Genomic DNA, 57,671 nt, shown 5'->3' on the forward strand with positions numbered 1-57,671 from the left:
GCGCCCATGCTGGCAACGTGTACGTCAACCGCAACATGGTGGGCGCCGTGGTGGGCGTGCAGCCCTTTGGCGGCGAAGGCCTGTCGGGCACGGGGCCCAAGGCAGGCGGGCCGCTGTACCTGCTGCGCCTGGTGTCGCAGCGCCCGGCCGATGCGCTGGCGCGCACCTTTGCCGACGCCGACCGCACTACGCCGCCCGAGGAGGCAGTGCGCGAGCGCCTGCTGGCGCCTCTGGCCACCTTGCAGCAATGGGCGCAGCTCCAGGGCAATGCAGCCCTGGCCAACACCTGCCAACAGTTTGCCCAGCAAACCCAAAGCGGCACCGCCCGCACCCTGCCCGGCCCCACGGGCGAGCGCAACGTCTACACCCTGGCCCCCCGTGCCCGGGTGCTGTGCCTGGCGCGAAGTGTGGATGACCTGCTGGTACAGACTGCGGCCGTGCTCGCCACCGGTGGCACCGCCCTGTGGCCCAACGCCCAGGCCCACCTGCGCACGCCATTGCCCACGCTGGTGCAGGCGCAGATCCAGTTGCAGGACAACACGCTGAACGACGGCACGCTGGAGCTGGATGCCGTGCTGCACCACGGTGACGCCCCCTCGCTGCAGGCCGTGTGCACCGCCCTCGCCCGCCGCGCGGGGCCTATCGTGGGTGTGACGGCACTGCAGCCCGGTGCCACGGACATCCCGCTGGAGCGCCTGCTGATCGAGCGCGCGCTGAGCGTGAACACAGCCGCAGCTGGCGGCAACGCGAGCCTGATGACAATTGGATGACGGCCCAGCATCGGGCCATCATCCAACCCGGAGAAATTTGAATAAAATTGGCTGCTAGCGCTTATTCATCAAGCGCTATTAGCTATTAATTTAATAGCACTCAAGATACAGATGCCAGCGGCAGATTGAGCAACAGGTTCTGCGGCTTGATGCGCACCACACCCTCGACGTTGGTCGCCAACCCCAAATACACCGGCTTGCCCGCCACATCGGCGCGCATCTCGGCCGGGTTGGCAAAGGTCAACGTGAACAGGCTCACCAGCCGCGCCATGCGCTCAGGCTCCACGGGCCGGTCATGGTACAGGTCGTTGAGGATGGCGGTGGACTCCACATCCAGCCCCACATGCCAGCGCCAGGCGCTGTCGGTGACCTCGTGCACAGGCTCGATCAACACTTGCACGCCCAGCAGGTGGACGACCCAGCGCTCCAGCACCCGGGCCAGTGCCTTCAGGCCGGATCGGGCGCGGGTCATCTTGAAGGTCAGGCCATGGCTCAGGTCCTGTGTCAGCTCATGGGTCAGGTCGAGCAGAAAGTGGTGGCGGTCACTCTCCCGCCAATATTGCGCCGCGTTGTAGGCCGACAGCACCTTGACCTGCGCCGTGGGCTGCAGCGCACCGCTTTGCAACAGCAAGCGTCCCACCTCGCCCAGGCCCGCAGTTTCGTTGAGCATGTCGAGCGTCGCCCGGTCGCCTGCCAGCATTTGCCCGTCTTGCAAGGTGATGCGCTGCGGCCGAAACAGCATCTCGGCAGCGCGGGCTTCAAAGGCGTCGTTGCAGTTGTCCAGCACATTGCGCAGCAGGGCCTGCACCACGGCGTCGATGAACACGGCGGGCACATTCACCGCCCCACTGCGCATGAGCTGCAGGTAATAAGCCTCCAGCGTGCCGGCGGCCAGCAGGCCATCGCGGAAGCGCAGGAACACGGTGTAGTTCTCGCGCGCGTCTTCGTCCTGCAATGCAGCCAGCTCCGCAGAGGTGACCGCCCGCGCGGGTGACACCTTGAGCGATTCATGCAGTGCGATCTCTACAGCGCACGACTCCGGCACCAGCGCCAACTCTGGTCGGGCCAGCAGCCAACGCAGGTATCCGTCGGTGGGGGGCAGCCAGCCACGGGCATCGCGATCCAGCGTTTGGAAACCACAACCGGGCCAGAAATCGTGAAGTGTCGTCATGAAGAAATGAGAGAGCCAATGACCTCAGAGGATGGTAGCCGCGGAAGCTTCCGCACCACGACGCAGCACAGCGAGTACGCATTGGTATCCGCTTGCTTCGCAACATCACCAGTCAAGAAAGACCTGTTGCCGTGCCTTCAAGGTCCAGTGCGCGAGCACATCATGCCTGCTCAGGCCGTAGAGGCTGTCTACCAAGGCAAACTGCGTCACGGTCCACGCCACGGGAGCAACCACCATTGGGTCAATGCGTTCGTGCTTGTAGTGCAAAGTCATGTGCGGGTGGAAATGGCTGCGGATCTGAGTTTCTGCAAACCCCAAGCGGCGCATCGTGTTGCCAAGCGCATGTTGAAATCCTCGCAATTCACGCGCAGCGCCTGCTTGTGGCGCCAGCTCGACGGTGCCGAAAGTCCCCTTTTCAAAGCCGCCCCGGGACTGCAGCACGTCGAGGCGGACCCCAAACGGTTCGTAGTCCATGGCGCTACCCGCCGCCAGCGCCAAGTCGATTACCTCTCGGGGGATGCTGTTCAGGAAGCGCCCCAGGTAATGGAGCGTGATGTGCAGCCGATCCAAGGACATTGGCTCGCCTCTGCCCGCCCCACAGGGTCCTTGGAGGCGCTGCAGTAACCTCTTGGCCATCTCGGCGGCAAGCGGCGTAGGGGAAAGAAAATAGTAGAGGTCGTGAAGCTGGGACATGGCACACAAAGCTCCGGAAGATCCGTCGCATTGTGCGCCAATACTGTTTAAATAACCAGTATTTTGATTTACCCCCCACTCACTCCCATTCAATCGTCGCTGGTGGCTTGCTGCTCACGTCGTACGTCACGCGGTTGATGCCACGCACTTCGTTGATGATGCGGCCTGACACCTTCTTGAGCAGCGCGTAGGGCAGTTCGGCCCAGTCGGCGGTCATGAAGTCGCTGGTCTGCACGGCGCGCAGGGCCACCACGTAGTCATAGGTGCGGCCATCGCCCATCACGCCCACGCTCTTGACGGGCAGGAACACGGTAAAGGCCTGGCTGGTGAGGTCGTACCAGGTCTTTCCTGTAGCTTCGTCCTTGAAGTTACGCAGCTCTTCGATAAAGATCGCGTCAGCACGGCGCAGCAGGTCGGCGTATTCTTTCTTCACCTCGCCCAGGATGCGCACGCCCAGGCCGGGGCCGGGGAAGGGGTGGCGGTAGACCATGTCGGGCGGCAGGCCCAGGGCTACGCCCAGTTCGCGCACTTCGTCCTTGAACAAATCGCGCAGGGGTTCCAGCAGCTTCAGGCCCAACTGCTCGGGCAGGCCGCCCACGTTGTGGTGGCTCTTGATGGTGACGGCCTTCTTGCTCTTAGCGCCGCCGGATTCGATCACGTCGGGGTAGATCGTGCCCTGGGCCAGGAAGGTGGCGCCCTTGTGGCCACCGGTGCCTGCCTTGAGCTTGGCGGCCTCGGCCTTGAACACGTCCACAAACAGGCCGCCGATGATCTTGCGCTTTTGCTCGGGCTCGCTCACCCCCGCCAGCTTGCCCAGGAACAGGTCGCTGGCGTCCACGCGGATGACCTTGGCGTGCAGCTTGCCCTCGAACATGTCCATGACCATGTCGCCTTCATTCAGGCGCAGCAGGCCGTGGTCAACAAACACGCAGGTGAGCTGGTCACCAATGGCGCGGTGGATCAGCGCGGCAGCCACGGACGAATCCACGCCGCCCGACAGGCCGAGGATCACCTCCTCATCGCCCACCTGCTCGCGAATCTTTTGCACAGCCTCTTCGATGTAGTCGCCCATGACCCAGTCGGCACGGGTGCCGCAGATGCCCAGCACAAAACGCTCCAGCAAGGCGCGGCCCTGCACGGTGTGTGTGACTTCAGGGTGGAACTGCACGGCGTAGTAGTGGCGGCTTTCGTCGGCCATGCCAGCGATGGGGCACGAGGGTGTGGAGCACATCACCTTGAAGCCCGGGGGCAAGGCAGTGACCTTGTCCCCGTGGCTCATCCACACCTTGAGCATGCCGTGGCCTTCGGGCGTGGCGAAGTCTTCGATGCCCTTGAGCAGTTCGGTGTGGCCATGGGCGCGCACTTCGGCGTAGCCAAATTCGCGGGTGTTGGAACCCTCGACCTTGCCGCCCAACTGCTGGGCCATGGTCTGCATGCCGTAGCAGATGCCCAGCACGGGGATGCCGAGTTCAAACACCGCATCCGGCGCCTTGTCATCCACCTCGTACACGCTGGCGTGGCTGCCCGACAGGATCACGCCCTTGAGCGAGCCGTCCTTGGCATAGTCGCGGATCCACTCGTCGGTCACGTCGCAGGGGTGCACCTCGCAGTACACATGGGCCTCGCGCACGCGGCGGGCGATGAGCTGGGTGACTTGCGAGCCGAAATCGAGGATAAGGATTTTCTGGTGTTGCATGGTGGTGGTCCGTCAGAGGCTGGAGAGATCAAGAAGCGGGACGCCGCTGCGCTGGGCGGCAGCGATCTGGTGAGAATCAAAGGTGGCCAGAGGCAGGCGCAGCGAGCGCGCCAGCCACAGGTACGCAGCATCAAAGGTGGGCAGGCCGGTTTCCAATGCCACGTCGAGCACGGCTTTGTGCTGGGCAGGGGCCAGTTCGTGCAATTCGACGCGGTGACGAATGGCTTCGAGCACGCCCCACAGGCCTTCGACGGAAGCGGCTGGAATGCGCCCGCTGTTCACACCGGTGGCCAGTATGTTGTGGCACTCCCAGTGCCAGAGGTTGGGCGCCTGCGGCTCGACCTCATCGCGGCGGATCAGGGCGTACAGGCGGCGGGTGTGTTCGCTGGCCGCGTCCGGCAACAACCAGGCGGCAGTGACCGAGGCATCGAGCACGAAAGCGGTCATGCAGTGCTCCGCCCTGCACGGCGCAAGCCATCCACTGTTGTTGACCCAGCGGGTTGAATGCTGGCATGCAACACATCCATCTGGCCAAGTTCGCGCGCAATCTGTTCGTCAGAAATCACTGGGCGGCGGCGCACCGGCAGCATGCGTACTACCTCTTTGCCGTGACGGGTGATGCGCACTTCCTCGCCCTGCTCGACCAGTTCGATCAAGGCAGAGAACTTGCTTTTTGCTTCGTAGATGCCAACGGACTGCATAAATAAAAAAGTCTGGCCTGAATGGTGAATTCAGACCAGACTATATCAGTCTGACCAGATTTTTTCAATCAGGCCAGATCGGTTTGCAACGATCAGTCAGCGCGGTAGTTCGGCGCTTCCTTGGTGATCTGCACATCGTGCACGTGGCTTTCGCGGATACCAGCAGTGGTGATCTCGACGAACTCGGCCTTGTTGTTCATCTCTTCGATCGTGGCGCAACCGCAGTAGCCCATGGAGGCACGCACGCCGCCAGCCATCTGGTAGACGATGCTGACCATGGAGCCCTTGTAGGGCACGCGACCTTCGATGCCTTCAGGCACCAGCTTGTCGGCATTGGGATTGCCGGTGCTCGATTCCTGGAAGTAGCGGTCGGCACTGCCCTGCTGCATGGCGCCAATGGAGCCCATGCCGCGGTAGCTCTTGTAGCTGCGGCCCTGGAACAGGATGACTTCGCCCGGCGCTTCTTCAGTGCCCGCAAACATACCGCCCATCATCACCGTCCCAGCGCCAGCGGCCAGGGCCTTAGCGATGTCGCCGCTGTAGCGAATACCGCCGTCCGCGATCAGCGGCACGCCGGTGCCCTTGAGGGCCGTGGCCACGTTGTCGATGGCCATAATCTGGGGCACGCCCACACCCGCCACGATGCGGGTGGTACAGATGGAACCTGGGCCGATACCGACCTTGACCGCATCCGCACCGGCCTCAACCAGTGCCAGGGCTGCAGCGCCGGTCGCGATGTTGCCGCCGATCACGTCGATCTGCGGGTAGTTCTGCTTGACCCAGCGCACGCGGTCGATCACGCCCTTGCTGTGGCCGTGGGCCGTGTCCACCACGATGGCGTCCACACCGGCCTTGACCAGGGCTTCGACGCGTTCTTCGGTGCCTTCACCCACACCCACCGCCGCGCCTACGCGCAGGCGGCCTGCGGCATCGCGGGCCGCGTTGGGAAAGCTGGTCTGCTTGGTGATGTCCTTCACCGTGATCAGGCCCTTGAGTTCAAAGGCGTCGTTCACGACCAGGATGCGTTCGAGTTTGTGCTTGTTGAGCAGCGCCTTGGCTTCGGCCGGCGTGGTGCCCTCTTTTTCATTGACCGTGATGAGCTTCTCGCGCGGGGTCATGATCTGGTGGACCTTGACGTCGTAACGGGTCTCGAAGCGCAGGTCGCGGCCGGTGACGATACCCACCACCTTGCCGCCGTCGCACACGGGAAAGCCAGAGATGCCCAGTTGTTCGGACAGCTGGAGCACCTGCAGCACGGTGTGCTCGGGGGTGATGACCACGGGATCACGCAGCACGCCAGACTCGTAGCGCTTGACCTTGGCCACATGAGCAGCCTGCTCTTGCGCCGTGAGGTTCTTGTGCACGATGCCGATGCCGCCCTCCTGGGCAATGGCAATGGCCAGACGCGCCTCGGTCACGGTGTCCATGGCGGCGGACACAAGCGGCAGGTTCAGTTGGATATTGCGGGAGAGTTTCGTCGCGAGGGACGTGTCCTTGGGCAGGACCTGGGAGTACGCTGGCACCAGCAACACATCGTCGAAGGTGAGCGCTTTTCCAAGAAGGCGCATGAGAAAGCTCCAAAAAACGGATTGTACCCGCGCCGCGTGTGGTGAAAACGCGCCCACCCGTCTGCAACGCACTGGCGGGGGGGGAATCACACGGATAAACTTGTTCGCATGAAAATGCACAAGCTTCTCCTGCTGGCCGTGGCCTGCACCTGGGCCATGGGCGCGGCGGCGCAATGGCAGTGGACAGACAAAGACGGGCGCAAAGTCTTCAGCGATCGTCCGCCACCACCCGATATCCCCGAAAAGAGCATCCTGAAACAGCCTGGGGGCAACCGCCCGGCACGAGCTGCCGTCCCGGCCGCGCCAGCAGCCTCTGACGCGGCGCCCGCAGCAGCAGCAGCGCCCAAGACCGCTGCCAGCGCCCCTGGTGCTGGCAAGGACAAGGAGCTGGAAGAGAAGAAAGCCCAGGCCGAGGCCGCAGAAGCCGCCAAGAAAAAGGCCGAGGACGAAAAGATCGCCAAGGCCAAGGCTGAAAACTGCACCCGCGCACGCGCGGCCAAAGCGGCGTTCGATGCTGGCAAGCCCATCACACAAGCGAACGCCCAGGGTGAAAAAATCTTCCTGGATGGCCCCGCCCGCGCGGCCGAAGCCAAGCGCATCGACGAGATTGTCGCGGCCGACTGCGTACGCTGAGCTGCATGCTGCTCCGCTACCGCGCGGATCAACTCAGCAGTATCAGTAGCCTGACTTGCCCCCTGGTCGGCGGCGCGCAAAGAGGCCTGTAGTGCGCGCCCCTTGTCGGGCAAAGCGCTCCCGCCGTGCTACCTTGGGGTCCACCTTCAAGGGTCGGTAGATTTCTACGCGGTCCTGGGGCTGCAACACCACATCCAGATTGGCAGCACGGCCCCAGATACCGACGCACGGTGCGCCCCCCTCCTCCAGAGCGGACAGCGTGGCCATACCGCAGCTGGCGTGCAGGGCATCCGCTACCGTGGCGCCCACCGGCAAATCCAGAGTCCACTCACGCACCTCGCGCGGAGCCAGACAGACGACGACAGTGATAGCGATGGTCGCCGACGCACCTCCACCCACCTCAGCCATAGACCTGTTCCGCTCGCTTGACGAAGGCATCGACCATGCTCCCTGCGATGCGGTCAAACACCGGCCCCACCAGCGTGGCCAACGCAGCACTGTCAAACCCATAGTTCAGCATCAACTCCACCTTGCACGCACGCTGCGTGCCGTCCCCCACGGGATGAAAGTGCCAATCCCCGTCCAGCCGCGAGAACGGTCCTTTCACCAGATGCATCTGCACACGCCTGCCCACTTCGTGCGTGTTGCGTGTGACAAAGGTCTGGCGAATGCCGCTGAATGCAATGCCCACCTCGGCGGTCATGCCCTCTTCGGTCTGCTCCAGCACTGCGGCGCGGTCGCACCAGGGCAGGAACTGCGGGTAGTGCTCCACCCCGGTGACCAGGGCAAACATCTCTTCGGGGCTGTACCAAATGAGGACGGACTTGTGGACGGTTTTCATGCAGGCAACTGGCGCGGGGCTTTCGAAGGGGAAAGGCGGGCCGGGGAAACTAGAATCACGGGTCTCTGAACGGCCACAATTGTATGTAGGGAGACCTTTTATCTCCCGCAGGGCGCCGCATCTGATCTACATGGCCAAAAAACCCGATCCCACCTCCCGCATTGCCGACAACAAGAAAGCGGCCTACAACTACTTCTTCGAGGAGCGCCACGAGGCGGGCATGGTGCTGCACGGCTGGGAGGTCAAGGCGCTGCGCGAGGGCAAGGTGCAGCTGACCGATGGCTACGTGCTGATCCGCGATGGCGAGCTGTATCTGCTCGGCTGCCTGATCATGCCGCTCAAGACAGCGTCCACCCATGTCAACCCCGAATCGGCACGCACCAAGAAGCTGCTGCTCAAGAAAGACGACATCAAGCGCCTGATTGGCAAGGTCGAGCAAAAGGGCTACACGCTGGTACCCATCAACCTGCACTGGAAGAACGGCTTCGTGAAGTGCGAGATCGCCCTGGCCAAAGGCAAGGCCGAGCACGACAAGCGCGACACCATCAAGGACCGCGAAGGCAAGCGCGAGGTGGAGCGCGCCATGAAAAGCCGCAGTCGCTGAGACAAACGCATTCACTACTCTGCGCAGCACAAACAGTCGAGACAGGGACTACAGGGATGCCTGCGGGGAAACGAGAAAAATAATCTCGGCTTCACTGCCGCCTCTGGGTTGGGCCAATGAACTGACTCCTTGAATCCGAGAGCGCAAAACGTAAACGCCCGATGCAACCCATCGGGCATTTGCGTCTTCAATCACTTAGATCCTGCTTTTGTATGCGACATTGCGCAAGCCGCCTTGTCATGCGCTGAACTTGCAGCAGCACAAAGCGATTCAGCAAGACACCTGAACCAAGATTGCAAACACATTGTATAAAGCACTTAAATTCGCTTGCAGTGACTCACGCGTTCAGATGCCTCGATACAGATGAAATCAAGCCTGTTCAGGCTGAAGCACCAACCCATAAAGGCAATGACCCATGCCAAAACTCTTGGCCCAGCGACTAAAGTCAATTCCCCATACAGCAGCCCGTTCGGTAAAGTCTTTCGCGCCTGATCTCGCAAAATTTATCACTGCGACCTCCTATGAGCTGATGGCGGTGAAGAGCTTGCCGGCCCAAGCGCAGGGTGGAGAAAGTCTCATTCTCCCGAAGATGTCCGTGGGTGCTGACGATGCATTGCTGGAAGTCACGTTACAGCTGGACGGAACACGTGCCGAGTTGGGGCGTTACCTGTATAGCAAGCTCTACTACACCACACACCCGTGGGCGCAATTCAGTGAAGATGCGGTTGTGTGTTTCGAGGTGCGCGAACGATTCAGTCCACAGCGTTTGCAAATCGCGTTGCCCGATGCAGTTCTACAGGCAGCGAGAGCCAGTGGCTGCCTGCGGATTCGAATGGATGGGTTGCCCTATTCGCAAGGCACATGGCAATTGATGGAAATGCGGCTAGTCAGTGAAACACATGACACCACGCTCACTCAGCATGCCAAGCGCGTAGCCCACCGGCAATGGGTGCGCGAGCAAGTCAGGATCAGCGAGTCGAGCCGCCGGGTCAATTTGCCACACTACCCAGAGTCAGTCTCCATTGAGTTGACACCTGTGTGCAATCTGCGCTGCCCACACTGCAGTTCCCATGGAATGCCACATCTGCACAAACATCACAACTGCAGCCCAGAAATGCCCGTTGAGAACTTCATGCAACTGGCTCAGGAGACTTTTCCACACGTTTCGGTGGTGAGCTTGGTGGGCCGAGGCGAGCCCACTCTGGCAAGCGATGAACTATGGAATGCTGTCACTCAACAACTACGCGAACACGACGTGCGCATGAGTTGCGTGACCAACGGTACGCGCGTGCGACAACGCTTTAACGCGAGCTTGATGCCATGGGTACACGAGTTGATTTTCTCTTTCGACGGCAACACTGCCGCAACGTTTGAAACGAACCGCGCTGGAGCCAAATTTGAGACCGTGCTGGACAATCTGCGTTACTACCATGAGCTGAGGAACACGGCCCCTTTGTCACGGCGCCCGCAACTCACAATCTCTTGGACGCTCAAACGCAACAATGTGGCAGAAGTGCCTGATTTCGTCAGACGAATTGCCGAATTCGAACCCGACCTCATCTCGCTCAGACATCTGGTGGTATTCCAAGACAAGGAACGATCCGAAAGCCTGCTGGACTACCCAGAAGAAGCTAATGCAGCCCTGAGTGAAGCCTATGCGGAAATGGATCGCCTTGGCATACGGCACGAGAGCCCACCGCTAATGATGGCACCCGAGTCCAAATCAATAGCTGTAATCCCCATCCGACTGGTATCACCGAATGACCTGAAACATACCGCCAGCGACGCCAAAGGCATGGAGCCAAACACAACGACACAGCAAGCACCCAAGGCAGCAGAAGCCACGGCCCATCGGGATGAAAGCCCGGCAGGCTCAGCGCAAAGCCAGGCATCTACGCCCCCTGCTCAACACGATTTAGCCCACGCCTTGCCGTCCCATACATGGGACAGGGAGACCTCGATTGCTTTGCGAGAACCAGAGTGCAACTGGATGCATCGCACTGCGATCATCATGGCAGACGGGGAAGTGATCACCTGTGGAAAGCACTATGGAGAACAAGTAGGCCACCTGACCCATAAAAACTCTCTATGGGATCTTTGGAATGGCCCACGCATGCATTCATTGCGGGCAGGATTTGGCACTCCATGCATGTGGGATCAATGCAAAGACTGCTGGTTGCGCGAACTCAAATGGCACTCTCAACGGCAGGCAAAGGACCTCATTGCCCCCTACAGCCTGGCCAACAGCATGGACTACTCTGAAGCCGCGTGGGACTATCGCAAGTACTCCGAGCTTTGATTAGATCCCTGCGGTAGAAAACTGTTCTAGCTGCCAGACAGCATTCAGCCATCCTGAACACCGCATCGGCTCAATTCAAGCCGATGCCATCCAATCACGCTAATGCAGCCAGCGGGTGCGACTGCACCGGCCAGGGGCTGGCAAAGAACGGTGCCACCATCTCCGGCGTCACATCTTCAATGCGGCCTGGATTCCACTGAGGCGCATGGTCCTTGTCCACGGCCAGGGCGCGGATGCCTTCCACGGTCTCACTCTGTCCTGGGCGCAGGAAAAAGCAGTGACGCACCATATCGCGCTCCATGCGCAGGTCGTCGGCCAGGCCCATCGCACGGGCGCGGCGAATCTGCTCCAGCACCACATGCAGCATCAGTGGCGAACGCTTGCGCAGCGTGGCGGCCGTGGTGCGTGCCCAGTCGCTGTCGGCGGCCTCGAGTGCCCGCACGATCTCGCCGACGGTCGGCAGCGCAAAATATTGGTCAATATCGGCCAGAGCGCTAGTACCGCTTGCCTGAGATGCTACAAATTGAGAAGCAACATAGGCCTTGATGGCCGCGCCATCTGCAAAGCTTTGGGTAGCCAGCGCATCCCACACCGCGGCCTGCCGGTCTGACGGCAGGCAGCCATCGGCCAGCTGGTAGGCAATGGCATCTCCCGCGCCGATGGTGTCGCCGGTCAGTGCCAGCCACTCGCCCACGCGGCCCGGGCAGCGGCTCAGGAAGTAACCCCCGCCCACGTCCGGGAACAGGCCAATCGCCGTCTCGGGCATGGCCATCTTGGTGCGCTCGGTCACTACGCGCAGGGCGGCGCCCTGGCTGATGCCCATGCCGCCCCCCATCACGATGCCATCCATGAAGGCGATATAGGGCTTGGCGTAGTTGTGGATCAGGTGGTTGAGCGCGTATTCCTCGGTGAAGAAGTCCTCGATCAGCGGGTTGCCCTGGCTACCTGCCTGGTGCAGAAAGCGGATATCGCCGCCTGCGCAGAAAGCACCAAACGGGCCTTCCTTGTTGCTGCCACGGATGGCCACGGCCAGCACCCGCGCATCGTTCTGCCATGCCAGCAGGATGCCCATCAGGTCACGCACCATACCCAGCGACAAGGCATTGAGCGCACGCGGGCGGTTCAGGGTAATGAAGCCCACCTGGCCACGCACTTCGCTCAATACTTCAGACACGACCGTCTCCGTCATTTTTGTTCCTTCCAACCCAACAGTTCATTGAAAACCAGCGCACCGATCACCAGTGCGCCCCCCGTCAGCACCGCCGTGCCAGGCTTTTCGCCCGCGCCCAGCCATGCCAGCAAGATGCCAAAGATCACTTCAAGCAGCCCGAGCAGCGCCATCTCGGGCGCCTTGAGCACGCGCCCGCAGCGCACGGCCAGCACACAAGGGATGGCCAATTGCACCACGCCCAGCAAGGCCAACAGGCCCAGGTCGTGGGCCGACGCCTGAAAAGGCAGCGCCAGTGGCAACGTGGCCACCACCGAAATCACTGCGCCGACCAACACCGCAGGCACCAGGTCCACCGCATGGCCATGGCGCTGCGAATGTTGTACCACCGTCCAATTGATGGCAGCGGCCACAGGCACGCACAGCGCCACCAGCGTTCCCGCCAGAGGGAGGCCCGCCATCTGCGAACCATACATCCACGCAATACCCAGCCCCGCCACGGCAATCGCAGCCCAGGTGCGCGGGGCGATGTGATGGCCGATGAACACCCTTGCAAACAGCGCTGTGAGCAGCGGCCCCACGGCCATCGTAACCAGCACATTGGCCACCGGCATGAGAACCAGCGCCACCATGAACGCCGTGAACATCACGCTCCAGCACACGCCAGAGATCCACAACGCACGGCCACTGTGGCGCATGGAGGCAAACACCGCCCTGCCCTGCAGCGCGGGCAAGATGACCAGCAGCGACAGCAACGTGAAAAAGCTGCGCCAGAAGGTCACTTCAAAACTTGCCGCATGCTCCAGGTGGCGCGTGACCACGCCGGCAATGGACCACATCAGGGTCACCGCCACCATCAGCAGCACCGCCCGGGTATGGGTGAGTTTCAACATGGTTTGTTCAGGGTTCAGACGGAAAAAAGGCCACTGCGTGGCAGTGGCCCTTTCGGAAACGCTGAGCTTATCAAGAACGGGAGGCGCGCTTGCGCTCGTTTTCGGTCAGATAGCGCTTGCGCAGGCGCACGGACTTGGGCGTGATTTCGACCAGTTCGTCGTCCTCGATGAACTCCACGCCGTATTCGAGCGTGAGGTCGATCGGAGGCGTGATCTTGATCGCGTCTTCCTTGCCGGACACGCGGAAGTTGGTCAGCTGCTTGGTACGTGTGGCGTTCACCACCAGGTCGTTATCACGGCTGTGGATGCCGACGATCATGCCTTCATACACAGGGTCGTTGGCCTTCACGAACATGCGACCACGGTCGTCCAGCTTGCCCAACGCGTAGGTGAAGATTTCACCGTCGTCCATGGAGATCAGCACGCCGTTCTTGCGGCCGCCGATGTCGCCCTTGTGCGGCTCGTAGCTGTCGAAGATGTTGCTGATAAGGCCGGAGCCGCGCGTCAGGTTCAGGAATTCGTTGGTGAAACCGATCAGGCCACGGGCCGGGATGCGGTACTCCAGGCGAACGCGGCCACGGCCGTCGGACTCCATGTTCACCAGCTCGCCCTTGCGCTCGCCCAGGGCCTGCATCACACCGCCCTGGTGGCCTTCTTCGATGTCGGCCGTCACCAGCTCGATAGGCTCGTGCTTGACACCGTCGATGTCCTTGAACACCACGCGGGGCTTGGACACGGCCAGCTCGTAACCTTCGCGGCGCATGTTTTCCAAGAGGATGGTCAGGTGCAGTTCACCACGGCCCATCACTTCGAAGATGCCTTCTTCGTCGGTTTCGTTCACGCGCAGGGCCACGTTGTGCTGCAGTTCCTTTTGCAGGCGGTCCCAGATCTGGCGGCTGGTCACGAACTTGCCTTCGCGGCCAGCCAGCGGGCTGGTGTTCACGCAGAAGTTCATGGTCAGCGTGGGCTCATCCACCTTCAGCATGGGCAGCGGCGCGGGGTTGGCGGGGTCGGTCACGGTCACGCCGATACCGATGTCTTCAATGCCGTTGATCAGCACGATGTCGCCAGGGCCCGCCAAGGGGGTCTGCATGCGATCAAGGCCCTGGAATGTCAGCACCTGGTTCACACGGCCCTTCACGGCCTTGCCATCAGGGCCTTCCATGACGATCACGTCCTGCATGGGCTTCAGGGTACCCTGGCTGATGCGGCCCACGCCAATGCGGCCCACGAAGCTGGAGAAGTCCAGCGCAGAGATCTGCAGCTGCAGCGGCGCATTGGCATCGCCCGTGTTGGGCGGAACGTGCGAGAGGATGGTGTCGAACAGGGCCGACATGTCGGGGCCCCACTGCTCACCGGGCGCGCCTTCTTCCAGCGACGACCAGCCGTTGATGCCCGAGGCGTACACCACGGGGAAGTCGAGCTGTTCATCGGTAGCACCGAGCTTGTCGAACAGGTCGAACGCGGCGTTCACCACCTTGTCGGGGTTGGCACCGGGCTTGTCCACCTTGTTCACCACCAGGATGGGGCGCAGGCCCAGCGCCAGGGCCTTCTTGGTCACGAAACGCGTCTGGGGCATGGGGCCTTCTTGCGCATCGATCAGCAGCACCACGCTGTCCACCATGGACAGCGCACGTTCCACTTCGCCACCGAAGTCCGCGTGGCCGGGGGTGTCCACGATGTTGATGTGCGTGCCCTTCCAGCTCACGGCGCAGTTCTTGGCCAGGATGGTGATGCCGCGTTCCTTTTCGATCGCGTTGTTGTCCATGACGGTATCGACGACCTTTTCGTGGTCGGCGAAGGTGCCGGACTGGCGCAGCAGCTGGTCCACCATGGTGGTTTTGCCATGGTCAACGTGGGCAATGATGGCGATATTGCGGATTTGTTTAGTCATAGTTTTTCCAATATGCCGCTGTGCGCCATGGACGCGGAATGCGGCGTGCTTTCCAAAATTTGTTGAATTTCCAGCGGACTCAGGAGCCTGTCCGGCACCAGCTCCCCGCCCACGATGTGGCCCACCCCCAGCAGCGCCGGGGGATTCTCGCCAAACACCGCCACGGCACTGGCATCGGGCCAGTTGCCACGGCGACGCACGCCCGACAGGAATCGGGCTGCATTCTCACCGTCCAGCGTGACACGCATGTGTTGTGCCAGCAGTGACTCGGGCGCTTCCAGACTGGCCAGGCGTTCTGCCTCGGGCATGGCCTCCAGCTGGGCCAGCGTGACACAGCGCTCCACACCAATGCCCCCAGTGTCGATGCGGCGCAAGAAGGTCAGGTGAGCTCCGCAGCCCAATGCCGCACCAATGTCTTCACCCAACGTACGGATGTAGGTGCCCTTGCTGCAGGTCACTATCATTTTAATAGCTGCCTGCGCTTGATCCGTCTGCACCAGCGTTAGCTTGAGGGCATGAATGATCACGTCCCGTGCTTCGCGCTCCACCGTGACACCGGCGCGTGCATATTCGTACAGCGCCTTGCCGTCCTTCTTGAGCGCGCTGTGCATCGGCGGCACCTGGCGGATGGGACCCGTGAACTGTTGCTGCACAGCCGCCAGGCGCTCTGGCGTGAGTTGGGCAGCATCTACGTCGCAGCGTTGCACCAGGTCCCCTTCGGCATCGCCGGTGGTCGTGGTGGCGCCGAGCAGCGCAATCGCCTCGTAGGTCTTGGCGGCATCCAGCTGCAGCTGGCTGAACTTGGTGGCGGCGCCGAAACACAGAGGCAACACGCCCGTGGCGAGCGGATCCAGCGTGCCCGTATGGCCCGCTTTCTCGGCGCGCAGCAGCCATTTCGCCTTTTGCAAGGCGTCATTGCTCGAAAGGCCGAGCGGTTTGTCGAGCAGCAACACCCCATGCACAGGGCGCCGCTGCACCCTGGTGCGTGGCGCGTGCATGGACTAATCCTCTTTGGCGCGCGAAGACACCGCCTTGGCGATCAAGGCGTTCATGTCGGCCGCACGCTCGGAGGTGCGGTCGAACACGAAGTGCAGCGTAGGCACGGTGTGGATGTGCAGGCGCTTGAACAAGCCATTGCGCAGGAATCCAGCCGCCTGGTTGAGCGCCGCCTGCGTTTCCACAGGGTCGCCCGTCAACAGACTGAAGAACACCTTGGCATGGGCGTAGTCGGGAGTCACCTCCACGCCCTGCAGCGTCACCATGCCCACGCGCGGGTCTTTCAACTCGCGCGCGATCAGCTCCGTCAGATCACGCTGGATCTGGTCGGCCACCTTGAAGGCGCGGTTGGGGGTGGAAGATTTCTTCGCAGCCATATCGTCGTCACCGAGGCTTTACAGCGTCCGGGCGATTTCCTTGATGTCAAAGAACTCGAGTTGATCGCCTTCCTTGATGTCGTTGTAGTTCTTGAGCTTGATACCGCACTCAAAGCCTTCCTTGACATCCTTGACATCGTCCTTGAGGCGCTTGATCGAGTCGACTTCGCCGGTGTAGACCACCACGTTGTCGCGCAGCAGACGGAACTTGGCGTTGCGATGGACCATGCCGGACGTGATGTACGAACCCGCCACAGTACCGATCTTGGAGGCCACGAACACGGTGCGGATCTCGGCCGTACCAATGACTTCTTCGCGCTGCTCGGGAGCCAGCATGCCGGACATCGCCACACGCAACTCGTCCACAGCGTCGTAAATGATGCTGTAGTAATGCAGGTCCACGCCATTGCCTTCGGCCAGCTTGCGCGCACCGGCATCGGCACGCACGTTGAAGCCGATCACGATGGCCTTGGAGGCGATCGCCAGGTTGATGTCGGACTCGCTGATGGCGCCCACAGCGGCGTACACCAGTTGCACCTTGACCTCGTCGGTCGAGAGCTTGAGCAGCGACTGGGCCAGCGCTTCCTGCGAGCCTTGCACGTCGGCCTTGACGATGATGGGCAGGGTCTTGACCTCACCCGCCGTCATGTCGGCGAACATGTTTTCCAGCTTGGCGGCTTGCTGCTTGGCCAGCTTGGTGTTGCGGAACTTGCCTGCACGGTACGTCGCGATCTCACGGGCACGGCGCTCGTCCGTCAACACCATGAATTCGTCACCTGCCTGCGGCACTTCCGTCAGACCCTGGATTTCGACAGGAATCGATGGACCAGCCGTCTTGGCGACCTTGCCGTTTTCGTCCAGCATGGCGCGCACGCGGCCATAGGTCTGGCCAGCCAGCACCACATCACCCACCTTCAGCGTACCGGACTGCACCAGCACCGTGGCCACAGGGCCGCGGCCCTTGTCCAGCTGGGCTTCGATCACGAGACCCTTGGCCAGCGAATCCACCGGCGCCTTGAGTTCCAGCACTTCGGCCTGCAGCAGCACTTGCTCCAGCAGGGTGTCGATGCCCATGCCGGTCTTGGAGGACACGGGCACAAAGGGCGAATCGCCACCGTATTCTTCAGGCACCACCTCTTCGACCACCAGCTCCTGCTTGACGCGGTCGGGGTTGGCATCAGGCTTGTCAGCCTTGGTGATGGCCACCACGATCGGAACACCCGCCGCCTTGGCGTGCTTGATGGCTTCCTTGGTCTGGGGCATGACGCCGTCATCGGCGGCCACTACCAGAATCACGATGTCGGTGGCCTGTGCACCACGGGCACGCATGGCCGTGAAAGCCTCGTGACCCGGGGTGTCGAGGAACGACACCATGCCGCGTGGCGTTTCCACGTGGTAGGCACCAATGTGCTGGGTAATGCCACCGGCTTCACCCGCAGCCACCTTGGCGCGGCGGATGTAATCCAGCAGCGAGGTCTTGCCATGGTCCACGTGACCCATCACGGTCACGACCGGAGCGCGCGGCAACAGTTCTGCGTTTTGCTGGCCTGCATCTTCGTCGGTGAAGGCTTCCGGGTCGTCCAGCGCAGCCACGACGGCCTTGTGGCCCAGCTCTTCCACCACGATCATGGCCGTGTCCTGGTCCAGCGGCTGGTTGATGGTGACCATCTGGCCCATCTTCATCAGCGCCTTGATGACCTCGTTGGCCTTGATGGACATCTTGTGCGCCAGTTCAGCCACGGTAATGGTCTCGGGCACATGCACTTCGATGATGCGTGCTTCGACCGGCGCGGCCTGCTGGTGATCATCACGGTGGTCGCGGTTGTCGCCACGGCGGCCACGCGGGCCACCACGCCAGTTGTTGCGACCGACACCGCCGCTGCTGTCGCCGCGGGTCTTGATTTCTTTTTTCTTGGCCGTGTCATTGGCCCAGCTGGAGGACAGCTTGGCCGACTTCACTTCCTTGCCAGCGCCAGGCGCACCCGCGCCCGCTCCAGCAGTAGCGGGAGCACCGGCCCGCGCCACGCCAGTACCGACTGCCGGCTTGTGCAGCGTGCCCTTCTTGGCATCGCCCACGGCAGCAGGCTTGGCCACTGGCTTGGGTTCCTCGGGCTTCTTGGCGACCATGACCGCCTTCTTGGGCGTAGCCATCATGGAGCGAATGGCGGCAGCTTCGGCCTCGGCCTTGCGGCGACGTGCATCCAGGTCGGCCGCACGGGCGGCTTCTTCGTCAGAGCGGGCCTTGGATTCGGCAGCAGCCTTTTCGCGGGCTTCGTTCTGTGCTGCTGTGCGTGCAGCGGCTTCGGCAGCCTGCTCGCGGGTGGCTTCCTGCTTGACGGCAGAAGCCTGGGCCTTCTTCTCGGCTTCCTGAGCCGCGTAGGCGGCAGCACGCTCTTCGGCTTCGCGCTCGCGCTTTTCGCGGGCTTCGCGCTCGGCACGTTTTTCGGCCAATTCCGCCTCCTGGCGGCGGATCAGCTCGGCCTGGCGGCGGGCTTCTTCCTCGCGGCGGGACAGCTCAAGGTCTTCACTCGACACCGCGGGTTCTTCCACCGCCGCGGGTGCGTGCGACTCTGCAGCAGCCTCTGCACCTTCGTCGCGCTGAATGAACGTGCGCTTCTTGCGCACTTCCACCTGGATGGTACGGGCCTTGCCCGTAGCGTCCGCCTGCTTGATTTCGCTGGTGGACTTCTTGACCAGCGTGATCTTCTTGCGATCGGCCGAGGCCGTACCGTGGCTGGCCTGCAGGTAAGCAAGCAGCTTTTGCTTGTCCGACTCGGTCAACGCGTCAGAGGGAGCAGCCTTGCCCACGCCCGCAGCCTTGAGCTGGTCGAGCAGAGTTTCAGGCGATTTTTTGAGTTCGGTAGCGAACTCGGCGACAGTGTTACTGGACATATGTGGTTCGTGCCTCCCTGACCTTTACTCTTGCCCCGCGAACCAGTGTTCGCGCGCCTTCATGATCAAGGCTTTGGCTTCCTCTTCAGACTGTCCGGTCAGGTCGGTCAGTTCATCAATGGCCAGATCGGCCAGGTCGTCACGTGTGTGCACACCGCCTTCGGCCAATTTGGCAATCAGCTCAGGGGTGAGACCTTCGAGGTCGCGCAGGTCCTGGGAGACCTCTTCCACGCTTTCCTCACGGGCAATTTCCATGGTGAGCAGCGCGTCCTTGGCACGGGCCCGCAGCTCGTTGACGGTGTCTTCATCGAAGCTTTCGATCTCCAGCATTTCCTGCAGGGGAACGTAGGCCACTTCTTCGAGGCTGTTGAAGCCTTCGGAGATCAGGATGTCGGCGATTTCCTCGTCCACATCGAGCTTTTCCATGAACAGCTTGCGGGCCGTATCGGTCTCGTTGGCCTGCTTTTGCGCGCTTTCGGCGGCGTCCATGATGTTGATCTTCCAGCCGGTCAGGTCGGACGCCAGGCGCACGTTCTGACCACCACGGCCGATGGCGATGGCGAGGTTTTCCTCGTCCACGACCACATCCATGGCGTGCTTTTCTTCATCGACCACGATGGAGGACACGTTGGCCGGAGCCAGCGCGCCAATCACGAACTGTGCGGGGTCTTCGGACCACAGCACGATGTCCACGCGCTCGCCAGCAAGCTCGTTGGTCACCGCGTTCACACGGGTGCCACGCACGCCGACGCAGGTGCCGATGGGGTCCACGCGCTTGTCATGGGACAGCACGGCGATCTTGGCACGCGAGCCGGGGTCACGGGCGCAGGATTTGATCTCCAGCAGGCCTTGCTCGATCTCGGGCACTTCCTGGCGGAAGAGTTCGATCATGAACTCAGGCGCCGAACGCGACAGGATGATGGGAGCGCCGCGCAGCGTCAGGTCCACTTCCATGATCATGGCCCGCACGCGGTCGCCGCTGCGCAGGTTTTCCTTGGGGATCATTTCGCTGCGGCGCAGACGGCCTTCCACGCGGCCGGACTCGACAATGATGTCGCCCTTGTCCATACGCTTGACGGTGCCGGTGAAGATCTTCTCGCCGCGCGACATGAAGTCGTTGAGCAACATTTCGCGTTCAGCGTCGCGGATCTTCTGCAAGATGACCTGCTTGGCAGCCATGGCGCCGATGCGACCGATGGGCACCGACTCGACACCCTCTTCGATGTACTCGCCGACTTCGATGTCTGGGATGCGATCCTTCGCATCCATCAGCAGCTCTTCGGCTTCGGGGTTTTGCAGGCCCGCATCGTCGGGCACCACCAGCCAGCGACGGAAAGTCTCGTAGTTGCCGCTGTCGCGATCCACGGACACGCGAATGTCCACCTCGCCCTGGTACAGCTTCTTGGTAGCCTGGGCCAGGGCCGACTCCACGGCGCCCAAGACCACATCACGCTCCACGTTCTTTTCGCGCGAAATGGCCTCAACCAACATCAACAATTCGCGATTCATGCGACGACTCTCCTGTTTTCAATCACCCGAGGGCAAGGCAACGCACTGCAGCCACCCACCCCACAATTTTCAGCAGCAAATCAGGCAGGTGCAGCCCCGGCCTTGCCTGCGCGCCCCTTGAAGTCCACGATGGGCGCAAGGCGCACATCCCGGCATTCGTCCAAGGTGAAGCCCATCGCCTGCAACGGGGCAGGCACGCGTTTCTTGCTGACTCTTTGTCCTGGCTTGACCGGCGGCTCGTCGCTCCAGACGATCTGCCAGCCTCCGGCCTCGGCCCGCTCCAGCGTGCCGCGAAATTTCTTGCGGGTGGCGTTGACCTGGCCTCCCGCTGCTGCGGCGCCGATGGGCGCCTTCAGGGTGATGTCGATGACAGAGCCTTCAAAGCGCACGAAGTCTTGCTCGTGGCGCAAGGGCCGGTCGATACCAGGGGATGACACTTCGAGGCGCTTGTACTCGACGCCATCGACCTCCAGCGCAAACTGCAGCTGACGGGTGACCTTCTCGCAATCCTCGACCGTCACGAACTGCTCGATCACGGGCTGGGGCGCATCAGCGGCCGGCTGCACCCAAGGCAAGTCGATGGTGACACGCAACAGGCCGCCGGCAGAGCGCTCGATCTCCACCAGGTCATATCCCAGTCCCGTCACAATTTGTTCAACGACTTGCTGCAATGCCACGTGTTCAGTTCAATCCCGGATAAACCACACAACTTGCGCCAATCAGGACCAGGCCACCAGCCCGCCCACCGGGAGCACTGTTTGTGCCCCCTCATTTGCGCAAATCCAAAACAAAAAACCCGATAACCCCCGGAGACTCTTCCCCGACAGCTTCGAGCTCCAAAAGCGTTCGACCAAAAAAAACGGGCGGTTGGTACCCGCCCGTTTGGTCGTGAGATTGGTATTGTAGCGCGCAAAGTGTTGATTTGCAAAGGCGCAGGCAGGGAAAACTGTTGTCAACACGCTCAGGCAGGACGCCCAAGCCGTGTCCATGCGGCCTTCCGGGCGGTGCCCTGCCTCAATGGCACCACACGCTTGTCCAAGCTGCACCAGCAGCTATGACAGTGATAGCGGCTGCAGCAGTTCTGCCAGATCGCTTTCGGTGAATAGCGGCTCCTTGCGGGCAGCAGCTCCGCTGTACAGGCTGCCCGCCAGCTGCGCCTTGCGCTCCTGCAGGGCCAGGATGCGCTCCTCGATCGTCCCCTGCGCCACCAGCTTGATCACCCACACGCTTTGCGTCTGACCCATGCGGTGGGCGCGGTCGGTGGCCTGGGTTTCCACCGCCGGGTTCCACCAGGGGTCGAAATGGATCACCGTGTCGGCCTGCGGCAGGTTCAGCCCCACCCCGCCCGCCTTGAGGCTGATGAGAAACAAAGGCACCTGCCCGCTGGTGAACTGCTCGATGATCGCGTCGCGCTTTTGGCTCTGCCCCGTGAGCTTGACCCAGGGCAGTTCGCGCTTTTTCAGCTCGGTCTCGATCAGCCTGAGCATGCTGGTGAACTGCGAGAACAGCAAAATGCGCCGCCCCTCGGCCAACATTTCGGGCAGCAGCGTCATCAAATGGTCCAGCTTGGCCGATGTCTCCACGGCCTTGGCTGCGTCCAGCGGCACCAGCTGCGGGTGGCAGCACACCTGCCGCAGCTTGAGCAGCGCATCAAGGATGGTGATCTGCGATGGCGCCAGCCCCTTGGACTGCAGTGCTTCGCGCACGGTCTTCTCCATGCCCAGGCGGATGGTTTCGTACAGGTCCGCCTGCGCGCCGGTCAGCTCCACGGGCATGACCGATTCGACCTTGGGCGGCAGCTCCCCTGCCACCAGCGCCTTGGTCCGCCGCAGCATGAAGGGGGTGATGCGGGCGCGCAACTGGGCCATGCGCGCGCCGTCGCCCTGCTTTTCGATGGGCGTACGAAACACCTCCTTGAAGCGCGTTTGGCTGCCCAAAAAGCCCGGCATCAAGAAGTGGAACAGGCTCCAGACCTCGCCCAGGTGGTTTTCCATGGGCGTACCCGACAAGCACAGACGGTGGCGCGCCTGCAGTTCGCTGACCACCTGTGCGGCCTGGCTACTGGCGTTCTTGATGTTCTGGGCCTCGTCCAGCACCACCAGGTGCCACTGGTGCCCCAGCCAGCGGTCTCGGTCGCGTTGCAGCAGCGAATACGGCGCGATGACCAGGTCGTGCTCGGTGACTTCATCGGCCACTTCATGGCGATCCGCGCCATGCAGCACCAGGCACCGCAGGCCCGGGCAAAAGCGAGCAGCCTCGCGCTGCCAGTTGCCCATCAGGCTCACGGGCGCAATGACCAGCGCAGGGCACGTCAGCCGCCCAGCGTCCTTTTCGACCTGGATGTGCGCCAGGGTCTGCAGGGTCTTGCCCAGGCCCATGTCGTCGGCCAGCACACCGGCCAGGCCGTGGGCCCGCAAAAACTGCAGCCAGTTCAGGCCTTGCTGCTGGTACGGGCGCAGCGTGGCACGCACGCTGGCGGGCAGCGGCACCTCGGGCAAAGCGCTGGCGCCCCGCAGCTGGGCCAGCATGTCGCGCAAGGCACCGGCGCCCTGCCACACCCCGCCCTCGCCCAGCGCAGCACTGGTGCGCAGTGCGTCCAGGCGCGAGAGCTTCAGGCGGTCGGCGTTGAAGCCACGCGCGCGGTCGCCCGCGAGATCGAGCAGCGCTGCCATCCAGGGCCGCAGGGTATCTGTCGGCAGGCGCACAAACCCGGCACCGGTCAACGAGGGCATGTAGACATGTCCCGGCAGCTGGGGCAAACCCGTCGCCGGGTCCAGCGGCTGGGCCGCCGCAGCGGCAATCAGATCGGGCAGCCAGGGCAGGATGTTGTGGCGCACGCCATTGATCTCCATGCCCAGCGACAGCGCAAACCAGGGCGATGTGGTCGCGTCATCCCCCTCAGGCTGCAGCACCACATCCAGTCGGTCGGCGTGTTGCACCCAGCCATGCAGCGCCGCGTCCAGCGTGACATCAAAACCCGCGTCGCGCAGCCCTGCAAAGCCGTTGTCCGCCCAATGCATCCAGTCATCCTGCGCACGCTCGCCAGGGATGCCGAACAGGCCGTCGTCGGTGGCCAGGAGACCCAGACCTTGCAGACGCTCGACGGCATGGCGTTCAGCCACCGCATCGCGCTGCAGCAGCACCTGACCGCCGTCGGCACCGGGCACCAGCACCGCCAGCTCCTGCCCTGCCCACCAGCCCACATGGCCCTGATAGTCAAAACGCAAGTGCGCGGTGATAAGCCCCATTTCGGCCACCTGGTTCGGAGATGACGGAGCCAGATGCAGGCGCGCCACGGGCTTCACCCCCCGCACCTGTGTGAGCGGACCCAGCGCCGGCGGCAACGGCAACACCCCGCCAATGCGGCGCACCACCTCGGCATGGTGTTTTTGCAGCGCCGCAGCACTGAGCGCGGGGGCCTTGAGCAGCATGGCCACCTGGGCCGGGCTCAGGCCCTCGGCGTGCACCGGGCCGCAGACGCCCTGGACGGCGTCCAGGTACAAGGGCGGATGGTTGTCGCACAGGACGGCGGTGTCGCCGGGCAGACTGGCCCGCAGGCCCCAGACGGCCTCGCCGCCTTGCACGGGCGTGGACGCCTGCCATGCCCACGCGATGGGCAGCGGGTCGCCCCATCGCAAAGGCTCACCCACGGTGGACCCACCCGCATCCACAAACAGGCGGCCTGTGGCCGCAGCCTGCTCCAGCGCCAGCAAGCCCACCGCACCCTCCAGCACCCCAATGGGCGCGACGCTGTAGGCCGAGTAGTACCCCACGCTGCGGGGCATGGCACGCAGCAGCTGCAGCACCTGCCGGTCGGCGTCGCTGGCGCGGTCGTACACCGCCTGGCCGGGCGCGGGCTGGGTGCGGATCTGTTGCGGCTTGGCCCACCCCCCCGTGAGCTTGGGGTACGACACCACGGCTTCCAGCTGCAACTGCGGCACGCTGGTGCGCGCCCGCCCTACGGTAGAGACAAGATAGAGATAACACTCGGGCCGCCCCGGCCGTGCGACTGGCTCCTGCGGCACCGCACCGCCCAGAGCGCGGTCCCACTCCTGCAGCCAGTGCACCAGACGCGCCTCGGCCTCGGCGCGCGCCAGGGCCTCTTTGCGCTCCTGCATGGTCTTGAGCGCATCGGCGGCCCGCGTGGACGACGGGCCCTGCGCCGGGTCGCGGTGCGCGGCCTCCAGGGTCAGGGCCACGGCGTGCTTGCAATCTGCCCCCACGGGGCAGCTGCAGTCGCCCGACCATTGCTTGACCTGGCCATTGGGTGCAAGCACCAGTTGCACGGACACTTCGTACGGGTCGGGCGAGCTGCCCTGCACTTCACCCGCCAAGGCCCAGCGGCCCTCGGCCTGTTGCCGGAGCCCCACGCGCACCACGTCTGCCTGGCGGTACAGCTCCATGCCCCGCTCCCAGGTGCCCTTGTCGCACTGGGCCTGCAGCGAGTTGAGCGGGAACCACGGTGGAGGGGGTGTGGACACAGATTTCGAGCAAAAAGTGGCTGTAGCGCTAGAAGATCATGCGCTATCAGCTATCAAAAAAAAGAGCAGTCCAGATATGGGCGGTGGTACGGTAGCCACCGCTGCCAGCCCGCAAGACCGCCCGCTAGGCGCGGCGTGCTGCGCGCACCCGCTCGAAAACGCTCTGGGCCTCGCCCCCCGCCCCGGCACTGCCGGGCGCCGCCGCCTGCAGGCTGGTCAACAACCGCGTGAGCACTGGCGCCTGCGGCAACAACGGGCCCAGGAACAGGGCCCGCTCGCCGTCGGCAATCAGCAGGGTGGGAAAGGTTTCCACATCCAGGTCCCCGACCAGATCGGATTCGTCTTCGATGTCCACCCATTCAAACCGCACGTCCGGGTGTGCACGGGCCAATTCGTCGAACAAGGGGCGATAAATGCCGCAGGTGCCGCACCACGCTGCACACAGGCACACGGCCCACCAGCCGCCAGGCGTGGCGGCACCTGGGCTCGTGGGGGCGGGTTCGGGCAGTGCGGCGGGACTGGACATCAAAAGGGCTCCTGGAGGGCCGCGCTGCGGGGCGGCGGGCGCAGGCCCCGGGCCTGGCGCTACATGCCGCGCCGCTCACGCGCGCGATAGACCTCGATGGTACCCACACCTGGCGCCTGGTTGCCCCAGCTGTTGCGCACAAACGTGGTCACCGCCGCCACCTCCTCGTCCGACAAGGTCTGCTGAAACGGCGGCATGCCGTGCGGACGCGGGTTGCCTGCGGTGGCGGGCAGGTAGCCGCCCTGCAGCACCACGCGCACCAGGTTGGTGGGGTCGGCCAGCGTGATGGCGCGATTGCCCGCCAGTGCAGGAAACGCGCCGGGCTCGCCCTGCCCCCGGTCGCCGTGGCACTGCGCGCACTGCTGCTCGTACACCTTGCCGCCCCGCGCCATCGCGCTGGCCGGGGGGGTGGCCACGGTGGCATGCGCCTTGCGATCCTGCTGCGGCAGGCCCTGCAGGTACACGGCCATGGCGCGCGCATCGGCGTCGCTCAGGTACTGCGTGCTGCGAAACACCACCTCGGCCATGGGGCCCAGCACCGAGCCCTGCGGGGCCACGCCGGTCTTGAGCAGTGCCACCACGTCGTCGGTGCGCCACTCCTTCACGCCCGCCTCGTGCGCCGCATTGAGTGCGGGGGCATACCAGTTCTGCACCGGGATCAACCCGCCGGTGAAGGCCTTGGCGTCCGACGTGGCGCCCAGCGCATTGCGCGGCGTGTGGCAGGCGGTGCAGTGGCCCAGGCCGTTGACCAGATAGGCGCCCCGGTTGTATTCCGCCGTCTGCGTGGGTTCGGCGCTGGGCGCTCCGGGTGCGAAGAACAGCGCACGCCACACGGCCAATGCCGCCTGCGTGTTGTACGGAAAACGCAGCGCATGGGCGCGGTTGGCGTCGGGCGCAGCGGGCACGCTTTGCAGATAGGCAAAGATGGCGTCCGAATCCTCGCGCGTCACCTGCGTGTAGTTGGGGTATGGGAAGGCCGGGTACAGCAGCCGCCCGTCCTTGCTGCGGCCATGGTGCATGGCACGCCAGAACTCGGCCGAGGTCCAGCTGCCAATGCCTTGCACCCTGTCGGGCGTGAGGTTGGAGCTGTGCACCACGCCAAAGGGCGTCTCGATGCCTCGACCACCCGCAAACGGCGCGCCGCCCTGGGTAGTGTGGCAGGCCATGCAGTTGCCGACGCGGGCCAGGTATTCGCCGCGCTGCACCAGCACGGGCGTGGATTGCAGCGTCTCGGCGGCGGGCAGCGGCTCTTCGCCACGCAGGTTCAGGGTGATCAGCACGGCGGCGGCAATGCCGAGCGCCGCCAGCACGGAAGAGAGGGTCCAGAGGATGCGTTTCATCGGTGCATCCCTTCTCAGCGTGCCGCTGCAGCAGCAACGGGAACCTCAGCCACACCGCCGCAGCGCGCCGGCATGGCGGCGGGCAGCGTGCGGGCCGGCTTGCCACCCGCCGCCACGGGCTGGGCGGCCAGCCAGGCCGAGACCGCGCTCACGTCATCGGGCGTGAGCTGGCGGGCAATATCGGCCATGCAGTCGGGCACGTGCGCGCGGCGCTGGCCGGTCTTCCAGGCGCCCAGCTGGCTGTTGAGGTAGTCACGCGGCAGGCCCAGCAGGCCGGGGATGGACGGTGCCACGCCCGTCATGGCCGCCCCGTGGCAGGCCACACAGGCGGGAATGCGGCGCGCCGCGTCGCCCTGCTGCACCAGCTGGCGGCCCTGCTCCAGCGCGGCGGCGGGCGCTTGTGGTGCAGGTGGCGGTGGGTACGGCAAGTCGAGCGCGGCAAAGTGCTCGGCCATCTCGCGCAGGTAATCGTCCGTCAGGTGCTCGATGAGGTAGCCCATCTGCGGGTAGCTGCGCCGCCCGTCTCGAAAGTTGAGCAGCTGGTTGGTCAGATAGCCCGCCGGCTTGCCAGCAATGCGCGGAAAGTAGCCGTCGGGCGTGGCACGGCCTTCCTTGCCGTGGCAGGCGGTGCAGGCCAGTACGCGTGAAGACATGGAAGACGCGGGCACCGTGGCCGCAGTGGATGCAGTGGCCACCGGGGTTGCAGGGGTGGCGCTGGCAGGCACCATCTGGGCCACAGCGCCAGCGCTCAAGGCCAGCGCCAACAGGGCAGTGGCCGCAGGCAGGCTGAGAACGGGGCGCAGCAAGCTGCGCAGGCAATCGGTCATGGGGATCTTTTTGTCCGGGAAAGAAACGGTTGGGTGGCCCACAGCGGCCAAACACGCAAGGCGTGCGCCCACACAGTCCGCCACTCTACGCCCGCCCCCAAAAACAGTACAGATTCAGTTTCGAGTTAAAAATACAGATCAGTTTGCCCTGCATCAACCCCGCCCTGCCCATGAAGCGCTACGAACGCCACGCCGACGCCATTGCCCAGCTCATCCACAGCGGCGCCCTGCGCCCGGGCGACCGCGTGCCCTCGGTGCGCGAGGCCAGCCGCACACGGGGCATCAGCCCGTCCACCGTGTTCGAGGCGTATTACCTGCTGGAGGCCCAGGGCCTGATCCATGCGCGCCCGCGCTCGGGGTACTACGTCAGCGCCCGGCTACCAGGTACGGCCGAGGTTCGACCCGCGGAGCCCCAGCCCTCGCAGCCCGCCGCCATCTCCACCGGCGTGGCCATCAGCGACCTGGTGTTCGAGGTGCTGGGCCTGGCGCGCGACCGCGACCTGGTACCGCTGGGCTCGGCCTTTCCAGGGCTGGAGCTGTTTCCACTGGAGCGCCTGGCGCGCTGCCTGGGCAGCGGCATGCGCAAGCTCGACCCTTGGACCATCGTGCAAAGCCTGCCTCCCGGCGACGAACGCCTGCGCCAGCAGATTGCACTGCGCTACGGCGTGCACGGCATGGCGGTGGATATGGAAGAAATCATCATCACCAACGGCGCCATGGAGGCGCTCAACCTCTGCCTGGAGGCCGTCACCCAGCCCGGCGATGTGGTGGTGGTCGAATCGCCCACCTTCTACGCCGCGTTACAGGCCCTGGAGCGGCTGAACCTGCAGGCGCTGGAAATCGCCACCCACCCGCGCGATGGCATCGACCTGGCGGCGTTGGCGCAAGCACTGGAGCGGCAAACACCCCACCAGCCCATCAAGGCCTGCTGGCTCATGCCCAGTTTTCAGAACCCGCTGGGCAGCCTGATGCCCGAGGACAAGAAGCGCGAGCTGGTCGCCCTGCTGGCGCGCCACGGTATCCCGCTGATCGAGGACGACGTGTATGGCGAGCTGCACTTTGGCCCCCAGCGCCCGCCCCCAGCCAAGGCGTTTGATACCGAGGGGCTGGTGATGCACTGCAGCTCATTCAGCAAAAGCCTGGCGCCCGGCTACCGGGTGGGCTGGGTGGCGGCGGGCCGCCAGGCCAAGGCGGTGCAGCGGCTCAAGCTCATGACCACGCTATCGGCTGCCACGCCGTCACAGCAGGCGCTGTCGGAATACCTGGCCCAGGGCGGCTACGACCGGCACCTGCGCCAGCTGCGCCGCAGCCTGGCGGAGCAGCAGGCGCTGGCCCTGGCGGCCGTAGCGCAGCACTTCCCACCCGGCACCCGCGTATCGCGGCCTGAGGGTGGGTACTTCTTGTGGGTGGAGCTGCCGACTGAAGTGAACGCGCTGGAACTGCACCGACTGGCACTGCAGCAGGGCATCAGCCTCGCGCCCGGGCAGATCTTCTCGGCCGACCAGCGGTTTGCGCACTGCGTACGCATCAACTACGGGCATCCAGCGCAGGGGCGGCTGGAACCAGCACTGCGCACCGTGGGCCAACTGGCCACGGGCTTGGCGACCGCCGCGACAGAGAGACCGGCGCGGCCAAAAAGACTATCAAAACAATAGCTACAAAGACATACCGACCTAGCGCACAGGCCGATTTTCATCAAAACCCTGGCCCCAAACCCGGCGTGCAACCCCCTCGCCCGACCACACTGCATCGCACCACCCAACACACGCTGCGCCTGCCTTGCACCAGGCTGACATCCCACGCACCGCGTTGGAAAAGCCCAACCTCGGGTTCTCCCGCAGCAGGCACGGCGCTTGCAGCGGCATACTGGCGCCCGCCCATACCCTGGGCAGTGCACCACGGCGGACCACCCGCCCCGCCCTCCAACCCAATGCCCAGCACCATGGCCGCACCCCAGCATGTTCCGTTTGTGACGGTGGAAGACGAAGACGACTGGGTTATCTCGTTCGCCCTGGGCCCCCGAGGGACCGACCGCCTCACCCTCGTGCGCACCCCCCACCTTGAATTCATGCTGCGGCCCGAGCAACGCGGCGTGTCGGTAGGTGCCGAGGCTGGCCAGCGCCCAGCGCTGCTGGTCGCGGTGCAATGGGGCCACAAATGTGTGGACGTAGTGTCCACCGCCAAGCGCTACAGCCTGGACATCAGCAAGGTGGACAACGCCACTTGCAACGCGGCGCTGCGCGTGCTGGGCAAGATGAACTTTGACCAGCGGTTTCAGCTGGCAGAAGCTTGAGGACCGAGGGTTTAATCGTTCAAAGCGACGACACGCCAAATACCCCTGCCCCACGCTACCGCCACCGCGCCAAGCGTTCGCGGCTCGCGCACGGAAATCAGCGCATCATCTGAAAAAGCGCCGTGGTGATGGCCACCTGCGATTCATCCAGCGAAGTCACTGTGGTGGACCCAAATGCCATCCGGTCATCAATGGGCCAGGCTTGGCCATTGAGTTCAGCGATGGAATTGGCGAAGGAGATATCGCGCCAGCGCCCAAAACGCGCATCACTGCGTCCGTCGATCTGCTGGTCCAACGCAGCCGCCAAGGAAAACGTCACACCACGGACCACCATGATGTTGCGCTTGCGAGATACAAACACTCCCCCGGTGGCGCCAGGCTCAGCCCAGTCACGGCTTTGAAAACACACCCGCACTTCCTGCGGGTTCCCATTGCTGTCCAGATACACATAGCGGTCCTGCTGGCCCTCGGTACGGCCCGTGGGCAGGCGGATACCGGCGGCCAGAAATGCATTGATCATGTCCGCACCACACAGCTCTGTACCGGGCGTGGCAGCGTTTCCATTGACCTGCCCTGTGGGCGCGGTCGGGTTGTCACCGGGTGGGTAACCCACACCGTTGAAGAAACCTTCATAAGCGAGTTGCCAGCCCTGGATGAAGTCGGTGGACAGCCGCTGATTGGCGGCAGAACGCTGCAAATCACGACCAACAGCAACGGCACCCAGCAACAAGCCGATCACGATCAGAACGACGCTCAGCTCGAGAAGCGAAAAACCACGTTGTCGACGCGAGGCAGCGCCGTGAGGGTGAATGTGAAATGGGGTCATGGTGCGTCACTCAGTAAACGTCGGTCATCAAATTCATCAGTGGCCAATGGCGTCAGCCCGCAACGCGTTGGTATTAATGTCTCGTGACAATTCGGTCATTGCCGTCGTGCGTGTCGCGAAGCCATCAAAAACATCCTCAGCTTCTGCAAGAGAAAGCGCAGCATCCACCACAGCGGCCGCAGCCGCAATATCGCTGGCCACAGCCAATCCGATGCCCACAGCCGCCAGTGCTATCTGAAACGCACGAGCGCCCACAGACATGGTGGTATCTGCCACGGCGGACACCATCTCCTTCGCGGCATCTAGCGACCCAGCAGCTGCAGAAAGCGCTCCGGCCGCCGCCGCGGCAACATCAGCACGAGCCAGCACCACAGCGATGTAGAGTTGATCACGGTAGTCGTACATGGCACGCTCCATCACAAAAGCTCCCGTGGCTACGTTGAAATGAGCGTGTGAAATGGCGGACAACGCTGCCCCACATTGCAGCTCTGCAAACAGCTCGGTGTGACTCGCGGCCAGCACGATGTCATCGTACTGTTCGGTTACAGCCTGACTGGGCGAAGCGAAAGTGGGGTCAGCGTTGGATGCAGTGGCATTGGCGCCGTCAAACGCCTGGCCATTGCCTTGGGCATCCAACAGACCTGGCGCGGCGATCACGAAGGCGGCGGTGCGCCGGGTTGCTCCGACCTGGGTGGCCAACCGGCCAGCAGGAGCCACCAAAGCATCGCTGGCGGTGTTCAGCGCCAGGCAAATGTCAATGAGATTGACCGCATTGACTACACCCAATGGACAGGCCGGGTCACCGGCAGCATCGCAGGCTGGGTTCAGTGGTGCCGCATCGTTGCCAGACTGGGTAACTCCCAACACGCTGTTCAAGCTGGACAGCACTTCCGGAATGGGAGGCGCGTTTGGGTTGGGGGCCGCTGTGTGGTTCTGGGGTTTGGGAGATGGGGTGCGTACACGCAGCGGGTTCATGCGGTCGCGAGCCACCGCAAGGTCCCGGTCCGAAGGAGCGGCAACCATCGTGGCACCTGAAGGCTCACGGTATACGCCGTACCGCAAACGTCCTGCCTCAGGGCGCGGAAGGTTCAACGTACGCCAAGGGAGATAGCCCACCTGGCGAATCACGGCACCATCCGTGCAGGACTCCACGCCGTTAGCATCCGCAGCCGGGCATGGCAACCTGTAATGAGAATGCAGATAACCCAGCAGTGCCTGGCGCGACTGCTGTTGCGCGTCCATTTGCACGGCCGCCACGCGATGCCGCTCTGACAACTGCCAGAAGATGACTGCACCAGGCAATATCAGCCCCAGAGCCAACAACACCAGCGACAGCTCGACCAGAGTGAAACCCTCCATACGGTGTCTCATGGGTTAAGCCCTTTCTCATCCAGCCGGTTCGCCGCCGTCAGCGCTTGGGTAAAAGTTTCAAACACCTCGATCACATACGCCCGCGACGCGAGTTCCTTGTCTTTGGAGTCTTGCAGTGCCTTCTGGGCTTCAATGAGATCGTCCGCCGCAAAACCCACCTCTACAGCTGCGGTGACCACATTGGCCGCAGACAGAACTAGACCAAAAATCGTGATCCCCTCGGTGTTGGCGGCTGAAGCGACGGCCAGTGCCGCGCTGCCGGCGGCCAGAGCAGCGTTCATGGCCGCCATGATGACGCCCGTTTCTGCGGCCTCCAGGGCTGACTGTGCCTGCTCAATGTCGAAGACCCGCAAAGACCAGTATTCCTGCACCACTCGCACGTTGTCATAAGCGGTGTAGGCCCCCTGCGCGGCAGCCTGCATAGCACCCAGACGCGACACGCACCCAATGCGGGACGCAAGGTCGCCCGCGCCAACAGCCACGGACAGATCATCGAAATTGCTGTCCTGCGCGCGTCCGGGCATATCGAATCTGAACCCCGCTGCACCTCCCGGCACATTGCTGCCCTCAAACACGCCACTCACCCCCGGGTGCGCGATCACAAACGCGACCGGAATACTTGCGGTGAGATTGCCCGCAGTGAGGACACCCGCCGCCGTGGGATTGGCCGCAAGACGGCGCACCACACGGCACCAGTCAAGGCCATTGATAACGGCGCGCCTGCCATTTGCTGCCGTGATGGCGCCCGTCAACGCGGCTGCAGCAGCGTTGACGCCCGCATCGGTTGACAAAGCCAGCACCGGAATAGCGGGGGTGTAATTGATGTTGAGATCAGGGAAAGCGGAGGCCGTCGGCGCACTGGCGAGATCCAGCGAAGCACCGCGATTGACGCCATAGTGCAACTGGCCCATGCGACTAGGTAACCCCAGAGTGCGCCACGGCAGCAAGACCGCAGCAGCGCTGGTGTTGCCACAGTCTTCTGTGCCATTGGTGCCGGATGCGGCGCAGGGCAGCCGATGATTGGCGAGCACAAAGCCTTCCACCGCTGCTTGGGCTTCAGTCAGCTGCCCCATGATGGCAGTGCGATCCATAGGAGCACGCGTGTCGGCCACCCATCGCCAAGTGATGATGCCAATCACCCCGACGATTGCCATGGCAACGCCCAGCTCCACCAGTGACAACCCTGTCTGGCGCAGGCGCGAAGGTAATTGCGCGTCCGCTCTCATGAACATCATCGCGTCCCTCCCTTGCGATCTACATCCGCCAAGATGGACTCGGCTTGCTCGGGTGTCATGGGCACTACGGCCGAGCCCGTGGCGTTGCAGGGCGGCGGGTTATTGACACGGTTTTGCGCCTCCAGCAACCGGGCATCGGCCGTGGCCTTGCGATCTTGCGCTGCCGCCAGACGTTGATTCAGAGCATCCAGCTCTTTTTGTAGCTTGACGGGTTTAAGGTACTTGGCGTCGGTGCTCGGGCTGGTCATCGCGCCCAGTCCAAAAAGGTCGACCAGCGCGGAGCCCAGTTGGCCCACGCTGTTGATATTGACGTCGCCAGCCTGACAGGCGGTCGTGCATCCATAGGCAACCACGGCCCCGCTGCTGTTGTAGATGTTGTAGCGGGCCGTGCCGTTGACAAAGTTTGAAATGGCACTTTGGTAGCTCGTCTGCGCCGTGGAATAGGCAGCGCTGGCAGCCGTTTGCGCAGCAACGGCGTTGTCCAGTGCCGTCTGTGCGCTGGCCAGTTCAGCCACAGCTTTGTCTCGCACGGCCGTGAGGCCGGCTACATCACCAGCCAATTTGCGCTCCGCATCCTTGCCGTCACGCTCATTCTGAAGGTCTGTCTTGTTGGGCGGATTGGTGGCAATGAGCAAGTCCAGTGCAGCAATCTCGCTATTCAATCGGGCGAGAGTGCCCGGTATGTCTGCCAGCATTGCGTTGTACTTGGCGACCTCGGCCGCCCAGCGATCACGCAGCTGCGTAGCCTGCGTGACCTTGGAATCGGCGGCAGCGCTGGCGTACGATGTACTGCCCCAGGTACCGGCAGCAGCCAGCAAGGTGTTGAGCAATCCGTCGATCTGCGAACTGGCTTGGCCATTTCGAATCAGGCTGGTCAGACTGGTGACGGCGGCAGTTCGCTGCGCGATGGCGGTATTGAGTTCTGCCGTCTTGTTGTTGACAGCCGTAGTCGCGGCGGCCAGTTCGGCATTGGCATCCGTCACCTCCTGCTGCGCGATGGACAGCATGAGGTTGTTCACCGCCGGATCCATGGGAGGGCATATATCGTTAGCCGTGGCACTACTATCGGCCAGCGTCAAAGCTGTACCGGCAATGCCAGCCGCCACTGCATTGGCAACCACGGCAAGACCGTTGGCGATGATGACGCCCCCCGCCAGCCCAATCGCTACAGTGTGCTGGGGTGCGGCCGCACAGGCATTGACCGCCAACCCCAGCGACGCCGCACAGATGGCCCACTCTGCGGCGGCGTTGCCAGCATCAGAAGCCCCCTCTGCCACGGCCAGGGCAATCTCCAGAGACGTCATGATGGCCGCCAAAGTGCTGAAGGCAACCGAACGACGGGCAGACGAGATGTTGTCGGCACGCATCTCAGCTACGTCTCCGGCCACATCATGGGCCAGAGCTACTGTGTTGATGGAATCGATCAAAGGGCGGCAATGAAAAGCCGACAGCAGGCTGTCGTAAGACCGCTCCAGCACGATGTCGTTGTACCCCGCCAGGAGCGAACGCCGGTTCGGGTCTTCCATGCGGTTGACATTGGCTGCGGCATTGGAATTGGCGCCGTCAAATAGATCACCGTCACCATCCGCATCGTTGTTTCCCGGATGGGCCAGCGCATAGGCGATGGCGCGCGGGGTCGGCGCATTGACTTGAGCCATGGTGGGTAACATCGTCGCCCTGCGGCCGGTGTCAAGCCTTTGGCACAGGTCGGTCAACGTGAGGATGTCCGCTGGGTAAGGAGCTCCGCGCATGGCGAAAAAGCCGTCGGCTCCGTCGCTGTACTCGAGAGGAGTCCACGTATCCGTCAGCATCGTGAGGTCGTTGGCACCACCTTGGCGCTGAACGAGGTAGCGCAACTGCCCCACGTCCACTCCGGGGTCAACGCCTGCCATGCGAAGGGTCGCCGTTGGCAGCCATCCCTTTTGGGTAGCCGGTGCACCGCAATCCTGCAAACCGTCTCGATCAACGTCTGGACACGGCAAGCTGCGGGCTACAGTGGCATATGCAATCAACGCCTGATCAGCCTGTGCCAGGGCCTGACGTTCCTGGCGGGACGAATCCAACGCGGAACGTTCGCGCCATTGAAGGTAGCCCATCGTGGCAAGACCAGACATTACTGCGATGAGCAGCATCACTTGCAGCAGGCCAAATCCGCCTGCGCGGCGTGCAGCGCTTCGGAGCGGCAAGGAGAGACAGGTCGTAGACATCGGCAGCATGAAAGTGAAGGAGGGGATTGCCGTCAAGGCAGGCTCTTGCGCAACCACCCTGCCAACTGCGCAGGTGACTCCGCGATCACCACGTCATCCGACGCAAACCGCAGCGGCGCTGAAGGGCTCGCTGCGCACAAGCTGGTGAGAGTGTGAGGGGCATCCAGGCGGTTCCCGTCGCCGTCTTTGTCTTGAAGTGGCACCACCACCCAGTACGCTGCAACCATTACACGATTGGCAGCGCAATCAATGGCTCCCGCCGCACCGCCGTCACCTGTGAGATACGTGCGCGCTGACGACACTGGCTTAGTAGACGCATTGTTCAAAGCAACGATCAAGTCGGTGATGTCCCGATGCGTAGGCGCACCCAGCGAATCACCCGTTCGCTCCAACTCCACAGCCAGATCTGCGTCTTGTGCAGGCACGGCGAGGTTCGCTTCTCGGAAAACCGAATAGCGGGCACGCAGTCGATCCGTGGGCAATTCCAGACCGACGCTCACATAAGGAAACCAACCCAGCTGGACCCCTGATGCACACACTCCACTGCTCAGCGCCTCATATCCGTCAGGCGTGCTCGCAGGACATGGAAGCCGCCCATTGCGCAGTGCAAATGCCCGCAGAATCGACTGCAATTGCTCTGCCTCGGCTCGGCCACGTTCGATTTCCTGTTGTTCGGATACCGTCACGTACCCACTGAAAGCCGCCCAAGTCATTAGCCCCGCTACCACGAGCGCGATCGCCCCTTCGACCAGGGAAAAACCCCTCTGCGTGGCACGCTTGTGCAATGCGCCAGAGTAAGAACCACTGGAACTCATGGAGCTTTTACCTCAGGCGTGGGCTTGGGCATGAAGGCCTGCATGGCCTTTGCTTCCGCAGCCACGCGCTCGCCTATTGCACGCATTTCGGCGAGGATGGCTTCCTGTCGCGCTGCATCCTTGGGGGCCTTGCTTTTGGTGAGGACTTGCAGTTCTGCGTTGAGTTGCTGCAGTTTTGCGTTCTGGTCCAGCATCGTCCGCAGCGACTGGAAATAACGCGGATCGAAGCTGGGGCCGGACAAGGCCTCCAATTCATCCACCAACGCCCGCATTTTCTGCGGCGATGCCTGCGCCCCTTGAGCACTCAGCGCCCTGAATTCCGCGCGCACTTCCGCCAGGCGGCGGCGGCGGTCCTGCCCTGCCAAGTCTGCCTGTGGAATGCTCTGTGCTGTGCCCGGAGCCATGGAAGCCGCTGGGGCTGACGGCACGATCCGGGGGCTCGTCGTGCGAGGTGGTATTCCACCGACAACTGGCTCGGGATGCTTATCAGTTATCCATACACCGACGGCGATCGCGACCAACAGCAGCAGTCCTAGACTCGCACCTACCAAAACGGGCTTACGCATTCAGTCTCCTGCCCAGCAGAACGGGCAGGCCTCACCAGCATGAAAACTCTCAAACAAACCTATGCCAGAAACAGGGGTTGGAATGTCTGCGCGAAGTAACAACAAAGAACGTGACATCAGCCGCCTCCCATACTTTGAGTGACCGACTGCCGCACCAGGTCGTAAACAGGCAACAACAGCGCAACGATCAGGAAAAGAAACAAGCCCCCTGCAACCAGGATGATCAGAGGCTTGAGGATTTCCGCGAGCGACTTGACCAACACCTCGAGGCGCTTGCGATAGTCCGCTGCAAGGTGAGAGAGCTGCTGATCCAGGCTACCGGACTCTTCCCCCACTGAAATCATGCGCACTGCCATGGCGGGAAAACCGCCTACGCGCCGCATCGATGAGGACACGGACTCCCCGCGCGAAACCGATTCCGCCACATGGATGAGACGGGTGCGGTAGTAGCGGTTCTTGGTGGCCCGCCCCAGAACGCGCAGGCTGGACACCATGTCTACCCCCGCACGTACGAGGATCGAGAGATGCTCGGTGATATGTGCCATGCCGGAAGACACCAGCAACGTACGAGCAATAGGCAAACGGTGCATGAAGGTATAGGTTGCAAGCTGGAATCGCTCGGACCGTCTGAAGGCAATGACGCCGATCGACACCACGATGACCGTGACCAGCAGCACCCAGGGCAGATGGGTGGACAGCAAGTTCGCAAAGGCCACCAGCCCTTCTGTGATGGGTGGCAGTTTCGCCTGCAGCTGCTTGAACAGGCGCGCCATGTTGGGCACAACGTAGTAGATCCAGAAGATGGCGACGCCAATGATGGAGGCGAACACAAACGCCGGATAGATCAGAGCAGTCTTGATATCGCGCCGGATATTGATCATGCGCTCCACGTGCTCGGCGGCTTCGCCCAGCATACGGTCCAGAGTACCGGTCTGGTCCCCGATGGAGATCAGGTTGCGCACGGTCTCGGGGAACACATTGGGGTGCCGATTGAAAGCTTCGGTCATGCCCACACCCGCGTTCAGGTCGTCCAGCATGTTGCGTGCAACGGACGCCATGGCAGGGTTGCCAACACTGTGGCTTTCTTCCACCAGGGTGGTCAGCGCATCGAGGGCGGGAACGCCTGCGCGCATCATGAGGCCCAGGTCGCGAAGGAAGCCCGCAAGGTCTTCGCCGCGCACTTGCTTTCGGAACAGATGCAACAGCGCATCGGCCACCACTGCAAGCCAGGCAGGAAAACGCCAGAGGCTGATCACCGTGCCGTCAGTGTCGGCCTCCAGCCGCATGCGAGCCGATAAGTCGCGCTTGACTGCCAAGCGCAACAGACCCGAGCGCACCCCACCATGGGGCAGCAGTACGCGGTAGTAATAAGTGTTGAGATTGGCCATGCAGTGCTTCCGCTAAAGCGGCTCAGTCCTCGCCCACGGTGCGGAGGATTTCCTCCATCGTGGTCTCACCTGCCAACACGCGGTGTCGCGCCAACGTCAAGATGGGGCGCATGCCTGCTGCCAGTGCGCGTTGCCGCATTTCGGCCCGCGTGGCATCAGAGGCGATGGCGTCCGCCAGATCACGGTTGACCACCAGCATTTCGTACACCGGCAGGCGGCCCAGATACCCTGTGTCGCGGCAGTGATGGCAGCCGGCACCATGGAACACCTGCAGCATTTCGCCCGCAGCGCCCTGCCCCAGCCAGCGGCGCTCATCGTCAGTCGCAAGACGTGGCTTGGCGCAGTGTGGACAAATGCGGCGCACAAGGCGCTGGTTGATCACTGCCACCAGGTTTTCGGCAATCGTTTCCGTGTCCACGCCCAGCAGCTTGAGGCGAGGCATCACCCCAAAAATGCTGCCCACGTGCAAGGTAGACAACACCAGGTGACCTGTAGAGGAAGCGTCCAACGCAGCACGAGCAGTCTCAGAGTCCCGGATTTCGCCCACCAGGATGATGTCGGGGTCATGCCGAAGAAAGTGCCGCATGGCATTGGCGAACTCATAGCCCGCACGGCGGTTCACTTCGGTCTGGCAGGCGACCGGGACGCGGTACTCCACCGGGTCCTCCACGGTCAGCACATTGCGCTCAATCAAGGGCTGCATGCGCAGCGCGGCATGCAGCGTCGTGCTCTTGCCTGAGCCGGTAGGGCCCGTGATCAGGATGAGGCCGTGCGGACGCGAGAACGCCTTGGCCATGACGGCGACATCCTCCTCCAGAAAACCGAGGTCTGCCAGCTTGTCCAGGTTGCTGCGCTCGGGCAGCAAGCGCAGCACCATACGCTCGCCAAATTCGGAGATCAAGGTGGAGACACGGATGGTGAAGTTGTGCTCCATCACCTGTGCCGTAAAGCTACCGTCCTGGGGCAGGCGCTGTTCGCTGGCATCCATGTCAGCCTGCAGCTTGACGTAGACCACCAGACGGTCCAGGGCCGGCGAGAGCGCGAACACCGGACGCAAAACGCCGTCTACGCGCAGCAGCACCGAACGGCTACGCGCCGTGGGCGCCAGATGGATATCCGTCGCGCGTTCGCGCACCGCCAGGTGGAGCATGTGTTCCAGCAAACGGGCGGGGCTGTAGGCACGATCCACATCAGCTTCGAGCTTGCGGACCTCGCTCTCGATCAGGCGTGCCGGCGGGTGCTCTGCGAAGTAATAGTGCTGCTGGATGGCCTGGGCAACACTATCGAATTCACCTTGAAAAAAATGGCATCCCTTGCCCAGCTTGCGCTGCACAAGTTCGGTCACCGTATCAGGCTGTGCGTCGCCAAGCACTACCTCGATCAGGCCTTCGTCGTTTTCCCGCACAGGCAGGAAGCCATAAGTCAGGCACAACGATCGGTTAAAAATGCCGGCTACGGCCGTATCGGGCTCCGGCATTTCATCGGCGTTGACAAAGCGAAGTCCGCGCTGGCCAGCAAGCTGGCGTGCGACCTCGTTGGCACTTGCGAAACCCAGCTCCACCAGAAGGTTGCCCATAGGCACCTTCTCGATCTTCTGTTTTTGCAACACATAGTCGATGGCGACTGCAGATACAAGGCCGGCATTGACCAATGCAGCGCCCAGGGAAGGACTCTTGTCACGCAGCACCGCCAGGCGATCCTCGGCCGTAGGGCCTGCGGGCTGCAACTGGCCCGAGGCCTCTAGCAATGATTCAGCGGGGGGATGCATCCTGATGCTCCAGAAGTAAGAAGGTCAGTTCGTCGGGCTTGCCAGTCGGCGGCAGACCCTGCTGCAGTTGAAAGCGGGCGAACGCCTCTCCAGTCTTCGAACCAAAAAAACCGTCGTCAGGCTCACGCTTGTCCAGAAGGCCCATGCCCTTGAGTTTGCCCTGTACCTTGCGCGTGACCTGCTCGGCGGCCTCGATGTTGCGCGTGTTGTTGCGACTCAGCCATGCGACCCAGGACTCCTTGTCCACACTGAAGCGGCACAGGCGAGTCGACGGTTTCAGGCTGTCGGCCATGCCATCGGGCAGGCGGTAAACATGCACCACCTCGTCAGCAGCAGCTGCCGCCTTGAGCTGGTTTTCACAGGCTTGGCGAGCAGGTACCGCAGCCGCAGGCTGCGCCTTGGGTGTCGGTGCAGTCGCCACGAAGGCGGTCGCAGAGCTGCCATTGGGCGGTAATGCTGAGGCCTCGCCCGACACCGTTGGCCGAACTACCTCGGGGGCGGGAGCTGCCACCACGGGGGCTGCTGGCGATACATGCTCGCTGGGTTGGGTAGCCAACCCCCAGCTGGCCAACGCGACTGTTGCTGTCGTGCCCGCCAGCAGGCCAGCGAGCACCCAGGCCTTGCGACCGCGATGGCCACCAGTCACCTTGGCGATCACTGCGGCTTCATCCCCCAATGCAGGCAGATCGGCCACCGCACGCTGAACCAGGGGCTCGGTCACCACAGATGCCCTGGTACTCGCCAAACCGTACAGACAACGGTCCAGCACCAAGTGAATGCGTCGCAGGTTTCCCTGCGTGGCGCGGTGCAAAACGTCCGCTGCGGCAGGTTCGATGGAGAGACGCCCCTCTGCGCCCGCAGCGTTCACACGAAAATCGAAGTAACGGGTGACTTCATCCTTTTGCAGACCCGACAGCCGAGCGTGTTTGATGATGCGACTCTTGAGCTGACGCAACTCCGGCGTCGCCAGGGTTTCCTCCAGCTCGGGCTGTCCGACCAGCAGGATCTGCAACAGCTTTTCCTGGCCGGTTTCCAGATTGCACAACAAGCGCACCAGCTCGAGCGATTCCACACTGAGGTTCTGCGCATCATCGATCACCAGCAAGCTGATCTCGCCTGCCTGGTGCCCCGCGATCAGGAACTCGGTCAGTCGCGCCAGCCCCTGCTCTACGGAGTCCGAAGGCGGCAAACCGAAGTCAGACTGTATGGCAGACAACAGAGCACTGTCTTGCAAAAAGGTGTTCAGGATCAGCGCCGAGTGGCAGTTCTTGCCACTGAGGGTGTCCAGCAGGCGCCGCACCAAAGTACTCTTGCCCAGCCCGACTTCTCCTGTCAGAAGAACAAAGCCCTTGCGCGCCTCGATGCAGTGCACGATCTCCGCGAAATCCTCCTCCAGCTGAGGCGTGAAGAAGTACGAACCCGCATCCGGCGTCGGCGGAAACGGGTTGCGTGACAACCCCAGCGTGGCATAGATGGAATTGGCCGTCATTGGCGTGCAGCAGGGGTGAACTGGGCCAATGCGGCCCGCAACGCAGCCGAATCTGGTTGCAGTCGCGATGCGGCATCAAGGGTTGCGCGGGCTTCTTCAGTCTTTTGCTGGCGCGACTGAATGCTGGCCAGGTTGATGGCAGCTTCTTCATCGCCAGGCAGCCGCTCAAGAATGACGCGATAACCGTCTGCAGCAGCAGCATCGCGGCCGGCGCGCAGGTCAAACCAGGCTTGCGCGCGCAACAGTCCCAAAGACCCTGCCGGCAGACGCTCCTTCAACGCAGCCAATTCACGTTCAGCATCGGCCGTACGTGACTCTTTCATGGCGGCGACGAAACGGGCAAAGCGCAGCTCCACCGGAGTGTCATCCACGGCCGGGGCCGTCGCCACTGCGGGCGCAGTCGCCGTATTGGAGCGGTTTGCACCATGCGCCTGTCGCATCGCACTGCTGCGGGTCACCGCAGCCGGTGCGGGCGTAGCAACACCACTGCGTGGGCTGGTTGCCACGACCATCTTGGGCGCAGCGGGCTCCATGGCAACAGCCGGAGCGGGAGTCGCTGACTGCACGGACGCAGCTGCGGGAGCAGCCAGAGCGACTGCTGGAGCTGGCACGGCAACAGGCGCAGGAACTACCGGTGCAGGAGCAGCAGCCATGGCAGAGTTGGCGGCCGCAGCAGGGTCAGCAGCGGATACCGTCACTGACGTTGGCAACGCCGCAGCAGGCGCAGCCGTTTCAGCGACGGGCGAAGCGACCGCCACCGGGGCTGGCGCTGCAGCGGGGGCCGGACTTGGCGCAGCAGCCATCGGCGCCGGCAGTGCCTTGGGCTTCATCTGGGTCTGCCAGACAAACCACCCCAGAATCCCTGCCCCCAACACGACGGCGAAAGCCAGCATGGCATCCAGCCATGCAGGACGGCCACGCACCGCCGCCTTGGAAGCCCTTGCCATGGCAGGCTTGGAATCTAGAGGCGCATCCATGGATTTCAGCGCGTCGTGGATGAGGCTCATAGCACACGCACCCGCAAGACGATCACCAGCTCGCGGCTTCCGTGCACTTTGTTCTCATTGCCGAACAGCTTGCCCAGCAAAGGCACGTCAGACACCCCAGGTGCTCCACGGTCGTTATTGGAGCTGCGCTGGTCGATCAACCCCCCGACCACCACCACGTCGCCATCGCCCACGTTCAAGGTCGTGGTCAGCCCCTTGTAGCTCACCTTGGGAAGGGAGACGAGGTTGTCTCCCCCCACAGCCACCAGTTGCAGGCTGGCAGGGTCGACATCGCTCTGCATGGGATTCAGCAATAGCTCGATGCGGCCATCGTCACGAACCATGGGCAGCACCCCCACCATGACACCGGAGAACACGGTGTCAGTCTGTACGCTGGAAGATGTAGTGGACGCACCGCCCCCAGGAACGGTTTGCGTGGATGCGGACTGCGACACGTAGCGCGAGCTAGTGCCAACGGACAGCAATGCAGGCGTGCCGTTGCGCACTTGCACGTTGGGATTGGACAGTACCTTCAGATTTCCGTAGGAGCGCAGTGCGTTGATCACAATGCCATAGTTGCTGCCTTGGTAAGACATGCCCAGTGCAGGCCCAGCCACGCTACCGATCAGCGCTGCGGGGATGGAAATGGCCCGCGAAGGGTAGCCCGTGCCGGCATTCGGCAACGTACCCGAGCTGCCACCCAGCTGCATGGGCGACGAACCAAAGCCTGCCGCCAGACGGCTGCGCAAGGACGTCCAGTCCACACCGAACTCGAAGTTGTCAGACAGCTGTACATCGATCAGCTGCGCCTCGACATACACCTGCTTGCCCAGCACCTTGTGCACCTGGGCCAACATCTTCTCGACGGCGCGCATCTTGGAGGGACGGGCTTTTACGTACAGCGTGCCAGTCATCTTGTTCAATGTGAAGCCGCTGTCTTCATTCATCGTGGCCAAGGGCGCCTGCGGCAACTGGGCGGGACGTGTTGGGTTGGCCCCACTCCCAATCCAAGGCGACGAGGACGAGCCCGGGGTCGTCATGGTCAGGTTCTGCTGCTGCATTTGCTGCTGCTGGGCCAGGCGGTCTTGGTGCGAGTCACCCAATACCGACTTGAGGGCGGTTTCGATTTCCAGGTACGGATCCGTACTTCCGCCGCCAGAGCCCGACATGGTCAGGCTGCCCTGTTGGGCACCAGATCCGCCGCCCCCGCTGCTCCCACTCCCGCTTCCGCCCCCGCCGCCCGAATTGGAGCTGCCGAAAACGTTACCGCCAGAGCCCATCTGGATGCTGGTCTTGGTGTTGAGAAAGTTCAATGAAAAGAACTTCTCCTCGGTAAGGTTCACGCGCAGCGTATTGCCACGGAACTCGCCAGCCACGTCATAGGTGCGCAGCACTTCGTTGAAGCCTTCACGCAGTGTCACCTGGCGCAAGTGCATGTCGGCAAGCTGCCCGCCCTTTAGCACATTGGGATCAACGATCAAGTTCAGGTTTCCTGCGTCGGCAAACGCACTCAAGATCTGGCTGATGCTGGCTCGGGACATGGCCACATTGATCAGCTTGCCTTCCAGCGGATCAAACACCGGGGCCACCGGAGCGATGACCGGTGCCGCTGCCGTCTTGTTGATTTCGGCCAGCAACATCTGCTGATGTACCAGCAAACGCTGGGCCTCTTGCGCAGCGTGCTCGCGCATCTGGTCTGCTGCAGTGGTATCTGGCGGCGGGAGGCTGGAAGCGCTGCGGGGCGAAGGGCTGGCGCAACCAGCCAGCACCAGGGCGGCACATACCAGCGCCAATGGCTTGAAAAATGGAGGATTGTTCATGTCGCTGTCCTTGGCGCTACTAGCGTGATTTCTTGAAATGGTCATGAGGAGAAGCCAACGGGAGCCCACAACGCGATGCACACGTCGAACCGCGAGTCACGTTGTCTTTCTGCTGCCGGCGGGCCTTCGTGGTCATGGCAAGCTCTTGATAGGGCCAGGTTGTCCGCCCGGCAGACCCGAGCGGAACTCCTGGGTATTAATGCTCGCCAGCGATCCGTCGGGCCAGCGCAGCGTTCCCACCCGCAGTTCCCCCTGAGGCAGCGTCAAAGTCTGACGACCCAGCCGCTCGGTAACCACCGCCTCGCTGGGGCGCACCTGCACAACACGCCCACCGCCCTCCAGCCGTGCACCCTGGCGTGCCAGTTGGCCGTCAATCACCACAGACTGCCGCTCAGAGGCCAGATCGTCCAAATGCAATGACAGGGAGCGGCGCGGCATTTGCACACTGCCCACCACATCACTGCCAGGCACTGGCAGCGCGATCAGACGCTGCGGATCGGTGCCTGCCGCCATCGTCTGCGCCTGGATGCGAGACATGGCGCCAAAGGCCTCGGTAACGCGCTCCTGATCCGTGCGCAAAGCGGCTGGCAAGGGCGCCAGCTCCACGGTCATGGGACGCATCGACGGAGTGCGCGCTTGAGTGAGCTGAAACACGCCATAGAGACCCCAGCCGAGCAAAAGAATGGCAAGCCCATTGAGAAGTAAAGCCGCGTATTTCATGGTTTCACATTTCCTGGAGCAGCTGCATTGGCCACCAGCTCATACGAGAAAGAACCTGGCAGCGTGAAGGTGGGATCCACTGCCCGGAGCGTCCAGCCAGCCGCTGCCATCTGGGAGACCCAGCGTGTCACAGAAGCCGAGGCACCGGGTGCGACCACGCCGTCTACACGGAAGGCTTTTTTACCGGGTTGTGCACTCCCTAAAGAGCTCGTCGTTTCCAGACGTACTCGCTGGATCCGAATGTCCTTGTTGGAGGCAGCTTTCAACACTGCCATGAACGCCACTGGGTCATGGCGCGCGCCCTCATCCAGCGTGCGCGAGAACTCGGCCACCGGCAGCAGCTTCCCCGGAGCTTCCACCAACGACACCGCCTGGATTCGGCTTTGCAGCGCCTCCAGCTCGGCGCGCTGGTTCATTCCCGCATTGCGCTGCTGATCCGCCAGTTGCCCGACCAGCACGCCCACAATGGCCAGAACGATGCCGACGAGCGCCGTTACCACGGTGATAGGAGCCACCCAGTGCTCGGCACGCCACGCCACCCGCTCCAGACTAGGATTCAGTGCATGGCGGCCTGCAGCCTTGCGCGCCAATGTCGGCATCACGGTATGTACCCGCTCAGCAGCCAGCGTCATCTCTTGCGCATGCATGATCACTGGCGCCCCGCCCACTACGCTGCGTACAGCTGCGAGGCAGGTGTCTACATCCGCAGGCTGCGTAGACCACAGCGTGCACCACTCCACAGCCTCCGCACCCAGCCGCATCAACAAGGTACTGTGGTTGCTGGTCAGCACCTGGGCCGCACTGGCCATGGCAGATGGCCCAGAACCCAGCGCCTGGGTAGAGCCAAAAACCATGCCTTCTTCGGATTGCACAAAACACATCAGCCGCCGCTGGGACAGCACGACGCGCGCACTGCCAGACGCCACGCCGTCACACAGGAGCCCGCCAGCCATCATCACCAGGCAATGGTCGTCCTGCTCCTTGGCCCATTGCGTGCAACGCTGCCACAGATCCAGCGAAATCGCCGAGAAGAACACCTGAAAGCCGCCCGGCAATTTGACCAGCCGGTGCACCACGACATGGGCCGCGCCTTCGACGAGGCCTTGCGTACGCACACGCTTTTCAACCAAAGCGGCTGCGTATTCGGTCTTGCCCTCGAAACGCCAGACGTCGGTATAGACGTCGTCCATGTCCAACACCACCAGCGCGCTGTGGGTCAGACGCGGCCATGCAGGAACTTCTTCGACCTGATGCCCGTGGCAGTGCAGCCAGCCGGAGCTGGCGACGCGATACACATGTTCTGCACTCATGGAGTCACCTTCGGCGATGGAGAGACAGACGCCGTCTGAAAGTGCAGCGTGCCCGTGACACCCAGCAAAAGCCCTTGGTCGCCGGGCATCGGGGGTTGGAACAGGCTGGCTTCAGGCGACACAGTAGCGATCTCGAAAACATCAGCCACGAAGATCTGCCCAGCTCCGCCACGACCCAGTTCACCCAGGAACTGAGCAGCCTCGACCCGCGTCGCGGGGGCTACGGCCCGGCGTAAGCGACGTTCACCCCATTGGGACGGGTCAAAGCCCATGCGTTCCACCTGTTGGGAAACGTCTTTGATAGAACGCACCAGTTGCTCGCGCCGCTGCACTTCAGGCACAAGACTGCGGGCGCTTTCGAGCCCCTGTTGCAACTGAGCGAATTGCTGGCGCTCCCAAGCCAGTTGCTTGAGACCGCGCTGCGCCAACCAGGCTCCACCGCCGAGCAGGGCAGTGGCCAGTGCCAGACAGGCCAGCTTGAGCGTACGGGTGCCGTTCAATTACTGCTCCATGATCCAGTGGGCGGTCAGCAAGATGACCTGGTCTTCGTCGAAAGTGCGGCCCCCGGCCGTGCCTCCCGCGTTCCCAGCGGCATTGACTACGGGCGAGCGCGCATCACTGGTGTTCATCTGGGTGCTGTTGCCGCCCACATTGATGGCAACGCCCTGCGTGTTGTTGGCCTCCCACTGGGTGCCGGGTGCATTGGCTTCGGTGGATGCCGTCTGCTGGGGGCGGCCCTGGATGCGGAAGCGGCCTTCGCGGGAATCCGGCTTGCCATCGATCACCTGGTCCATGAAACGCGCAAGATCGGGCGTCAGTCCACGAATCACCATGACGTTCCCCGCCCCGCTTGCGACGCCCGCGTTGTTGAACTGGAAGCAAACTTGCAGCTCAGCCGGGTTGCCATTGGAGTCGATGTAGAGGAAGCGGTCTTCGTGTCCTTCACCACGGCCAGGGGGCATACGCACACCAGCACGGGTCATCAGTTCGCGCAGGTTCAGTGTTGCCAGCGTAGTGTCGCCAGCACCGACCGTGTCTGCAGCGTAGCCCTGGCCAGAGCAAATTTTGCGACCACGGTCTGTGAAGCTGGCTGGAATGCCGGGAACAGCCATGGAACCCGCACGCGTACAAGCGTTGCCGCCGTTGATAGAGGTTTCAGAGCCATCCACCATGTAGGTTGGCGCCTGCTGGCAATCACCCACCACCACGCCGGTTCGCTGGTAGTACTGGTCGTAGGCCATCTTCCACTGATAGGCGAACTTGTTGACGGCCTTCTGGTATTCCGCATTGCGCTGGACGTCCTTGGCGATGGCCACGGCACCGATGATCAGGCCGATGACGGCCAGCACGATAGCCAGTTCAACCAGAGTAAAACCTTGCTGGACCTTGCGGCCCAGCCCACGAAACGAATGCATCTTTTTCATTGAAACCTCCGACGAGGGGAATAAGTTGTGTAAAGGGTCAAGGGTGAAACGGCTCAAGCCACATCACTGATTCATGCGATAGATGGCCGTGACGATGGCGATCTGGTCTTCGTCAAAAGCACGATCATTGGTCGTGCCGATCTGGTCACGGTTGGAGGCTTGCCACTCCTGCCCCGGCGCATTGGGATTGGTGCCGCCAGCGTTGTTCAGCACGCCCTGGCGACGGAAACGGCCTTCACGCTCATCCGGTTTTCCGTCGATCATTTGATCCAGCGCGCGTGCCAAGTCAGGCGTCAGGCCGGTGATGACCATCACGTTGCCCATGCCATCACCCACTGCATTCGCGGCAGAGCCATTACCGAGCGGCACGTTCCACTGGAAGCACACCTGGACTTCTTGCGGGTTGCCATTGGTGTCCAGATAGACATAGCGGTCTTCCAGACCTTCCGCACGGCCGGGAGGCATGCGGATACCGGCACGCGTCATCAGGGCACGCAGGTCAGGATCCGTACCAGCGGTGAATCCTCGCGTCATGCCCTGCCCTGCTGCCGCACGGCAAATGGCGTTGGGTGGCGTGACACCGGTCATGTCGCGGCCAGAGCGTGTACCAGCTGCCAGAAAACGCTCGCCGTTGACCATGTTCTGAGGGGCAGTCTGGTTGTCTCCCAGCACGACGCCCGTGCGCTGGTAGTACTGGTTGTACGCCTGCTCCCACTGGTCAATGAACTTGTTCTTGATCTTGGTGTACTCGGCGTTGCGCTGCACATCCTTGCCGATGGCCACGGCACCGATGATGAGACCGATAACTGCCAGCACAACCGCCAGCTCGACCAGCGTGAAACCCTGCTGACGCGTTGATGGCGAGCGGCGGGCCAGGTTCTTGAATACTTGGTTCATGATGTTGTTTTCCTCGCCCTGATTACTGGTTCATCTTGTAGATGGCGGTCAGGGTGATGACCTGCTCTTCGTCACGGGTGTTGCCCGCGCCGGTGGCCGTGGTGGCGCCCGCGCCGCGGCCGAAGGAGTTATTGGCAGACCATTCCACACCAGGCCCATTCGGCGTGCCGTTGGCAATGCCCCGGAGGCGGAAGCGACCTTCTTGCGCGTCAGGCTTGCCATCAATCATCTGGTCCAGCATGCGTGCCAGGTCGGGAGTCAGGCCAGAGATGACCATGACATTGCCCGAGCCCTCGGGTGTCGTGGGTCGGTTCCATTGAAAGCACACCTGGATTTCCTGCGGCGAGCCGTTGGTATCGGTGTAGACATACAGGTCTTCCTGCCCCTCTGCACGACCAGGCGGCATGCGGATGCCTGCGCGCGTCATGTAGGCACGAAGGTCATTCACATTGACCGTAAAAGGAGAGTCTGAGCGCATGGTCCCGGCTTCAGGATTGCGCGAGCAAACGGGGACTGGCTCGGAGCCGGCTGCGACCAGTGCAGCCATGTCACCACCCGAAGTGGGAGAACCCGCTGCTGCCACGTAAGCAGTCCCGTTCACCATGATGCGGGGCGCCGTCTGGCTATCGCCCACCACCACGCCGGTGCGCTGGTAGTACTGGTTGTACGCCTGCTCCCACTGGTCAATGAACTTGTTCTTGATCTTCGTGTACTCGGCATTGCGCTGCACATCCTTGCCGATGGCCACGGCGCCGATGATCAAGCCGATGACGGCCAGCACAACAGCCAATTCCACCAGGGTAAAACCACCCTGCGTCGCTCGGGAACCGGGAGAACAGTGTGCGCGCCGAGCAGGCAGGACGGAGAAAAGTGATCGCATGATTTCCTCAGGCGTTGAAAGAAGAGTGAGCGCGGAGATTACTAAACGTAACGAAAGTAAACAATTAAAAATTGGCGTCAGCGATCCACGCGTTTTGCATCCCTCAACTGCCTTGCGGCACTGCTGGCAACGCTTGCTTGGTGGCGTCCGACCCGCATCCCATCCATCTATTTTTTTGATATGAATCAATGGCTTACTGCCACTCTTTGTTTAATCACCAACTTCAGAAGATGGTGCGCAAGCATCGCGCAAGTGCCCTCGCTTAGCCATAGTGCGTATGTATTAGTGACACAACAGCAACAAAAACAAACAATTAGTCACCATTTCCAATAGCTCAGAGCTATTGGAAAAATAAGGGTTTTCCTGGCTCGGAAATTGAGGACATTCGGAGCTTGACGCTAGCCTTGGCATGGGGCTGGTCGAGCACAGACACGTGTACGAAGCCGCTCCGCAACGCAAGCTTGATTCAGCCAACCCAGAAGACTCCGCCGAAGGTCGGGATAGCGTTTATCGCGGCAACCCAACCTTCGGAGGGATACGCGACGAGCGCCCTCCGTCCAGGGCTGCGGCCCGTGCAGCCTAAATCAGAGTCGCATGCGAGTTGTGACTCTTATCAACGCTGTTTCATCGCTTTGATCGCAGGGCTACAGCTTCCATGCGCCGCGACGCGAGCGTTGCTCAGCGCAATGCCGTCCACTTCTGCTCACCGGCAGCAGAAGCCAACACCCGCTCGAGAAAGTGCACCCCACGCGCACCGTCTTCCACGCGCGGGTAGTCGGCGTGCAGGGGGTCGGCCGCCGTGCCTGCCTGCCGCGCGCGGATGTCGGCAGCAACACCCAGGTAGACGTTGGCAAACGCCTCGATGAAGGCCTCGGGGTGGCCCGCAGGAATGCGCCCTGCGCGGAGCGCCGCCGGGCTGAGCCAGGGCGAGCCGCGCGTGAGGATGCGGCGCGGGCCGTCCACGGGGGAGTGGATGAGCTGGTTGGGGTCTTCCTGCCGCCAGGTGATGGTGCCCAGCGTGCCGGACACCTGCAGGCGCAGGTCGTTCTCCAGCCCCGCTGCCACTTGCGATGCCACGATGAAGCCGCGTGCACCGCTGTCGTAGCGCAGCAGCAGCTGGGCGTCGTCGTCCAGCCGCCGCCCGGTGCCAAAGGTGGTGAGGTCGGCACACACCCAGGCGGGGTGCTGGCCGGTGACGGTGGCGGCCAGGTTTTCGGCGTGTGATCCGATGTCCCCCAGGGTTCCTGCGCTGCCGCTGCGCGCCGGGTCCAGCCGCCAATCCGCCTGTTTGTTGGCCCCCCCCTCTTCCACTGCCGTGGCCAGCCAGCCCTGGTTGTATTCGACGGTGATCTTGCGGAGTGTGCCCAGCGCGCCGCTTTGCACGAGGTGGCGGGCCTCGCGCACCATCGGGTAGCCGGTGTAGTTATAGGTGACACCGAACACGGTGCCCGCCTTCTTCACGGCGGCCACCAGCTCGTCGGCCTGCGCGCGGGTGTGCACCAGCGGCTTGTCGCACACCACATGGAAGCCCGCCTGCACAAACGCCAACGCCACCGGGTGGTGCACATGGTTGGGGGTGACGATGCTCACCAGGTCGATGCGCTGATGCGCCGGGCGGCGCAGTTCGTCGGCCAGCAGGTCCTGCCAGCTGCCGTGGTTGCGGTCGTCCGCCAGGCCCAGCTCGGCGCCGGATGTGCGCGCCCGCTCGGGCGATGACGAGAGCGCACCGGCCACCAGCTCGAACTGGCCGTCGAGCGCCATGGCCTTGCGGTGCACCGCGCCGATGAAGGCGCCGTGGCCGCCGCCCACCATGGCGTAGCGGAGCTTTTGGGGACTGGACATACGAAACGCCTTTGATCGCTGTGTGTTGTTGTTATCGGTTTTATGGACAGAGTGCGGTTAGGCCTGCTTGTCGCGTACAAAAACGGCGTCGAATGCGCCGGCTGCCGGCTTGAAATCCAGCCGCTTGCAAAACGCCGCGCTCTCCGTGGCGCCGTGCACGCGGTCCATGCGGCTGTCTTCCCACTCCACCGAGAGCGGGCCCTGGTAGCCGATGTCGTTCAGCGCGACGATGATGGATTCGAAATCGATCATCCCGCGCCCCACGCTGCGAAAGTCCCAATTGCGCCGCGCGTCGCCAAAGCTGGTGTGCCCGCCGAACACGCCCACCGTGCCGTCGCCCTTGCCCCACCACACGTCCTTCATGTGGGCGTTGTAGATGCGGCCGGCAAACTGGCGGATGAACTTCACGTAGTCGACGCCCTGGTAGGCCAGGTGGCTGGGGTCGTAGTTGAAGCCAAAGCGCTTATTGCCGCCCACGGCTGCAATCGCGCGCTCGGCCGAGGCAATGTCGAACGCGATCTCGGTGGGGTGCACTTCGAGTGCAAAGTTGATGTCGTGCTCTTCGAACACATCGAGGATGGGACCGAAGCGCTGAGCGAAATCAGCAAACCCTTTGTCCCAATACGCCTGCGTGGTGGGCGGAAAGGCATAGATCGAATGCCACACCGACGAGCCGGTGAAGCCCGTGACCGTCTTCACGCCAAACTTCGCGGCAGCGCGCGCCGTGTCTGCCAGCTCGCTAGCGGCCCGCTGGCGCACGCCCTCAGGCTCGCCATCGCCCCACACGTGGGGTGGCAGGATGGACTGGTGGCGCTCGTCGATCAGGTCACACACAGCCTGGCCCACCAAGTGGTTGCCGATGGCAAAACACTGCAGGCCGTGCTGTGCCAGCAGTGCGTGTTTGTCTTTGACGTACTGGGGCGACGAGAGCGCCTCCTGCACGTTGAAATGGTTGCCCCAGCACGCCAGCTCCAGGCCGTCGTAGCCCATGCTTTTGGCCAGGGGCGCGAGTTGGGCCAACGGCAGGTCGGCCCACTGGCCGGTGAAGAGGGTGACGGGTCTTGGCATGGCGGCTCCAAGGGGCGGGGGTTGCAGTTGCATGGCGGCAAGCCGCTATTATTTCGATAGCTGCTTGCGCTTTATGAATAGGCGCTAGCTGCCTATTTGGTTCAAAAAAACCATCAGAATGGAGAGTCCGGGAAGTAGAAGTCCTTCGCCGTTTCCTTGGTGATCAGCACCGACGGAATGATGGTGTTGGCGGGCAGCTTCTCGCCCTTGATCCGCGCCTCGGCCGTGAGCTTGATCGAGTCGTAGATGAACTTGGGGCTGTACGACACGTTGGCCTGGATGAGAGGGTTGCTGCCATCCATCAGCGTCTTGATCATGCCCTTGGCACCCGCGCCGCCAAACACCAGCTTGATGTCCTTGCGCTTGGCCTGCTCGATGGCCTTGAGCACGCCTACGGCCATGTCGTCGTCGGCGGCCCACACAGCGTCGATCTGCGGGAAGCGCGTCAGGTAGTCCTGCATCACCTTGAAGGCGTCGTCGCGGTTCCAGTTGGCGTACTTGGCGTCCAGCAGCTTGATGCCGGAGTGGTTCTTCAGCACGCTGTTGAAAGCGTCCATGCGCTCGTTGTCCAGCGTGGTCGCAATGCCGCGCATGGCCACCACGTTGCCCTTGCCGCCCAGTGCCTTGGCGATGTACTCGGCCGGAATCTTGCCGAAGGCCGTGTTGTCACCGGCCACGTACGCGTCCTGCGCGCTGGTGTCGGTCAGGCCCCGGTCCACCACCGTCACGTACACGCCCTTGGCCTTGACCTGGGCTACGGGCTTGGTCAGCGCGGCCGATTCGAACGGGAAGATCACCAATGCGTTGATCTTGTTCACCGTGACCAGGTCTTGCAGCTGGTTGGCCTGCTCGGGCGCACCGCCTGCGGTCTTGACGATCACCTGCAGGCCGGGGTGGGCCTTTTCCAGATCCTTCTTGGCCTGGTTGGCCCAGTACACGATGCCGCCGGTAAAGCCGTGCGTGGCCGACGGAATGGCCACGCCCACCACCGTCTTGTTGGCCTGCGCCATGGCAGGCGCGGCCAATGTGAAGGCGGCGGCGCCCACGGCCGTGAGGGCCAGGCGGCGGGTGAAAGAAAGTTGGCTGTTCATGCGTTGTCTCCTGTTGCTTTGGAATATGGCCATGGAAGCTGGCCGGCTGGGGAACACCTTGAAAAACAAATGCACGCAAAGAGTGGCTGGAAAACTCAGCGAAGCGGTCCTGGCTAGGCGCTGTGTCGCAGACAGTGCGACTGACACGGCGATATACAAGCGCAGACAGCAACAACGCCAGGAGAGTTGTTCCGGCCACTCCGTCACCGCTTGCCGCGTTGCATGAACGCCACGGCAATAATCACGAAGCCCTGCACCGCCGCATTCAGGTACACGCTGATGATGCTGGTGAGGTTGAGGATGTTGCTGATGACCGACAGCAGGATCGCGCCCACCACCGTGCCGGTGATGCTGCCCGCCCCGCCCTTCAACACCGTGCCGCCCACGATGACGGCGGCGATCGCCTCCAGCTCCCACAGCAGGCCCGTGGTGGGCGATGCAGAGCCCAGGCGCGGCACGTAGAGCAGCGTGGCAATGCCCACGCACACGCCAAGCAGCATGTACGTGAGTATCTTGATCTTGTGCACATCCACCGCCGCGTACTGCGCCACCTGCTCGTTGGAGCCGATGGCCTGCACATAGCGGCCATAGGCCGTGCGGTTCAGGATCACGCCGCCGATGACCGCCACCAGCAGAAAGATCCACACGGGGATGGGCACGCCCAACAGGTTGGCGTAGTACACCGGGCTGTAGATGTCCGACAGATCGTTCTCCAGCGTGATCGCCCCGCCGTTCGAAAAATACGTGAGGTACGCGCGGAAGATGCCCAGCGTGCCCAGCGTGACGATGAAAGGCTCGATGCGCCCCTTGGTGATCAAGAGGCCATGCAACAGCCCGAACACCGCACCCAGCACCACCGCCAGCAGCATGCCCACCACCACGGCCGCCATGGGTGATCCCAGCACGGGCGCCATCGCGTTCATGAACAGGATGACCGAGCCTGCGATCAGCGCCGCCATCGACCCCACCGACAGGTCGATGCCGCCCGAGATGATCACAAAACACATGCCCACTGCGATGATGCCGATGAAGGCCGTGCGCGTGAGCACGTTCATCACGTTGTCGTAGGTGGCGAAGTTGCTGTTGAGCAGCGTACCGGCAATGCACAGCAACACCAGACCGATGACCGGGCCCAGCCCGTGCAGCTTGCCCCACCAGGCCGTGGCGCCGCCGTGGCGGCCTGCACCGGGTACCACGGGTGGTGCGGGTGCTGCGGCAACCGCTGCGGTGGATGCGTTTTCAGCGGGTACCTGTGGCATGGGCGATCAACTCCTCTTCGGTCAAATGGGGCTCTTGGAGCGTGGTCTGCAGCCGCCCGGCGCGCATCACTGCCACGCGGTGGCACAGGCCGATCAGCTCCATCAGTTCAGACGAGATCACCACAACAGCCAGCCCCTGCTCTGCCAGGCGCTGCACCAGGTGATAAATCTCGCGCTTGGCGCCCACGTCCACGCCGCGCGTGGGCTCGTCCAGCACCACCACGCTCGGGCCCGGGTGCAGCACCTTGGCCAGCGCCAGCTTTTGCTGGTTGCCGCCCGACAGCGACGACGCGCGCACCTCCAGCGACCCGGTGCGGATGCCGAACTCCTGCACCGCATCGCGCAGCGCGGCCTGCTCAGCCGCCGGGTCGAGCCAGGGCTTGGCATAGCGCTCCAGCGCCATCAGCGTCAGGTTGGGCCGCAGGCTGAAGTGCACATGCAGGCCCTTGCCCTTGCGGTCTTCGCTCAGGTACGTGAGGCCGTGGCGGGCCGCATCGCGAGGGCTTTTCAAATGCACGGGTTTGCCAGCAATCTCCACCGTGCCGGCCGAGCGCGGGCGCAGGCCCAGCAGGCCCTCGAACAGCTCCGTGCGGCCAGCGCCCACCAGCCCGGCAAAGCCCAGGATCTCGCCGCGCCGCACGTCAAAGCTCACGTCCTCGGCCCACCCCGGCACCGTGAGGCCGCGCACCTTGATGGCCGGTGCGCCGTGCTGAGGTGCAGGCAGCTTGGGCGGGAACAAATCCGCCAGCTCGCGGCCCACCATCAGGTTGGCCATCTGCCGCCGCGTCACGCTGGCCGTGGGCTCGCGCGCCACCAGCAGGCCGTCGCGCATCACCACCACCTCGTCGGTGGTGCGTTCCACCTCGTCGAGCTTGTGCGATATGTAGATGATGGTCACGCCCGCCGCCTTGAGCCCGGCCATCAGCGCAAACAGGCGCTCCGTCTCGCCCGGGGTGAGCGTGGCGGTGGGCTCGTCCATGATGAGCAGGCGCGCATTGCGGGCCAGCGCGCGGGCAATCTCCACCAGCTGCTTTTCGGCCACGATGAGCTTGCGCACCCGCGTGTCGGGGTCCAGCGGCAAACCCACCTGTGCCAAAGCAGCGCGCGTCTTCTCGCGCATCGCCTTGTCGTCGAGGAAGAGGCCCCTCTTGATCTCATGGCCCAAAAAGATGTTCTGCGCAATCGTCAGATCGTCCGCCAGGTTGAACTCCTGGTGGATGAGCACAATGCCCTGCGCCTCGGCCGCGCGCGAGCCGCCGCCCGGTGCGCGCACCGCGCCATCCACCACCACCTCGCCGGTGGTCGGGCTCTCATACCCCGCCAGAATCTTCATCAGCGTGGACTTGCCCGCGCCGTTTTCGCCCAGCAGGCCATAGACGCGACCCGGCTGCAGCGCAAAGCCCACCCCGTGCAGCACGCGCACCGGGCCAAACTCCTTGGTCACGTTGCGGAACTCGACGGCCACGCTCATCGCACAGCCCCCACCACAGCGCCTGCGCTCGTCACCGAGCCCGCACGCGACAAGCTCTCCTGCATCGCCAGCACGCCCGCGCCCACCACACCGGCATCGTCGGCCAGCGGCGCGTATTGAATCTCCAGGTGCCGCGTGGACAGCGCCAGCGACCGGTGGTATACGCTCTGCCGCACCGACGCGAGGAACAGCGGCCCCATGTCCGTCACCCGCCCCGCAATGAACACATGCGACGGGTTGAAGAAGTTCACGATGGACGCCAGCATCTGCCCCACCAGGCTGCCCGCGCGCTGGATGATGGCGTTGGCCGCCACATCGCCCGTGCGGCTGGCCTGGGCCACGTCTTCAATGGTCAGCGTGCCCGTGCTTTGCAGCCGCTCGGCCAGCATGGCGCTTTCGCCGCGCTGCGCGGCCTCGATGGCCATGCGCGCCATGGCGGGCGCTGCGGCCATCGCCTCCACACAGCCCTGGTTGCCGCAGTGGCAGCGCGGACCGTGCTGGTCCACACAAATGTGGCCCACATCGCCCGCCGAGCCATTGGCGCCCCGGTACACCTGCCCGTGGCACACGATGCCGCAGCCAATGCCCGTACCCACCTTGATGACCAAAAAGTTGGGCAGATTGCGCTGCAGCCGGTACATCTCGCCCAGCGCCATCAGGTTCACGTCGTTATCCACAAACACGGGCGCGGCAAACGCCTCGCGCAGGTAGTCGCGAATGGAAAAGCCGTCCCAGTCGGGCATCAGCGGCGGGTTGACGAGTTGCCCGCTTTCAAAATCCACCGGCCCCGGCACGCCCATGCCAATGGCAATCACCTGGTGGGCGGCCAGCCCGCAGCGCGCCAGCAGCTCGCGCATCAGCCCCCGCACCCGCGCCAGGATCACGCCCGGCCCCTGGCGCACATCAATCGGCTCGCGGTGCCGCGCCAGCACCGTCATGTCGGGCCGCATCACCGCAATCTGCATGCTGGTGGCGCCCAGGTCGGCGCCAATCACCACGCCCAGGGTTTCGCTCAAACGCAGGGTTTCGGCACGCCGGCCGCCAGAAGATTCCTGCAGGCCCACCT

At 63.1% G+C, this 57,671-nt stretch carries 49 protein-coding genes (2 of these 49 only partly in view); 6 read left to right on the forward strand and 43 right to left on the reverse strand.

Annotated features, from left to right (window positions below):
• Positions 1 to 770, forward strand: the 3' portion of a protein-coding gene (gene putA / locus ACTJKQ_RS12015; RefSeq protein WP_440596934.1) for a trifunctional transcriptional regulator/proline dehydrogenase/L-glutamate gamma-semialdehyde dehydrogenase. Its footprint begins 2,977 nt before the window's first position; only the last 770 of its 3,747 coding nucleotides appear in the window; the start codon falls outside the window, past its left edge; the stop codon is at positions 768 to 770.
• Between the two features lie 100 nt (positions 771 to 870).
• On the opposite strand, the gene ACTJKQ_RS12020 is transcribed toward putA, so the two are convergent.
• The 6 genes from ACTJKQ_RS12020 to guaB form a co-directional block, all read right to left on the reverse strand.
• Complete coding sequence (locus ACTJKQ_RS12020) at positions 871 to 1,941, reverse strand: DUF6352 family protein (protein ID WP_440596935.1); 1,071 nt, start codon at positions 1,939 to 1,941, stop codon at positions 871 to 873.
• Positions 1,942 to 2,046: 105 nt separating this feature from the next.
• A complete protein-coding gene (locus ACTJKQ_RS12025) occupies positions 2,047 to 2,634 on the reverse strand; it encodes a 2'-5' RNA ligase family protein (protein ID WP_440596936.1) in 588 nt (195 codons plus the stop codon).
• Positions 2,635 to 2,713: 79 nt separating this feature from the next.
• Positions 2,714 to 4,330, reverse strand: coding sequence for a glutamine-hydrolyzing GMP synthase (gene guaA, locus ACTJKQ_RS12030; protein ID WP_108500092.1), 1,617 nt, complete (start codon positions 4,328 to 4,330; stop codon positions 2,714 to 2,716).
• 12 nt (positions 4,331 to 4,342) lie between these two features.
• The gene (locus ACTJKQ_RS12035; RefSeq protein WP_056063857.1) at positions 4,343 to 4,777 is read right to left on the reverse strand and encodes a type II toxin-antitoxin system VapC family toxin; all 435 of its coding nucleotides are present in this window, start codon (positions 4,775 to 4,777) and stop codon (positions 4,343 to 4,345) included.
• Positions 4,774 to 5,031: a type II toxin-antitoxin system Phd/YefM family antitoxin gene (locus ACTJKQ_RS12040; protein ID WP_056746479.1), complete on the reverse strand. Its 258-nt coding sequence runs from the start codon at positions 5,029 to 5,031 to the stop codon at positions 4,774 to 4,776. Before ACTJKQ_RS12040 ends, ACTJKQ_RS12035 begins: the two co-directional genes overlap by 4 nt.
• A gap of 92 nt (positions 5,032 to 5,123) precedes the next feature.
• On the reverse strand, positions 5,124 to 6,599 hold the full coding sequence (gene guaB, locus ACTJKQ_RS12045) for an IMP dehydrogenase (protein ID WP_055398151.1): 1,476 nt from the start codon (positions 6,597 to 6,599) through the stop codon (positions 5,124 to 5,126).
• A 108-nt stretch (positions 6,600 to 6,707) separates the two neighbouring features.
• Between guaB and ACTJKQ_RS12050 the strand changes: the two genes are divergently transcribed.
• Positions 6,708 to 7,232: a DUF4124 domain-containing protein gene (locus ACTJKQ_RS12050; protein WP_395454111.1), complete on the forward strand. Its 525-nt coding sequence runs from the start codon at positions 6,708 to 6,710 to the stop codon at positions 7,230 to 7,232.
• A 42-nt stretch (positions 7,233 to 7,274) separates the two neighbouring features.
• Here the strand turns inward: ACTJKQ_RS12050 and ACTJKQ_RS12055 are convergent, their stop codons facing one another.
• Complete coding sequence (locus ACTJKQ_RS12055) at positions 7,275 to 7,640, reverse strand: RnfH family protein (RefSeq protein ID WP_121942681.1); 366 nt, start codon at positions 7,638 to 7,640, stop codon at positions 7,275 to 7,277.
• Complete coding sequence (locus ACTJKQ_RS12060; protein WP_056746485.1) at positions 7,633 to 8,073, reverse strand: type II toxin-antitoxin system RatA family toxin; 441 nt, start codon at positions 8,071 to 8,073, stop codon at positions 7,633 to 7,635. Before ACTJKQ_RS12060 ends, ACTJKQ_RS12055 begins: the two co-directional genes overlap by 8 nt.
• A gap of 130 nt (positions 8,074 to 8,203) precedes the next feature.
• Between ACTJKQ_RS12060 and smpB the strand changes: the two genes are divergently transcribed.
• Positions 8,204 to 8,677: an SsrA-binding protein SmpB gene (smpB, locus tag ACTJKQ_RS12065; RefSeq protein ID WP_056063871.1), complete on the forward strand. Its 474-nt coding sequence runs from the start codon at positions 8,204 to 8,206 to the stop codon at positions 8,675 to 8,677.
• Positions 8,678 to 9,092: 415 nt separating this feature from the next.
• Positions 9,093 to 10,976 (forward strand): radical SAM protein, encoded by a 1,884-nt coding sequence (locus ACTJKQ_RS12070; RefSeq protein WP_440596937.1) that lies wholly within the window; start codon positions 9,093 to 9,095, stop codon positions 10,974 to 10,976.
• Between the two features lie 94 nt (positions 10,977 to 11,070).
• Here the strand turns inward: ACTJKQ_RS12070 and ACTJKQ_RS12075 are convergent, their stop codons facing one another.
• The 12 genes from ACTJKQ_RS12075 to ACTJKQ_RS12130 all read right to left on the reverse strand — a co-directional run bounded on the left by ACTJKQ_RS12075 (position 11,071) and on the right by ACTJKQ_RS12130 (position 27,879).
• A complete protein-coding gene (locus ACTJKQ_RS12075) occupies positions 11,071 to 12,165 on the reverse strand; it encodes an enoyl-CoA hydratase/isomerase family protein (RefSeq protein ID WP_436077076.1) in 1,095 nt (364 codons plus the stop codon).
• Positions 12,162 to 13,037, reverse strand: coding sequence for a DMT family transporter (locus ACTJKQ_RS12080; RefSeq protein ID WP_056063881.1), 876 nt, complete (start codon positions 13,035 to 13,037; stop codon positions 12,162 to 12,164). Before ACTJKQ_RS12080 ends, ACTJKQ_RS12075 begins: the two co-directional genes overlap by 4 nt.
• 70 nt (positions 13,038 to 13,107) lie before the next feature.
• The gene (gene typA / locus ACTJKQ_RS12085; protein ID WP_056063883.1) at positions 13,108 to 14,931 is read right to left on the reverse strand and encodes a translational GTPase TypA; all 1,824 of its coding nucleotides are present in this window, start codon (positions 14,929 to 14,931) and stop codon (positions 13,108 to 13,110) included.
• Complete coding sequence (truB, locus tag ACTJKQ_RS12090) at positions 14,928 to 15,929, reverse strand: tRNA pseudouridine(55) synthase TruB (protein WP_056746492.1); 1,002 nt, start codon at positions 15,927 to 15,929, stop codon at positions 14,928 to 14,930. Before truB ends, typA begins: the two co-directional genes overlap by 4 nt.
• Before the next feature lie 3 nt (positions 15,930 to 15,932).
• The gene (rbfA, locus tag ACTJKQ_RS12095; RefSeq protein WP_008904004.1) at positions 15,933 to 16,304 is read right to left on the reverse strand and encodes a 30S ribosome-binding factor RbfA; all 372 of its coding nucleotides are present in this window, start codon (positions 16,302 to 16,304) and stop codon (positions 15,933 to 15,935) included.
• Positions 16,305 to 16,322: 18 nt separating this feature from the next.
• Complete coding sequence (infB, locus tag ACTJKQ_RS12100) at positions 16,323 to 19,196, reverse strand: translation initiation factor IF-2 (protein WP_436077074.1); 2,874 nt, start codon at positions 19,194 to 19,196, stop codon at positions 16,323 to 16,325.
• A 24-nt stretch (positions 19,197 to 19,220) separates the two neighbouring features.
• Entirely contained in the window at positions 19,221 to 20,705 is a 1,485-nt protein-coding gene (gene nusA / locus ACTJKQ_RS12105) for a transcription termination factor NusA (protein WP_056063891.1), read from the reverse strand.
• Positions 20,706 to 20,785: 80 nt separating this feature from the next.
• The gene (gene rimP, locus ACTJKQ_RS12110) at positions 20,786 to 21,382 is read right to left on the reverse strand and encodes a ribosome maturation factor RimP (protein WP_056063893.1); all 597 of its coding nucleotides are present in this window, start codon (positions 21,380 to 21,382) and stop codon (positions 20,786 to 20,788) included.
• Positions 21,383 to 21,757: 375 nt separating this feature from the next.
• Positions 21,758 to 25,186 carry a DEAD/DEAH box helicase gene (locus tag ACTJKQ_RS12115; RefSeq protein WP_440596938.1) on the reverse strand — a complete coding sequence of 1,143 codons (3,429 nt, stop codon included), beginning with the start codon at positions 25,184 to 25,186 and terminating at the stop codon, positions 21,758 to 21,760.
• Positions 25,187 to 25,310: 124 nt separating this feature from the next.
• Positions 25,311 to 25,712: a thioredoxin family protein gene (locus ACTJKQ_RS12120; protein WP_440596939.1), complete on the reverse strand. Its 402-nt coding sequence runs from the start codon at positions 25,710 to 25,712 to the stop codon at positions 25,311 to 25,313.
• A 59-nt stretch (positions 25,713 to 25,771) separates the two neighbouring features.
• Complete coding sequence (locus ACTJKQ_RS12125; protein WP_440596940.1) at positions 25,772 to 27,052, reverse strand: c-type cytochrome; 1,281 nt, start codon at positions 27,050 to 27,052, stop codon at positions 25,772 to 25,774.
• A 14-nt stretch (positions 27,053 to 27,066) separates the two neighbouring features.
• On the reverse strand, positions 27,067 to 27,879 hold the full coding sequence (locus tag ACTJKQ_RS12130; RefSeq protein ID WP_440596941.1) for a c-type cytochrome: 813 nt from the start codon (positions 27,877 to 27,879) through the stop codon (positions 27,067 to 27,069).
• A 170-nt stretch (positions 27,880 to 28,049) separates the two neighbouring features.
• Between ACTJKQ_RS12130 and ACTJKQ_RS12135 the strand changes: the two genes are divergently transcribed.
• Together ACTJKQ_RS12135 and ACTJKQ_RS12140 are read left to right on the forward strand one after the other, a co-directional pair.
• Positions 28,050 to 29,534 (forward strand): PLP-dependent aminotransferase family protein, encoded by a 1,485-nt coding sequence (locus ACTJKQ_RS12135; RefSeq protein ID WP_440596942.1) that lies wholly within the window; start codon positions 28,050 to 28,052, stop codon positions 29,532 to 29,534.
• A gap of 287 nt (positions 29,535 to 29,821) precedes the next feature.
• A complete protein-coding gene (locus ACTJKQ_RS12140) occupies positions 29,822 to 30,172 on the forward strand; it encodes a hypothetical protein (protein ID WP_288851260.1) in 351 nt (116 codons plus the stop codon).
• Positions 30,173 to 30,269: 97 nt separating this feature from the next.
• On the opposite strand, the gene ACTJKQ_RS12145 is transcribed toward ACTJKQ_RS12140, so the two are convergent.
• The 23 genes from ACTJKQ_RS12145 to ACTJKQ_RS12255 form a co-directional block, all read right to left on the reverse strand.
• Positions 30,270 to 30,998, reverse strand: coding sequence for a prepilin-type N-terminal cleavage/methylation domain-containing protein (locus ACTJKQ_RS12145; RefSeq protein ID WP_099730532.1), 729 nt, complete (start codon positions 30,996 to 30,998; stop codon positions 30,270 to 30,272).
• A gap of 36 nt (positions 30,999 to 31,034) precedes the next feature.
• On the reverse strand, positions 31,035 to 32,357 hold the full coding sequence (locus tag ACTJKQ_RS12150; protein ID WP_440596943.1) for a prepilin-type cleavage/methylation domain-containing protein: 1,323 nt from the start codon (positions 32,355 to 32,357) through the stop codon (positions 31,035 to 31,037).
• A gap of 8 nt (positions 32,358 to 32,365) precedes the next feature.
• The gene (locus ACTJKQ_RS12155) at positions 32,366 to 33,604 is read right to left on the reverse strand and encodes a type II secretion system protein (RefSeq protein WP_440596944.1); all 1,239 of its coding nucleotides are present in this window, start codon (positions 33,602 to 33,604) and stop codon (positions 32,366 to 32,368) included.
• Positions 33,601 to 35,847: a hypothetical protein gene (locus ACTJKQ_RS12160; protein WP_260667432.1), complete on the reverse strand. Its 2,247-nt coding sequence runs from the start codon at positions 35,845 to 35,847 to the stop codon at positions 33,601 to 33,603. The genes ACTJKQ_RS12155 and ACTJKQ_RS12160 overlap by 4 nt, the downstream gene beginning before the upstream one ends.
• The gene (locus ACTJKQ_RS12165) at positions 35,844 to 36,626 is read right to left on the reverse strand and encodes a type II secretion system protein (RefSeq protein ID WP_108497255.1); all 783 of its coding nucleotides are present in this window, start codon (positions 36,624 to 36,626) and stop codon (positions 35,844 to 35,846) included. The genes ACTJKQ_RS12160 and ACTJKQ_RS12165 overlap by 4 nt, the downstream gene beginning before the upstream one ends.
• A complete protein-coding gene (locus ACTJKQ_RS12170) occupies positions 36,623 to 37,192 on the reverse strand; it encodes a hypothetical protein (RefSeq protein WP_440596945.1) in 570 nt (189 codons plus the stop codon). Before ACTJKQ_RS12170 ends, ACTJKQ_RS12165 begins: the two co-directional genes overlap by 4 nt.
• Before the next feature lie 116 nt (positions 37,193 to 37,308).
• Complete coding sequence (locus ACTJKQ_RS12175) at positions 37,309 to 38,580, reverse strand: type II secretion system F family protein (RefSeq protein ID WP_056063918.1); 1,272 nt, start codon at positions 38,578 to 38,580, stop codon at positions 37,309 to 37,311.
• Between the two features lie 22 nt (positions 38,581 to 38,602).
• Positions 38,603 to 40,348, reverse strand: a complete 1,746-nt coding sequence (locus ACTJKQ_RS12180) for a GspE/PulE family protein (RefSeq protein ID WP_099730536.1) — start codon at positions 40,346 to 40,348, stop codon at positions 38,603 to 38,605.
• Entirely contained in the window at positions 40,332 to 41,837 is a 1,506-nt protein-coding gene (locus tag ACTJKQ_RS12185) for an ExeA family protein (RefSeq protein WP_440596946.1), read from the reverse strand. Before ACTJKQ_RS12185 ends, ACTJKQ_RS12180 begins: the two co-directional genes overlap by 17 nt.
• A complete protein-coding gene (locus ACTJKQ_RS12190) occupies positions 41,834 to 42,844 on the reverse strand; it encodes a tetratricopeptide repeat protein (protein WP_440596947.1) in 1,011 nt (336 codons plus the stop codon). The genes ACTJKQ_RS12185 and ACTJKQ_RS12190 overlap by 4 nt, the downstream gene beginning before the upstream one ends.
• On the reverse strand, positions 42,841 to 44,643 hold the full coding sequence (gene mshL / locus ACTJKQ_RS12195) for a pilus (MSHA type) biogenesis protein MshL (protein ID WP_099730539.1): 1,803 nt from the start codon (positions 44,641 to 44,643) through the stop codon (positions 42,841 to 42,843). Before mshL ends, ACTJKQ_RS12190 begins: the two co-directional genes overlap by 4 nt.
• Before the next feature lie 132 nt (positions 44,644 to 44,775).
• Entirely contained in the window at positions 44,776 to 45,264 is a 489-nt protein-coding gene (locus ACTJKQ_RS12200; protein WP_233193774.1) for a hypothetical protein, read from the reverse strand.
• A gap of 95 nt (positions 45,265 to 45,359) precedes the next feature.
• Entirely contained in the window at positions 45,360 to 46,673 is a 1,314-nt protein-coding gene (locus ACTJKQ_RS12205; RefSeq protein ID WP_440596948.1) for a hypothetical protein, read from the reverse strand.
• Positions 46,670 to 47,173, reverse strand: coding sequence for a hypothetical protein (locus tag ACTJKQ_RS12210; RefSeq protein WP_056063937.1), 504 nt, complete (start codon positions 47,171 to 47,173; stop codon positions 46,670 to 46,672). Before ACTJKQ_RS12210 ends, ACTJKQ_RS12205 begins: the two co-directional genes overlap by 4 nt.
• On the reverse strand, positions 47,174 to 48,154 hold the full coding sequence (locus ACTJKQ_RS12215) for a type II secretion system protein (RefSeq protein ID WP_369816978.1): 981 nt from the start codon (positions 48,152 to 48,154) through the stop codon (positions 47,174 to 47,176). It abuts the gene before it with no gap.
• A 6-nt stretch (positions 48,155 to 48,160) separates the two neighbouring features.
• Positions 48,161 to 48,994, reverse strand: coding sequence for a type II secretion system protein (locus ACTJKQ_RS12220; RefSeq protein WP_056063942.1), 834 nt, complete (start codon positions 48,992 to 48,994; stop codon positions 48,161 to 48,163).
• A gap of 22 nt (positions 48,995 to 49,016) precedes the next feature.
• Positions 49,017 to 49,874 carry a type II secretion system protein gene (locus tag ACTJKQ_RS12225; protein ID WP_056063945.1) on the reverse strand — a complete coding sequence of 286 codons (858 nt, stop codon included), beginning with the start codon at positions 49,872 to 49,874 and terminating at the stop codon, positions 49,017 to 49,019.
• Between the two features lie 678 nt (positions 49,875 to 50,552).
• Entirely contained in the window at positions 50,553 to 51,716 is a 1,164-nt protein-coding gene (locus ACTJKQ_RS12230) for a Gfo/Idh/MocA family protein (protein ID WP_440596949.1), read from the reverse strand.
• Positions 51,717 to 51,773: 57 nt separating this feature from the next.
• Positions 51,774 to 52,784, reverse strand: a complete 1,011-nt coding sequence (locus ACTJKQ_RS12235; protein ID WP_440596950.1) for a sugar phosphate isomerase/epimerase family protein — start codon at positions 52,782 to 52,784, stop codon at positions 51,774 to 51,776.
• 113 nt (positions 52,785 to 52,897) lie between these two features.
• Positions 52,898 to 53,875 (reverse strand): substrate-binding domain-containing protein, encoded by a 978-nt coding sequence (locus ACTJKQ_RS12240; protein ID WP_440596951.1) that lies wholly within the window; start codon positions 53,873 to 53,875, stop codon positions 52,898 to 52,900.
• A 203-nt stretch (positions 53,876 to 54,078) separates the two neighbouring features.
• A complete protein-coding gene (locus tag ACTJKQ_RS12245) occupies positions 54,079 to 55,134 on the reverse strand; it encodes an ABC transporter permease (RefSeq protein WP_440596952.1) in 1,056 nt (351 codons plus the stop codon).
• Positions 55,115 to 56,605, reverse strand: a complete 1,491-nt coding sequence (locus ACTJKQ_RS12250; RefSeq protein WP_440596953.1) for a sugar ABC transporter ATP-binding protein — start codon at positions 56,603 to 56,605, stop codon at positions 55,115 to 55,117. Before ACTJKQ_RS12250 ends, ACTJKQ_RS12245 begins: the two co-directional genes overlap by 20 nt.
• A protein-coding gene (locus tag ACTJKQ_RS12255; RefSeq protein ID WP_440596954.1) for an ROK family transcriptional regulator crosses the window boundary here: on the reverse strand, positions 56,602 to 57,671 show its 3' portion. It continues 169 nt past the right edge of the window; 1,070 of the gene's 1,239 nt are visible here — the last part of the coding sequence; its start codon lies beyond the right edge, outside the window; it ends in the stop codon at positions 56,602 to 56,604. Before ACTJKQ_RS12255 ends, ACTJKQ_RS12250 begins: the two co-directional genes overlap by 4 nt.

The organism is Acidovorax sp. 22279 (assembly GCF_052045435.1).
GTDB classification, from domain to species: domain Bacteria; phylum Pseudomonadota; class Gammaproteobacteria; order Burkholderiales; family Burkholderiaceae_C; genus Acidovorax; species Acidovorax delafieldii.

Coding starts and splice junctions, on each gene's coding strand:
- ACTJKQ_RS12020 (WP_440596935.1), bottom strand. CDS start 1,941: ATGACGACACTTCACGATTTCTGGCCCGGTTGTGGTTTCCAAACGCTG.
- ACTJKQ_RS12025 (WP_440596936.1), bottom strand. CDS start 2,634: ATGTCCCAGCTTCACGACCTCTACTATTTTCTTTCCCCTACGCCGCTT.
- guaA (WP_108500092.1), bottom strand. CDS start 4,330: ATGCAACACCAGAAAATCCTTATCCTCGATTTCGGCTCGCAAGTCACC.
- ACTJKQ_RS12035 (WP_056063857.1), bottom strand. CDS start 4,777: ATGACCGCTTTCGTGCTCGATGCCTCGGTCACTGCCGCCTGGTTGTTG.
- ACTJKQ_RS12040 (WP_056746479.1), bottom strand. CDS start 5,031: ATGCAGTCCGTTGGCATCTACGAAGCAAAAAGCAAGTTCTCTGCCTTG.
- guaB (WP_055398151.1), bottom strand. CDS start 6,599: ATGCGCCTTCTTGGAAAAGCGCTCACCTTCGACGATGTGTTGCTGGTG.
- ACTJKQ_RS12050 (WP_395454111.1), top strand. CDS start 6,708: ATGAAAATGCACAAGCTTCTCCTGCTGGCCGTGGCCTGCACCTGGGCC.
- ACTJKQ_RS12055 (WP_121942681.1), bottom strand. CDS start 7,640: ATGGCTGAGGTGGGTGGAGGTGCGTCGGCGACCATCGCTATCACTGTC.
- ACTJKQ_RS12060 (WP_056746485.1), bottom strand. CDS start 8,073: ATGAAAACCGTCCACAAGTCCGTCCTCATTTGGTACAGCCCCGAAGAG.
- smpB (WP_056063871.1), top strand. CDS start 8,204: ATGGCCAAAAAACCCGATCCCACCTCCCGCATTGCCGACAACAAGAAA.
- ACTJKQ_RS12070 (WP_440596937.1), top strand. CDS start 9,093: ATGCCAAAACTCTTGGCCCAGCGACTAAAGTCAATTCCCCATACAGCA.
- ACTJKQ_RS12075 (WP_436077076.1), bottom strand. CDS start 12,165: ATGACGGAGACGGTCGTGTCTGAAGTATTGAGCGAAGTGCGTGGCCAG.
- ACTJKQ_RS12080 (WP_056063881.1), bottom strand. CDS start 13,037: ATGTTGAAACTCACCCATACCCGGGCGGTGCTGCTGATGGTGGCGGTG.
- typA (WP_056063883.1), bottom strand. CDS start 14,931: ATGACTAAACAAATCCGCAATATCGCCATCATTGCCCACGTTGACCAT.
- truB (WP_056746492.1), bottom strand. CDS start 15,929: ATGCACGCGCCACGCACCAGGGTGCAGCGGCGCCCTGTGCATGGGGTG.
- rbfA (WP_008904004.1), bottom strand. CDS start 16,304: ATGGCTGCGAAGAAATCTTCCACCCCCAACCGCGCCTTCAAGGTGGCC.
- infB (WP_436077074.1), bottom strand. CDS start 19,196: ATGTCCAGTAACACTGTCGCCGAGTTCGCTACCGAACTCAAAAAATCG.
- nusA (WP_056063891.1), bottom strand. CDS start 20,705: ATGAATCGCGAATTGTTGATGTTGGTTGAGGCCATTTCGCGCGAAAAG.
- ACTJKQ_RS12120 (WP_440596939.1), bottom strand. CDS start 25,712: ATGTCCAGTCCCGCCGCACTGCCCGAACCCGCCCCCACGAGCCCAGGT.
- ACTJKQ_RS12125 (WP_440596940.1), bottom strand. CDS start 27,052: ATGAAACGCATCCTCTGGACCCTCTCTTCCGTGCTGGCGGCGCTCGGC.
- ACTJKQ_RS12130 (WP_440596941.1), bottom strand. CDS start 27,879: ATGACCGATTGCCTGCGCAGCTTGCTGCGCCCCGTTCTCAGCCTGCCT.
- ACTJKQ_RS12135 (WP_440596942.1), top strand. CDS start 28,050: ATGAAGCGCTACGAACGCCACGCCGACGCCATTGCCCAGCTCATCCAC.
- ACTJKQ_RS12140 (WP_288851260.1), top strand. CDS start 29,822: ATGGCCGCACCCCAGCATGTTCCGTTTGTGACGGTGGAAGACGAAGAC.
- ACTJKQ_RS12145 (WP_099730532.1), bottom strand. CDS start 30,998: ATGACCCCATTTCACATTCACCCTCACGGCGCTGCCTCGCGTCGACAA.
- ACTJKQ_RS12150 (WP_440596943.1), bottom strand. CDS start 32,357: ATGGAGGGTTTCACTCTGGTCGAGCTGTCGCTGGTGTTGTTGGCTCTG.
- ACTJKQ_RS12155 (WP_440596944.1), bottom strand. CDS start 33,604: ATGATGTTCATGAGAGCGGACGCGCAATTACCTTCGCGCCTGCGCCAG.
- ACTJKQ_RS12165 (WP_108497255.1), bottom strand. CDS start 36,626: ATGAGTTCCAGTGGTTCTTACTCTGGCGCATTGCACAAGCGTGCCACG.
- ACTJKQ_RS12170 (WP_440596945.1), bottom strand. CDS start 37,192: ATGCGTAAGCCCGTTTTGGTAGGTGCGAGTCTAGGACTGCTGCTGTTG.
- ACTJKQ_RS12175 (WP_056063918.1), bottom strand. CDS start 38,580: ATGGCCAATCTCAACACTTATTACTACCGCGTACTGCTGCCCCATGGT.
- ACTJKQ_RS12180 (WP_099730536.1), bottom strand. CDS start 40,348: ATGCATCCCCCCGCTGAATCATTGCTAGAGGCCTCGGGCCAGTTGCAG.
- ACTJKQ_RS12185 (WP_440596946.1), bottom strand. CDS start 41,837: ATGACGGCCAATTCCATCTATGCCACGCTGGGGTTGTCACGCAACCCG.
- ACTJKQ_RS12190 (WP_440596947.1), bottom strand. CDS start 42,844: ATGAGCCTCATCCACGACGCGCTGAAATCCATGGATGCGCCTCTAGAT.
- mshL (WP_099730539.1), bottom strand. CDS start 44,643: ATGAACAATCCTCCATTTTTCAAGCCATTGGCGCTGGTATGTGCCGCC.
- ACTJKQ_RS12200 (WP_233193774.1), bottom strand. CDS start 45,264: ATGCGTCCCATGACCGTGGAGCTGGCGCCCTTGCCAGCCGCTTTGCGC.
- ACTJKQ_RS12205 (WP_440596948.1), bottom strand. CDS start 46,673: ATGAGTGCAGAACATGTGTATCGCGTCGCCAGCTCCGGCTGGCTGCAC.
- ACTJKQ_RS12220 (WP_056063942.1), bottom strand. CDS start 48,994: ATGAACCAAGTATTCAAGAACCTGGCCCGCCGCTCGCCATCAACGCGT.
- ACTJKQ_RS12225 (WP_056063945.1), bottom strand. CDS start 49,874: ATGCGATCACTTTTCTCCGTCCTGCCTGCTCGGCGCGCACACTGTTCT.
- ACTJKQ_RS12230 (WP_440596949.1), bottom strand. CDS start 51,716: ATGTCCAGTCCCCAAAAGCTCCGCTACGCCATGGTGGGCGGCGGCCAC.
- ACTJKQ_RS12235 (WP_440596950.1), bottom strand. CDS start 52,784: ATGCCAAGACCCGTCACCCTCTTCACCGGCCAGTGGGCCGACCTGCCG.
- ACTJKQ_RS12240 (WP_440596951.1), bottom strand. CDS start 53,875: ATGAACAGCCAACTTTCTTTCACCCGCCGCCTGGCCCTCACGGCCGTG.
- ACTJKQ_RS12245 (WP_440596952.1), bottom strand. CDS start 55,134: ATGCCACAGGTACCCGCTGAAAACGCATCCACCGCAGCGGTTGCCGCA.
- ACTJKQ_RS12250 (WP_440596953.1), bottom strand. CDS start 56,605: ATGAGCGTGGCCGTCGAGTTCCGCAACGTGACCAAGGAGTTTGGCCCG.